The organism is Blautia fusiformis, assembly GCF_020686995.1.
Taxonomy (GTDB): domain Bacteria; phylum Bacillota; class Clostridia; order Lachnospirales; family Lachnospiraceae; genus Blautia_A; species Blautia_A fusiformis.
Genome location: NZ_JAJEPT010000006.1, coordinates 1 through 57,671 on the forward strand (window position 1 = coordinate 1; position 57,671 = coordinate 57,671).

Sequence of the window (57,671 nt, forward strand, 5' to 3'; positions counted from 1 at the left end):
CCATCTGTCTGAGCCAGGTACGCATCAGCGTACATGGCGAGTTATGGGGCGCCCTGCACGGCAGAAGACTCAGACGCTTAGTATGACCCGGCGAAACGACCGCACCAGGCACGACCATGCAGCCGCCCCTCCGGCAGTCCGTCCGTCCCTCCCTCCCTCCATCCCCACCCACAAAAAAAAGAGCCCAAAAAAGGCCCAAAAACGAGGAGTGCCCCGGTAGTGGCTTACCGGGGCGATTATTATGAAAAAAATTGTATGTGTAATGATACAGATACACACCATTACAGCGTCTTTCGTAACGTTCTTTCGAACTATCCCTATACTACCAGACAAATATGAACAAACAATGAACATCTCGTAAACAATTAGCGCATTTGCACAATTTTTTTCAAAACACCCTCCCCCAATTTATAAAAACACCACATTCACAAACAAAACCAAAACCCTAAACATTGTACATATTGTACATCTCAACCAAACAAACCAACAACAACCCCAACAAAAGAGCCACAACCCTCACCCTCTAACTCAAACTCCATCTAAAACATCATCAAAAACACCAGCCATCACAAACCATCACCGCCGTGAAAGCATCCCCTTAATAAACTCAATCGCCTTCTCAAAAATATTCTTCACATCAGACTTCGTAACACCCATATCCTTCAAAGTACTATAAGCATCACTCACATACCCCTTGATCTGATCATCACTCATCTCAATCCCACGGAACTTACTGATAATATTAACCAGCGAACTCTTATCATCCTCATTAAGACTCACCCCAAAATGATCCGCAGCCTCATCGATCCCCTGAGAAATCTCATCATCCGTGATCTGGTTAGAATCAAAAAGCCCCTTCACATAAACAATGATATCCCCAACCTTATCCGGATCAGAAGCAAGAGACCCAACCTCATTATCCTTCAGGATCTCCTCCGCCTGACTCATAACAGAACCAGAATCAGACGCCATAACCATCATCGGAGATGTACATGAAATAACACCCGCAATAACCAAAGCTGTAACCTTGTTCAATCTTCTCATAATATTCAACCTCCATACGGGCACCAGCCCTTATCAAAAATTGCCTTTTACTATTTTTAACTATCTTTTACTGCCTTTTTATTACCTCATCATTACCTTTTCGACGCCCCTCAGTATACCACACACCCCCACCCCTCTGTAAACCGTAATTTTCCCCATTCCCACCCACACCATTCAGACTTTATGTCTATTACCAAAAATATATTCACAATATTTTCATATTTTAAACAAACTTTCCTAACATCTCATCAGTAAAATAAAAAATGTAAATTTTTCATTACTTACTTATGTCTGACACCTCAGACATAACCTCCTTTCTATGACAAATATATAGATCCGGACAGGAAACCTCTCCAACATTCCCGTCCGGAAACGCAAAAAGAACCCGGAACAGCTGCCCGGGCTCTTTTTGCGTTTATCATATATTAATTTTTCTCATCATAAATACAGTTGGCAAGCATCGCAAACTGCTCCAGCGTCAGCGCCTCACCCCTGATGTTCAGCGGAAGACCACACCTGTTGAACACATCCTCGATCTCCTCCTTACTCAGGGAAAAATCTCCGGAATTTCTGATCCCGTTCACAAGCGTCTTTCTCCTCTGGTTAAAAGATGCACGGATCAGACGGAACATAAGCCCCTCATCCTTCACATCCACCGGCGGCTTCTCATAACGCGTCAGCTTGATCACCGCACTTCCAACCTTCGGCCGCGGCATAAAACAGTTCGGCGGTACATTCGCAACGATCTCCGGCTTCGCATAATACTGCACAGCCAGGGAAAGAGCACCGTAATCCTTGGTACCGGGACCAACCTGCATACGGTCTGCAACCTCCTTCTGCACCATGACAGTGATCGAATCCACAGGAACATTCTTCTCAAAAAGCCCCATGATGATCGGAGTCGTAATGTAATACGGCAGATTCGCAACCACCTTCACAGGCTTACCGCCGTTTTTCTCATCTGCGATCTTTTTGATATCCGTTTTCAGGATATCGTTATTGATCACGGAAACATTATCCCAGTCCTTCAACGTATCCTTAAGGATCGGGATCAGCGAACTGTCGATCTCCACAGCAGCCACCTCTCTGGCAGCCTCCGCAAGATACTGGGTCATAGTTCCGATACCCGGACCGATCTCCAGTATAAAATCATCCTTCGTGATACCCGAAGACTCAATGATCTTTTCCAGAACATGCTCGTCGATCAGAAAATTCTGACCAAACCTTTTCTGGAAAACAAAATGATACTTTTGAAGGACTTCAATGGTATATTTCGGGTTACCAAGATAAGGTCTGGCCATATTTTTTACCTCTGCTTTTTCTTATTTTCAGCTGAAATCCTTTTCAAAAAGTACCGTGTAGCCATCACGGTCCACACGCTTCTTGGAACGCTTGAACAATCCGCTCTGAGCTCTCTCCATAGCCTTATCCAGCATGGTCTTCACAGTACCGATACACATCGGCTGATCCTCCTTCTGGTTGATCCCGATCAGATTATACAGAGCAAGCATGCCCATCTGGTCGATACGGAATCCATTCTCCATGGTATAGACCTTAGCGAAATTAACAAGTTCATCGTTTGTAAATACAGGAATGTTGATCATGGATGTAAACTTCTTCGCAAGCTTCGGATATCTTGCGATCAGCTTACGCATACCGATCTTTTCATCCTCCAGGATCACGATCATTCCCTTAGTGTTTCCGGTCATAGCTTCCTCAAGCTCATCTGCTGTTTCCTGGGAAAGCTGGTTTGCATCCTCGATAACAAGGAAACCGCCGGCAAGCTTGGATACGATCTCCGGAATATCCTTTCCGTTGAGATCATCCGCAAATATATAGGCAACCTTGGAAGCCTCGATATTCAGCTCTTTACAGATTGCCGGGATCAGACTTGAGATCAGTCTCGTCTTACCTGTTTCTCTGCCGCCCATAACGATCACATTTCCGGTCTGGGAGGTCTTGTCTGCTGCGCCCATCTGCACATCGCAGAGTACATCAAGCAGCTGTTCCTTCATTCCGGGAACTGTAACAAAATAGGTGAAAAGCTGTTTCTCTTCATCTGTGAGCTCTTTCTTTCTGGAAACGATCTTTGTAGGATCCTTTTCCGGATGGATCGTAGCGATAAATTTCTCAAGCTGCTCTTCCTCGCTGAGCTCCTCTTCCTCATCGTCCTCTTCCATGGCTTCATCAGAATCATCACCGATGAGACTGCTGATAAAATCATCCTCATTCTCGTCATCCTCATCCTGGAAGTCAAAGGCGTCATCACTGTATTCTTCTTCCTCATCAAGAAGATTTTCCTCTTCCGCTGAAGCCACCGGTTCCTCATGATGAAGCTTCGCTGAAGGCTCTGCTGCCGCCTTCTGCACCTGCTCCTCAGATTCCAGTGAAGGAATCTCCGGAAGCACATCCTCTTCTTCCACCGGCTTCTGTACTCCTGACGGACCATTCAGAAACTCTGCTTCTGCAGCCTGAAGATCCTCCTCAGTAACCGGCTCCTCATCTTCATCAAATACGATATCCGGAAGTCTGGTATCGGAAGTCTCCGTTACCTCTTCCTCCTGCTGAGCGGAGATCTGCGCCATGATATCCTCGATATCTGCCGCATCCGGCTCCTCCGGAACAAATTCATCAGCCGCAATATCCAGATCCTCAATACCTGCCGGCTCTTCCGTTACGTCGGACTGCTGGACATCCGGAGATTTCTCTTCCTCCGGGATATCGATTCCCTGCTGTGTAGCTGCTGCCAGAATAGTATCCTCCAGGTTGAAGTCCTTATCTTTATCCTTCCCGGACCTGTCACCTACAGATGCCGCAATATCCTCGATATTTCCGAAAATTCCGGACGCATCCGGGATCTCCGCGGAACTGCTTGCATTCTCCGGGTCCACATTGATCATGGACTTCGGGATCTTCAGCTCCGGCATACGGATCGTTGCGGAAAAATCAGGCTTGCCTTCCTCATTGAGCGGAACCCCTGCAGGCTTCTCCTCACTTTCCTCATTTCCGGCAGCCTTCTCCTTCATGATCTCTGCAACACTCTGGGACAAAGACATCTCTGTAGCTTTCTCAGCCTCAGCTTCTTCCGCTTCCTGATAAGCCTCTTCTTCCTCTTTATCCTGCTGTTCCTGAGCCTGCAGCTTCATACTTCCGGATGACAGGTTCTCAACACCGGATGCCAGCGGGATCTCATCCGCTTCCTGTCCGGAAAACTCATCCTGCTCTTCAGAAGGCTCATCCGAAGCTTCCTCGCTTCCTTCTGCCGCTTCGATCTCCTCAGAATCTGTAAACTCCTCTGACGGTTCTGCTGCCGCAGCAGTCTCAGCCTCCGGCGCTTCCGCCTGTTCCGTCACATCCTCAGAGCCTGTGGAAACCTCATCCTGCTCTTCATCCTGCGCAGCTTCTTTTTCCTCCATATCCTCTTCCGCAGATTTCTTATGTCCGCCAAAGATATCACGGAATCCCTTGGAAAGCTTCTCCTGGAATGTCTCCGCACTGTTCAGATCCCGCTCATCATCTACCTGGATGGTATCTGTGACCGGTTTTGCCTCCTCATACTCGCCGGATGCTTCCTTGCTCTCCCTGATCTCCTGCGCCTTTTCCGGCGGGATCAGCTTCGGGATAAAACGCTGTTCGTATTTCTCTTTCTCTTCGCCAGTGAGAACACCCATCCGCTGTTTCAGGTCAAGGGCCTTCATCACATAAGTTCCGTCATTGAACCAAAGGATCATCTCATTGCAGAGATCCAGGCACTTCTGCTTGTCTCCTGCCTTGTAATAGAGCTTGGCCAGCTCATAGGACCAGCGCTCCGTAAATTCCTTCTCCTTATATTCCTCAAGAATACGGATCTGTTCATTCAGAGATGCATTCTTCGCTCTGGCGATCTTATATTTCAGTATATACTGGCTGTTATCATTACCTGCCACTTCTCTGTATTCATCAAAGAATTCTGTGGCTTCACTGATCTGTCCCATTTTCAGAGAAACCTCGATCAGACGGTAAAGTATGTTCTTGCCGATCGGCGCTCTGTGGTAGGCAAGAAGAAAAATTTCCTTGCTCTCTTCATAGCGCTTGTTGGCCGCGTAGATCTCGCCCACTACACAAAGGGTACGGACGTTTTTCACACGACGCCAGTCAATGCTGTCCACAATCTGCATGGCGCCTTTGTAATCCTGGGTCTCGACCAGCTTATTGATCTGTCCCAGCTTAACGCGAAACTCCTCTTTATCCAAAATATTCACCAACTTTCCATAATCAGAATCAGTTTACCATATGCATACGGGCTTGTCAAAACCCTTTAGGCATATAAACATGCCCCTTTACCACCTGAAAAACCCTGTTGATCTTGAACTGATGGCTGACAAAATCATCCAGTCCTGTACAGGTGATCAGAGTCTGTATATCGTGGATACTTTCCAGCAGATATGTCTGCCTGCTGCTATCCAGCTCCGAAAGAACATCATCCAGCAGAAGCACCGGTGTATCCCGGATTTTTTTCTTCACCAGATAGATCTCCGAAAGCTTCAGGGAAAGGGCCGCAGTCCTCTGCTGCCCCTGGGAACCATACCTCCGGATGTCGATCCCGTTGACCTTTACGCAGAAATCATCTCTGTGCGGTCCCACGGAGGTCAGCTTCATCCGAAGATCCCGCTCCCGGTTCCGGGCAAGCTTATCCTCAAACTCTGCCGCCGTCACACTTGGCTCGTACAGGATCTCCAGCTCCTCGATCCCGCCGGTAAGGCCTTTATGAAGCCCCCTTGCGATCTCGTTAAGCTCCTCCACAAAGGCTTCCCGCTTCCCGATGATCTTCTTTCCGTAATCGACCATCTGCATATCCCAGACATCCAGGGTACTTTTCAGCCCGGGGTTCATATAACAGTCTTTGAGAAGACGGTTTCTCTGGTTCACGATGTGATTGTAGCCGGCCAGCTCCGTGATATAAACACCATCCAGCTGACAAAGCTCCGAATCCAGAAAACGTCTTCTCTCTCCCGGTCCATTCTTGATAATATTAAGATCCTCCGGAGAAAAAAACACCAGATTCACCACCCCCAGCAGCTCCCTTGCCTTGCGGATCGGCAGCCCGTTGATGGCAACTCCCTTTGCTTTGTTTTTCCGGAGGTGCATGTCTATTTTGTATGAAAGATCGCCCTTCTTCACCATCATTCGGATATGGGATTCCTCATTCTCAAAGCGGATCATCTCCCGGTCCTTGCTTCCCTTGTGGGATTTGCTGGTACCTGCCAGATAAACCGCCTCCAGGATATTGGTCTTTCCCTGGGCATTGTCGCCGTAGAGAATATTGGTGCCCTGATCAAAATTCATCTCCAGCGACTCATAATTCCTGAAATTATTCAGTCTGATGGATTCAATGTACATTCCTTCACCCGATCACATAAATATCTTTTCCATCGTAGGAAATGGTATCTCCAGGATGGATCTTGCGGCCACGGCGGTTCTCCACCTCACCGTTCACCAGTACCAGACCATCATTGATGGCATATTTCGCCTCAACGCCGTCCTCCACAACACCGGCCAGCTTCAGCGCCTGACCAAGCTTGATAAATTCGTCTTTAATTCTGATCTCCAATTTTTTCTCCTCTTATCTCCGGGGTATTTTCTCCGTCAGATCGATCTTTTCTGATCTTCTGGCGGTATTTAAAATCCCCAAAATACAAATTTCACCGGAAGGCGGTAATTTAAATACCCCCTTCCAGCAGTTTACGCATAAAACAATTTTCAGAACACGATCGCATTCCCATGCACAATCGGTCAAAAACGGTCACACATTTTTAGTGTATCCGTTTATATCAATCCTGATATCTGCCGTCAGGCTGTACGTGCCCTACGGACACTTACATATCCTGACTGCCGAGCTCAATTCTGTTCACAGCTTCAAGCATGTGCGTCTCACACGTACACTCACATTCCCGAAGCTGCTGCGTACATCTCTTGCCCCTTATTCCTTATATTTCCCAGGTCTTATCTGGCCTGATTCTGATTGATGTTTACAGGAAGGATCAGGTAAGTATAGTTCTCCTCATCGTCACGGATAAAGCATGGTGCCTTCGGATTTACAAGATAGATCGTCACGGTTTCATCATCAATAACACGAAGCGCATCGATCAGGAATTTCGGGTTGAAGCCGATCATGATATCCTTACCCTCTTTTTCAATATCGATCTCTTCATTCATGGAACCCATTGCAGAATCAATGCGCAGCTCCATATCATCGTCCGTGATGTTGATGATGATCGGTTTTTTATCAACCTCACGTACCAGAAGTGTGGCACGGTCGATACAATCCAGGAACTCTTTTTTGTTGATCTTCAGTTTTGTCTCATAATCACTGGATAGCATCTGGTCAATTCTGAAATATTCTCCCTCGATCAGTCTGGAAACTACCATAGTCTGATCAAATTCAAATAAAATATGGTTTTTTGTAAAGTAAATGCTGACCTGATCATCCACTTCTCCGGAAAGGATCTTGCTGACCTCGCTTAAAGTTTTGCCCGGAACTACCACCTTACGGTCAGAATAATCTTTCTTAAGGGACATTTTGCGGATAGAGATACGATGTCCGTCCAGAGAAACTACCTTCAGACAGTTATTTTTGATCTCAAAAAGTTCACCGGTCATAAGCTTATTGTTTTCATTTACAGCAATCGAAAAAATAGTCTGGCGGATCATTTCTTTCAGTGTGTACTGAGAGATCGTCAGCGGTTCATCCTTCTCGATCATCGGTAAATAAGCAAAATCTTCTCCTGATTTTCCAGGGATATTGAATTTTGCTTTTTCACAGGTAATGGTTGCTGCATATTTATCATCGGTCTTAATGGTAACATCATTATCCGGAAGTCGTCTGATGATTTCATAGAAGATTTTTGCATCAAGAGCAACTTTACCTTTTTCTTCAATAGTACCCTCAACGATGGTTTCAATTCCCAGCTCCATATCGTTGGTGGTAAATTTGATCTGGTTTGTGGTTGCATCCATGAGAATACATTCCAGGATTGGCATTGTGGTTTTTGATGGAACTGCTTTGAGTGCGATACTTACACTTTTTAACAGACTTGATTTGGAGCAGATGATTTTCATAGTGTGTATAACTCCCTTTCTGAACAATTTGTGGTTTTTATAAATATATTTATAGAAAAAATCCGCAGTAACCGCCGTAGGGGGCCAGATTTTGTGAAAAACTCCCGCAGGCCTGATGTTTTCAGGGGTTTTCCGTTGGGATAACTTTGTGTAAAAGTGGTATTTTCGCATGTGAATAACCCGGGGATAAAATTACCGCCGCGTTTTGGCAAAAAAGTTGTACACATCTCTCCACATACAATCAACACGTTATACACCAGTAATGTGGAAAACTTCCCTAACCTTGTGGATTAATCTTCTTTTTCAATATATCAATGGTATTTTTTAAGTTATCGTCGTTCTGCAATTCGTTTTCGATCTTTTCAATACCGTGCATAACGGTGGTATGGTCACGGTTTCCGAGCGCTTTTCCGATATTTTTCAAAGGTGTGGATATGATCTCACGGCAGAGATACATGGAAACCTGGCGGGGCATGACGATCTTGGAGTTTCGTTTGTTTCCGCTTAAGTCCGCAGGTGTGACTCCGTAATGCTCTGCAACAACGGAGATGATGTATTCCGGTGTGATCACTTTTTTCTCATCCGGAGAAATAATATCCTTCAGTGCCTGCTCTGCCAGCTCCAGAGTTACTTCCTTTTTCTCAAGCTTGGCTCCGGCCATGACCTTGTTGAAGGCACCTTCCAGCTCACGGATATTGGATTTGATATTGGTAGCGATATATTTGATAACATCTTCACTGATGTTGTAGCCGTTCATTTCTTCATTTTTATGAAGGATCGCCATTCGGGTTTCGTAATCAGGCAGCGTGATATCTGCGATCAGACCCCACTCGAACCGGGAACGGAAGCGCTCTTCCAGGATTTCCATATCCTTCGGTGGTTTATCAGAGGATATGATGATCTGCTTTTTGGCACTGTGAAGACTGTTAAATGTATGGAAAAATTCCTCCTGTGTGGATTCTTTTCCTATAATAAACTGAATATCATCGACAAGAAGAACGTCGATATTTCTGTATTTTTCACGGAATTTGCTCATTGCCGTGTTATTTCCGTTTCGGATGGTTTCGATCAGCTCGTTGGTAAATTCCTCACTGGTTACATACAAAACACGGCTGTTTTCGTCGTGTTCCAGAATGAAATGAGCGATGGAATGCATAAGATGCGTCTTACCAAGACCGGCTCCGCCATAGATAAACAGTGGATTGTAGGTATCTCCCGGTGATTCAGCAACTGCAAGAGCTGCGGCCTGGGCGAATTTGTTATTACTTCCTACAACGAAGGTGTCGAAGGTGTATTTTGGATTTAAATGCGCCTCTTCGTAACGTGTATCCTGAACCTGTTTATCATAAGAAGTGTTTTTTTCTGTTTTTTTGGGGAGATCTTTTTCCAGAACGAAGCGAACCTCGCATTCTTCCATGCCTGTCAGTACACAGATAGTAACCTGGAGGGGTATTTTGTAGCGTTTACTGATGTAATTGACTCCGATCGCTGCCTGTTCAGAGGGAACAACCACTGTTATCAGCTTTCCGTCAACCTCATAAACTTTCAGCGGCTTGAGCCAGGTATTAAAAGGGACATCAGTCACCTCATATTCAGATTTGACAGTTTGCAGGATCTCCTCCCATTTTTCAATAACAGCGTCCATTTTTTCCTCCCATGAGTATTATAATAACCCCAGTCTGCGACTGGAGATAGATATCCTTTTATATATTACAATGAAAATGGGGTTTTCGCAATGGAAAATCCTTGAGATTTTGGGGAAAAGAATGTGGATAATGTGAGGAAATTACTGTGGATTAGGGTGGATTATTGTGGATAAGAGTCCTGGAGGTTTCCATAAGTCGAGAATTGGTGGAAAATGTGGAAGAATTATGTGTATAAAAAAATCCACCTTAAAAATACCGCAAATAAAGGGTTTTTTTGAAAACGATGTGAACAAACCCTCCGAAAAAGTGGATAGATTTCTGGTCAATCCACAAGTTATCCACAAGTTATCCACAAAATGTGGATAATGTTACGTAAACCATAAGCGCTTTCCACATAAGAGAAAAAAATAAATACCGTAAGGTGGGGGTATTTTACAGAACCCTTGATTTTATTGGGTTTTTTGCAATTTTTACTTGACGAAAAGGAGGTTTATTTATATAATTGAAACGATGTTCTGAATGATAAGTTATTTCATAACAATTAAAAATAGATAAAGGAGGTGCTTTACCTATGAAGATGACATTTCAGCCAAAAAAGAGATCCAGAGCTAAAGTTCACGGCTTCAGAGCTCGCATGAGCACAAAGGGCGGACGTAAAGTATTAGCTGCAAGAAGATTAAAAGGAAGAAAACAGTTATCAGCATAAGCTGCAAGACCGCATTTATGTGGTCTTTTCTTCTATCCGGAGAAATATCCGCGCAGGCGGAATCTAATTAAGGAGGATTCGTTTGATCAGATCAGAGTCCTTAAAGAAAAATCAAGATTTTAAAGTTGTATATCAGAACGGAACATCGTACGCAAATCGGCTTCTGGTGATGTACGTGCTGAAGAATCAGCACATGAAGAATCGTCTGGGAATATCAGTAAGCAAAAAAGTAGGGAACAGTGTGGTTCGCCACAGACTCACCAGATTGATCAGAGAAAGCTATCGTCTCAACGAAACAGATTTTGACAGTAACCTTGATATTGTAGTAGTAGCGAGAGCCGCAGCCAAGGGCAAGAGCTTTCACGAGATCGAGAGTGCTTTTCTGCATCTTGCAAGAAAGCATCATATAACAGGGAATGAACATGATAAAGAAATTTCTGATTAAGATGATAAGGCTCTATCAAAAATATATATCGCCGATGAAGAGAACGAAATGTCCTTATATTCCCACATGTTCTCAATATGGTTTGGAAGCAATCGAAAAATATGGCGCATTTAAGGGCAGTCTTCTTGCGGTATGGAGGATACTGCGATGCAATCCTTTTTCCCACGGAGGCTATGACCCTGTGCCATGAATTATTTTGTGACTGTTCAGCCTTTTCCCGGGCAGAGCAGTTATCGGAATTTGTAACTATTCAGTACCTCCGCAGTTAGTGGACGAATGAATAGTTACCGGACTTTTACAATTGAATAAGAAGTCTAGGAGGAAATGAATTTGGAACTGTTTTTAGCAACAAAAACCGGAACTCCTATTATCGGACAGATCGCGTCTGTGATGGGATGGATCATGGATGGCATATATAAGATGCTTGACGGCCTGTTCGGAATCCAGAACATTGGTCTTTGTATCATTATCTTCAGTATTCTTATCTTTGCCTTTATGACACCGCTGCAGATCAAGCAGCAGAAATTCTCCAAGTTAAGTGCGATCATGCAGCCTGAGATCCAGAAGATCCAGAAGAAATATCAGGGTAAAAAGGATCAGGCCTCTATGATGAAAATGAACGAAGAAACCCAGGCTGTTTATCAGAAATATGGTGTTTCTCCAACCGGTAGCTGTGTACAGTTAGCCATTCAGATGCCTATTCTGTTTGCTCTGTATCAGGTTATCTACCGGATTCCTGCTTACGTTGGAAGTGTAAAGAACATTTTTACTGGTGTAGTTGAGAACCTGCTAGCTGTAAACGGATACACAGATATCCTGCAGCAGTTTATCACAGACCATTCCATGACACGAGTGCGTCTCGTTATGGACAGTGCCGGAAATGCTACAAGTAACTCTATTGTTGATTTTCTGTATGCACTTTCTCCTTCCCAGTGGAAAGAGCTGGCACAGATGGATCAGTTTTCAGGATTTTCTGATGCGATCACAAAAGCATCCGGCAATATTTCCAAGATGCAGGGCTTCTGTGGCCTGAATATCGCAGACCAGCCGCTGTACTATATCATGGAATTCTTCAAAAATCATGGTTCTCTGTTACTTGCGATCGTAGCACTTCTGATCCCGGTTCTTGCATGGGCAACTCAGATGCTGAACCTGAAGCTTATGCCACAGGCTGCAACACAGCCGGCAGACGGAAATGATCAGGCCAGTGCAATGGCAAACTCCATGAAAACCATGAACATGGTCATGCCTCTGATGTCTGCATTCTTCTGTTTCACATTCCCGGTTGGTCTTGGTATCTACTGGATCGCCAGTGCTGTCGTTCGAAGTGCCCAGCAGTTTGCGATCAATCGTCATCTTGATAAGATGAACATTGATGATCTGGTTAATGAGAATATGAAGAAGATCGAAGCGAAGCGTGCGAAGGAAGGACTTCCGCCGCAGAAGATCACCAATCAGGCTCATCAGTCCGCCAAGAATATCAATAAACCTGTGATCAATAAGGGCAACAGCGGAAACAATGGTGCTTCAGACAGAGCACAGAAGGTTGATACTGCTTATGAGAAGGCAAGAAGTGCAAAACCGGGCAGCATCACAGCTAAAGCAAATCTCGTAAGAGACTTTGATGAGAGAAATAAGAAGAAATAATCAGGAACGGAGGGGTTCGTAATGGAGGATTACATTCAGTTTTCAGCAAAAACAAAGAATGAAGCTATCACAAAAGCGTGTCTTGAGCTTGGAACTTCCAGTGACCAGCTTGATATTCAGGTTATCAGTGAAGGCAGCTCCGGATTCTTCGGAATCGGCAGCAAACCTGCCGTGATCAAAGTTCGCAGAATCGAGCCAGTTTCTGATATGCAGGAAATCGATGAACTGGTAGAGTCCGTGAAACTGGACGCTATCAAAGAAGAGAAGAAATTAGAAAAGCCTTTTACTCCGGATGTAAAGAAAGAATCTGCACCGAAAGCAGCTCCTGCAGAGGAGAAGAAGCCGGTGAAGAAAGAAGCTGTACAGGTGGAGAAGACATCCGAAGAAGCACCTGCAAAGGCAGCAGCACCAAAGGAAAGACCTGCAAGGGATTTCCAGGGCAAAGCAAAGCCTGCACGTGAGAAACAGCCAAGAGCTCCAAAGGAGCGTCAGCCGAAGGAAACACGTGAGAGAGCACCGAAGCAGGGCAGACCGATAGAGATCCTCAGCGATCCGGAGAAGATCAGAGAGGTTGAGGAGAGAGCAGTCGTATTTCTTCGTGACGTATTCGGCTCCATGGATCTTGGAGAAGTGGAGATCACATCGAAATACAACACTGCAGACGGTTCTCTGGATGTGGATTTTGAAGGTGAGGATATGGGTATCCTCATCGGAAAAAGAGGCCAGACACTGGATTCTCTTCAGTATCTGACAAGCCTTGTGGTAAACAAAGGCGAGTCTACCTACATTCGTGTAAAACTCGATACCGAGGACTACAGACGCCGTCGTAAGGAAACTCTGGAGAACCTTGCAAGGGGAATCGCCTTCAAGGTAAAGAAAACCAGAAAACCGGTAGTTCTGGAACCGATGAATCCGTACGAAAGAAGGATCATCCATGCATCTCTGCAGGGCAACCGCTATGTAGAGACAGTCAGTGAGGGAGAAGAACCTTACAGACATGTAGTAGTAAAACTGAAACGCAATAATTGATGATCCATCGGTAAAGCTATAAGCCGTATCCCGGAGCGTAAGCTCCGTGGGTACGGCTTTTTTGTATGGAACTGAAAATTAAAAATTATCATTGCAATCTCCGCAACAATTCTTTATAATCATTGAAGAGCAAATAACAAAAAGATATTTCTGCAGCGGACATCCGGAATGCAGAGATTAGAGCGTATTTGAAAAATCATTCCCGCAATCTGCACGCCCCACTTTGCGGTATATTTTGCCCGAATTCAGTTGCCGTAGCCCGCTACGGCGCCTTCATCCGGACAAAATCTCCCACAAATTGTGACGCACATCTTGCAGAAAGCCTTTTTCAAACACGCTCTAGCATTATAAATATGGAAACTGACAGAAGATGTTATTCTAGGTGAAAGCGTGAATAACACGTGTTTTTTGCGTGTAAAAAGCTTTTCCGGAGTAACATTTTTGCGTTTAACCGGATGCTTTTATCCGCTGGACTAGGATAAACGGCATGGCAGCGATCAGCTGCAGTGTGATATAGCGGATGCTTTTATCCGTTTGACAAAGGAGAGTGAAAAATGGAAGAGACAACGATTGCTGCGATTTCCACAGCCATGAGCGCATCGGGAATCGGGATCGTCAGGATCAGTGGCCCGGAGGCTTTTGAGATCGCATCCGGAGTATACCGTTCCAAGGGTGGAAAAAAATCTCTGAAAAACGTCCCAAGCCACACCATCCATTATGGATATATTTATGATAACGAAGAAATGGTAGACGAAGTGCTGGTCATGGCCATGCGCGGACCACGGACATACACAGGAGAAGATACCATAGAAATCGACTGCCACGGCGGCGTTTTAGCCATGAAAAAGGTACTGGAAACTGTGTTGAAAAACGGAGCCATTATTGCCGAGCCGGGAGAATTTACCAAGCGTGCATTCCTCAATGGAAGGATCGATCTTTCCCAGGCGGAGGCCGTTATGGACGTGATACAGTCCAAAAATGAGTACTCATTAAAGAATTCTGTAGGACAATTAAAAGGTTCGGTCCGAAAAACTGTACAGCAGATCAGAGAAAAACTACTGTACCATATAGCGTACATTGAATCGGCATTAGACGATCCGGAGCACTATGATTTGACAGGATATTCGGAAGAATTAGAGCAGATCGTAGCAGAAGAAAAAGAAAAAATACAGAACCTGTTAAAAACAGCCGGAGACGGAAAGATCATACAGGAAGGTATCCGGACCGTGATCCTGGGCAAGCCGAACGCAGGGAAATCTTCTCTGCTGAACCTGCTTCTGGGAGAGGACAGAGCCATCGTGACCGATATCGCAGGAACCACCAGAGACGTACTGGAAGAGTATATCAACCTGCATGGGATCACATTAAAGATCGCTGACACAGCTGGAATCCGCCAGACAGAAGACATCGTAGAGAAAATCGGCGTATCCAAAGCCAAGGAAATGGCAGCAGACGCAGACCTGATCCTCTATGTCGTAGATTCCTCCGTACCGTTAGATGAAAACGACGAAGAAATCATAAAAATTTTGCAAGAGAAAAAGACAATTGTTCTCTACAGCAAGACAGACCTTGAATCTGCTATAGATATAGAGGATTTAAAGAGCAGAATAAACCAGCCGGTGATCCCAATTTCCGCAAAAGAAGAAACCGGGATCACAGACCTGGAAGAAAAAATCCGGGAAATGTTCTTCAGTGGGGAGATTGACTTCAATGATGAAGTCTACATCACCAATGAACGCCACAGGCAGGAGCTTTTAAAAGCACAGGAAAGTCTTTCTCTGGTAGAAAATAGCATAGAAAGCGGAATGCCGGAGGATTTTTATTCCATAGACCTGACCGATGCATACGAAAGTCTGGGACGGATTCTGGGAGAATCACTTGGGGAAGACCTTGTTAATGAGATATTTTCTAAATTTTGTATGGGGAAATAATAACCGCATGGGCTGCGGAGGCCCCGGCCGAATGGCCGCATGGATTGCGGAACTCCGGCCGTATATGCCGCATGGATTGCGGAACTTCGACCGTATAACCGCATAGATTGCGGGGATCTGGCCGTATATGCCACATAGGCTGCGGCCCCCCGCAGAGGGTAGATCACATTGGAATGTGAGAAAACCGCAAAGGGGCACAAGGCCGCGCCCCTCTGCACACCCCTGGGCCTTTTTTATATAGTGCAGCGATTGTGGAAAACTGAAAGAAACTAACTTGTGCCTGTATGCTTCTGTACTGGCAATTCGACACTGAGCCGAAATGTATCAAACGGAACTTTGTATATTTCTGTAGGATATATTGTTGCATAATATAGATTACGGAGACCCGGCCGTATATGCCGCATGGGTTGTGGAACCTCGGCCGCATATGCCGCATAGATTGCGGCTCCCTGCTGTACGCCACATGGATTGCAGAATTCCGCAGACGTGCATCGCACGTCGAGAACCTCATTACAGTTCCACTGCAACCCCCTCGGCACAACGTTCCGCATCCAATACCGAAGCATACAGACAAAAGTCAACACCGTATCACACACCACAACCCAAGAACTCCTAAAAAAAAGCCCGAGGGGTGTGCAGAGGGGCCGTGGCTTTACGGCCCCTTTGCGGTTTTCCACAGCTTCCCAAAGCAAAAAAACCAGGCCCTCTGCCAAGAAAGTAAAAATAAAACCAAAAACCAACCACACAATAAACAAAGAAAAAGAATAAGAGAAAAATAAGAGAAAAAATAAAGGAGAAAAAGCATGAAAAATCTGGAACAGTTTTTCGACATCATAGTAGTAGGCGCCGGCCACGCAGGCTGCGAAGCATCACTGGCATGCGCCCGCTTAGGGCTCAACACAGTCATGTTCACAGTCAGCGTAGACAGCATCGCCCTTATGCCCTGCAACCCCAATGTAGGCGGCAGCTCCAAAGGGCATCTCGTCCGTGAACTGGATGCTCTCGGTGGGGAAATGGGTAAAAACATAGACAAAACCTTCATCCAGTCCAAAATGCTCAACCAGTCCAAAGGCCCTGCAGTCCATTCCCTTCGTGCACAGGCCGATAAACAGGCCTACAGCACAGAAATGAGAAAGACACTGGAAAATACAGAGAACTTAACCATCCGCCAGGGTGAAGTGACCGAGCTTCTGGTAGAAGACGGGCACATCACCGGTGTAAAAACCTTCTCAGGGGCCACCTACCACGCAAAAGCTGTAGTCCTCTGTACAGGAACCTACCTCAAGGCCCGCTGCATTTACGGCGACGTCAGCAACTATACAGGACCGAACGGCCTTCAGGCAGCCAATTACCTTACGGATTCCCTGAAAAAGCTGGGGATCGAAATGTTCCGCTTCAAAACAGGAACTCCGGCCAGAATCGCCGGAAACACCATTGATTATTCTAAGATGGAAGAGCAGTTCGGAGATGAAAGAGTCGTACCGTTCTCTTTTTCCACAAACCCGGAAGCTGTACAGATCGAGCAGAAATCCTGCTGGCTGACCTATACAAACGAAAAAACACACGAGATCATTCGTGCAAATCTGGACAGATCCCCCCTTTATTCCGGAATGATCGAAGGAACCGGACCACGTTACTGTCCGTCTATCGAAGATAAAGTCGTTCGTTTTGCAGACAAAAAACGCCATCAGGTATTTATCGAACCGGAAGGTCTTTACACAAATGAAATGTACATCGGCGGAATGTCCAGCTCCCTGCCGGAGGATGTTCAGTACGAGATGTACCATTCCGTACCGGGTCTGGAGAACGCCAGGATTGTAAAAAATGCTTACGCTATTGAGTATGACTGCATCAATCCGCGCCAGCTCTATCCCACACTGGAATTCAAAAAGATCAAGGGCCTTTTCAGTGGCGGACAGTTTAACGGAAGCTCCGGATATGAGGAAGCAGCCGCTCAGGGCCTCATAGCGGGAATTAATGCAGCTATGGAGGTAAAAGGCCGGGAACAGCTGATTTTGGACCGCTCAGAGGCATATATTGGCGTTCTCATCGATGATCTGGTAACAAAGGAGAACCATGAGCCGTACCGAATGATGACAAGCCGTGCTGAGTACCGTCTGCTCCTCCGCCAGGACAACGCAGATCTTCGTCTTCGCAAAAAAGGCTGGGAGGTCGGCCTGATCGATGATGAGACATACCATAAATTACAGGAAAAAGAGCGCCGGATCCAGGAAGAGATCGAGAGAGTGGAACATGCAACCGTAGGTGGTTCTGCAGAGGTACAGAGCCTTCTGGAATCTCTGAACAGTACCCTTCTGAAATCCGGAACCACCATTGCAGAGCTGATCCGTCGGCCGGAGCTTAACTATAAGGTGCTTGCACCCATCGATAAAGAAAGACCGGAGCTTCCGGAAGATGTATGTGAGCAGGTAGAGATCAACATCAAATATGATGGCTATATCCGCCGCCAGATGAAGCAGGTAGAGCAGTTTAAGAAACTGGAGCAGAAAAAGCTTCCGGAAGACATTGATTACGAAGATGTAGGAAGCCTCCGCATTGAGGCACGCCAGAAGCTGGAAGCCTACAGACCGGTGTCCATCGGTCAGGCGTCCCGTATCTCCGGTGTATCCCCGGCTGACATTTCCGTACTTCTTGTATATCTGGAAAGCAGATCCGGACATAAACACGGATAATACAACGAATAACAATAAAACACAGAAAATAAGAGAGGAAGCTGCATGTACAATTTAGAAATCCTGGAAAAAGGCTGCGAGGAGCTTGGGATCACACTCAGTGACACGCAGAAAAACCAGTTTATCCGGTTCTACGAATATCTTGTAGAAAAAAACAAAGTCATGAACCTCACCGGTATCACAGAATTTGACGAGGTTCTCGTGAAACATTTCCTGGACAGCCTCTGCTGCGTCAAGGCTGTAGATATGGGTAAGATAAAAACCGTTATGGACATCGGAACCGGCGCCGGATTCCCGGGTGTTCCCCTGAAGATTGCCTTCCCGGAGGTGGAAGCCTGCCTTCTGGACTCCCTCAATAAAAGAGTAAAATTCCTGGAAGAAACCTTTGCGCTCCTGGGCCTGGAGGGGATTTCCGCCATTCACGGAAGAGCTGAAGAATATGCAAAAAACAAAGCCTACAGAGAAAAATATGATCTCTGCGTATCCAGAGCAGTATCCGGACTTGCAACCCTGTCTGAATACTGTCTCCCGTATGTAAAAGTCGGAGGGCTTTTTGTCTCCTATAAATCCGGTTCTGTAAAGGAAGAAGCAGAAGCAGCAGAGAAAGCAGTAAAGATCCTTGGTGGAAAGATCAGGGATATTCAGTACTTTGACCTTCCGGGCTCCGAGATCGGCCGCTCCCTGGTCATTATCGAGAAGGTAAAGAACACCCCGGGCAAATATCCGAGAAAAGCCGGAACACCGCTCAGAGAGCCACTGGCATAAGATACCTCCTGTCGAACAAAGGCAAAATCTGTCCGACAGGAGATTTTTTTGTCCGGGAGTTTCACAAAATTATCACAAATTTATCCTACTTTTATCACAAATTACTTTTACACTATAATCCGATAGAGATGCCCCTGGATTCCCCCATTCTCTGTTTCATCCAGGGGCATTTTCTATTGGTGTTGAAAAGACGCCAGAGTCAAGGGCTTCAGTTTCAGGACCTTTTGCCTCTGGCATCTTATAAAATGGGAAATCGATAATTAAAAAAAGTATTTCCCTGAGAATAAAAGGAGGAGAGTAAAGTGATCGAAGTAAGTAATCTGGTCAAAAAGTATGGTGATCATACTGCAGTTGACCATCTTTCCTTTCAGATCGAAAAGGGGAAAATTTACGGATTCCTGGGCCCCAACGGTGCAGGAAAATCAACAACTATGAACATGATCACAGGATACATTGCTTCCACAGAAGGAAAAGTGATGATCGATGGTCATGATATTCTGGAGGAACCGGAGGCAGCCAAGAAATGTATCGGCTATCTGCCGGAAATGCCGCCGCTCTATTTTGACATGACTGTTCTTGAGTACATGAAATTTGCGGCTGATCTGAAAAAAATCCCAAGAAACCAAAAAGACAAGCAGATAAAAGAAGTCATGGATATGGTAAAGATCACAGACATGAAAGACCGTCTGATCAAAAACCTTTCCAAAGGTTATCGCCAGAGAGTGGGTCTTGCACAGGCAATCCTAGGATATCCTGAAGTGATCATCCTGGATGAGCCGACAGTAGGACTTGACCCGAAGCAGATCATCGAGATCCGTGACCTGATCAAAGGCCTGAAGCAGAAGCACACGGTTATCCTAAGCTCCCATATCCTTTCCGAGGTAAGAGCAGTGTGTGATTATGTTCTGATCATTTCCCATGGAAAGCTGGTAGCCAGCGATACACCGGATAATCTGGAACGTCTGGCAGCAGGCTCCAACAGCCTCCTTATGAAGGTAAAAGGCGAGAAAGACACGATTCGAAAAGCTCTGGAAACGATCGAAGGCGTAACCGGAGTGGAAATGTCCTATGACAGCGATGAAAAATTGTGGAAAACAAAACTTTCCATTCAGGAAAATGTGGACATCCGTGAAAAAGTCTTCTACGCTATGGCAAAAGCGAACTGTCCAATCTACGAGATGCAGGTTAAGAGAGTTTCCCTTGAGGATGTATTCCTTGAGCTTACCGAAGGAGAGAAAAAATCCGCCGGAAAACCGGAAAGCTCACAGTGGAAACCGGTAGAAGACAGATCATCGGAAGAAGAAAAAACTCAGGAAGAAAAAAACGGGGAACCAGAGAAGGCTTCTGATGAGAAAGAGGGGGATCAGTCATGACAGCGATTTTTAAAAGAGAACTGAAAAGCTATCTGACCTCCATGGTTGGATATCTCTTCATATTTTTTGTCCTGGTGCTGACCGGAATTTATTTTTCCGCATATCAGCTTTCAGGCGGCTATTCAAAATTTGAAACTACCTTAAGTGCACTGACCTTTGTGTTCCTGATCGGTGTGCCGATCCTTTCCATGCGCGTACTTGCAGAAGAGCGCAAGCAGAAAACGGATCAGCTTCTTCTGACCGCACCGGTATCTGTATGGGATATCGTATTTGGAAAATATCTTGCACTGGTAGCTGTGTTTGCCATTCCGGTCGTGATCATGTGCGTTTATCCTCTGATCATGAGTAAGTTCGGAACGATTTCCTATGCTTCCGCATACACCGGAATCCTGGGATTTTTCCTTCTGGGATGCGCGAATCTGGCGATCGGTGTATTTATGTCAGCGCTTACAGAAAGCCAGGTAATTGCAGCCGTACTTACGTTTGTATTCCTGTTCGCCTTCTATATGATGAACGGAATTTCCTCATTCTTTTCACAGACCTCCATGTCAACTGCAGTGGCATTCGGACTTCTGATCGTGGCGATCGCGATCATCATTTATACTATGATCAAAAATGTCCTGATCTCTGTAGTGATCGGAGCTGTGGGAGAGATTGCCCTTGTGATCGTATACGTTGTAAAATCCAGTATTTTCCAGGGTGGTATCCAGAAGGTACTGAACGTATTTAACCTGAGCGGACATTATGATAATTTTACAAAAGGCGTGTTTGACGTGACAGGAATCGTTTATTTTATTTCTGTTATTGCGATCTGCCTGTTCCTTACCATGCAGTCCATTCAGAAGAGACGCTGGAACTAGGGGGTGAATGGAAATGAAATTCAGTGAGAAATTTAAGAAAAATAAAGGCGAGGCAGCCGTACCGGAGACCGCACAGGACTCCGGCAAAAAGAAACATAAACCGGATCCGAAAAAGCTGGTAGGCACCATCAGCAAAAAACATATCAAAAATGGTTCCTACAGCATGGCTATGGCAGCAGTCTTTATCGTGATCGTGGTTGTGATCAATATGATCGTCGGTGCGATCCCATCCAAATATTCACAGCTGGATGTAAGCTCATCCAAGCTTTACACCATCGGTGATGAAACAAAGAAGGTACTGAAGGCACTGGATAAGGATGTTACCATTTATCAGATCGCGGCAAGCGGTTCTGAGGACGACACGATCTCCAATCTGCTTTCACGTTATAAAGATGAGTCCAAGCATATTAAAGTTGAGGTAAAAGACCCTGTTGTAAATCCGAAATTTGCATCGGAATATACAACCGATGATCTTGCGTCAAACAGCCTGATCGTAGTTTGCGGCGACAGAAACAAGGTTATCAATTACAACGATATGTATTCCTCTTCAGTAGACTATAATACCTGGCAGCAGACTACTACCGGATTTGATGGAGAAGGACAGATCACAAGTGCGATCGGTTATGTAACATCCGAGGATCTTCCGATCATGTACACCTTATCCGGACACGGAGAAAAAGATCTGGATTCCAGCTTTAAAGAAGATATCCAGAAAGCAAACATTGATATTAAGGAGCTGAACCTTCTCACAGAGGGAAAGGTTCCGGATGATGCAGACTGCCTGATGATCGTATCTCCGACCAGCGATATTTCCGAGGAAGAAAAAACAGAGCTCCTGGATTATCTGGAGGCAGGCGGAAAAGCTATGATCTTCTCGGATTATACACAGGATGATCTGCCGAACTTTGATGCGGTTCTTGAAAACTATGGTGTAAAGTGTGCAGAGGGAATCGTATTTGAGGGTGATAATCAGCATTATGGAATGCAGATGCCATATTATCTTGTACCAACAGTCAACAGCACAGATGCAAGCTCTGAGACAGCTTCTGCAGGCTCCTACGTACTGGCACCGTATGCACAGGGCATTCAGAAAACAGATGATGTAAGAGATACCGTAACCATCGACAGTATCCTGACAACCTCTGACAAGGCTTACTCCAAAACAAATATGCAGAGCAGCAATATCGAAAAGGAAGACGGAGATGTAGACGGACCGTTTGATCTTGGTGTTGCTATCACTGAGAAACTGGATGATGATAAGGAAACACAGATCGTTTACTACTCCACAGCAAATCTGATGGAGAGCCAGGTAAACCAGATGGTATCCGGCGGAAATGAAAAGCTCCTTCTGGAGTCCTTAAACTGGATGACCAGCACAGACGACAGCAATTCCGTTTCTATTCCATCCAAGAGCCTTGAGTCCACAAGCCTGACAGTAACCGATTATGATGCAGCCTTCTGGAAGATCTGTACCATTGGTCTGATCCCGGGAGTGTTCCTTGTTGCAGGATTCCTGATCTGGTTTAAGAGGAGAAAAGCATAATGAAAAAATCGACCAAACTTGTTTCAGCAGTTGTTGTTCTGGCAGTTCTCGGCGGCGTTTATGTGGGACTGAACACCTACGTATCCAAAGAAGAAAAGACAGAGAGCAGCGAAGAGGAAAGCAAAACAGAAGTGTTTTCCGTGAAAACGGATGACATTAAATCCCTGGAATTTATCGTAGACAAGAAGGAAGTGACCTTTGAGAAAAAAGATGATTCCTGGGTGAAAAAGGATGAGACTGCTTTTCCTGTAAATCAGACAACTCTGGATTCCGCAGCTTCCGCCATCGAAAAGGTGGAAGCGGACAGAGTCCTGGAGGATGTGGAGGATCTTACGGAATATGGACTGGATTCCCCATCTAACACGGTAACTGTTGATACCGCTGATGGGACAACGAAACTCAACATCGGAGATGAGAATACGTCTACGAATCAGTATTACATTTCCAGGGATGATGATGACAGCACGGTATATGTAGTGGCAGCGGACACAGTGTCTCCGTTTATGGATTCCCTTTACGATTATGCACAGGGAGAAGATTTCCCGACAATTGATTCTTCCACAGTGAAAAAGGTCCAGGTCAGCGAGGATAAAGATTCCTATGTCTTGGAAGAAAATTCCGACGGAACTACCTGGGATGTTTCCGGTGACGGAAGCAGCGATAAAGAGTCTGCCGATACAACGGCAGCAGGAAACGTAACCTCCGGACTTGGAAGCTTTGCATTTGACCAGTTTGTAAACTACAATGCAGAGGATCTTTCCCAGTATGGCCTTGATAAGCCCTATGCGACGATTGCAGTGGATTATCAGGAAGAGGTGAAGAATGACAGCACAGACAGTACAGAATCCGGAGAAAACGATTCTATGGCCTCTGAGAGCGATTCTGAGAGCAGCGACACTACTGACACGGACAGCAGCTCAGAAGATGCAGACAGCAAGACAACCACAGTGGATAAACAGCTTGTCATTTACGTTGGTGATGAGGCAGGAGATGGCAGCAGATATGTAACGGTAGATAACAAACAGATCTATACAATGTCAACAGATACATTGAGTGCAGTTATTGACAAGACGCCGTCAGATCTCTGGTCACTGATCGTCAATTATCTGTCTGTAAAAAATCTGGATCAGCTCCAGGTTACTTACGGTGAAACAACAAGTACTGTAAATGTTTCACGTGAAACATCCACAGATGATGACGGAAACGAAAAAGAAACAACAACCTATCAGCTGGATGGTAAGGAAATAGAAAGTACAACCTTTACCACCTTCTACAACAAGCTGATAAACATGGCAGGACAGAAGAGACTGACAGACGCTTATACACCAGCTGCAGACCCGGAGATGACCGCTGTATTCACAGACTCTGACAAGAACCAGACAACCGTTACCTTCTACACATATGACACAAACTATTATGCAGCTGTCGTTGGAGACAAGGTATTTCTTGTAAACAAAATGACAGTAAAAGAAATGTTCAATGCATATGAAACCATGGTAAACGGTGAAACAGAGACAGAAGCCACAGCAACACCAACAGCTGAGGCGGAAAAATAAAATATTAAGAAAATAAATAAAAACACCTCGGAGATCCGTAAATAATAAGGTGATCTCCGAATATCCGTTTGATGATCAGATATTCGGAGACACCACACAGATCAGGATTTTCCGGGGTGTTTTTATGTTGCTGTTATTTTACGGTCCTTACAGATGAATAAGGTCCGTATATTTTTTTACCGTTTGTGATGCGGTATGCACGGATACGGTATTTGGTTGCGGTGCCTGGCTTTTTATCGGTGTAGGTTGTATTTTTTGTATTGCCGATAGCTTTCCAGGTTTTACCCTGAAGACAGTAAATGGTGTAGCATAGGTGATGATTCCGTCTGTTTTTGCGGTCAGTGGATTAGATGCATACCAGGTTGCTTTTCCATTGAAAACCGCAGGCTTGCAGTCAGAAAGAGCTCCGGTTTGTGAGTAGATCTGAGAAGTCATATTGCCGCTTCTTCTGAATCTGACAGGAGTGTTTCTGAACTGAAATCTGCTGCATAGGTCAGGCACGGTGTACTGGCGAGCTTGATTTTCTATAACTGCTATAATTATAGCGTGGAGAATTGACGAGGACAATATAAAAAAACTGTACAGAAGCTCATCTGAGCAACTGTACAGTTTTAATTTTTCTATATCTAACAGAAGGTTCGGGGGAGCTTCTGTCAGTAACTAAGTATTATGCAAGACCTCTTTCTTCCAGCCAGTCGAAGAGAACAACTTTTTCTGCTTTCTTTCTCTTGGTCATGTGATTGAACTGAAGGATCGTCAGGATCGTGAAGATCACTAACAGTGCAACCATTACAATGATGGAAGTGGTAATGCTTCGGCCACCGCTGATCGTTGCACGGAATGCGTCGACCGTATAAGTAAACGGAACGTATGCATGGATCTTTGCAACGAATGAAGGTGAAACCTCAACCGGATAAGTTCCGGCAGATCCTGCAAGCTGAACGACCATGAATACCAGCATCAGGAAGCTTCCTACTTTACCAAGAGTAATGTTGAAGAAGTACATGATAGAGGTAAAGGTCATTGATGTCAGGCAGGCGAAGAGTACGGTTTTGCCCATCTCTGCAGGTGTGAATCCGTTAAATGCACGTAACAGCAGGATCAGGCAGATTCCCTGAAGGATCGCTACCGGATAAAGGACGGAAGCTTTGCTTGCCCACCATGCGAAACCGGATTTCAGTTTGCCCTTATACTGAGCCAGAGGATACATCAGGCAGAATGCCAGTGCGCCGACCCAGAGGCCTACAGACATCATGTAAGGTGCCATTGCGTGTCCGTTATTCGGGACATCGGTAAGTTTTGTTTCATCGTTCACAACAGGAGTTGCGAACATTTTGATCGTTTCATTACTTGCTGAATTGTCTTTTACAGTGGTAGCTCCATCGCTGAGGCTTGTGGTCAGTGTCTTGGAACCGTCTTTCAGTTCTTTCATACCGCTTCCAAGCTTCTTGGATCCATCATACAACTGAGAGGAACCGCTCTGGATCTGGGCAGCGCCATCTGCAAGCTGTTTTGCACCATTGTTAAGTGTGCTGTTGTTGCTTACAAGCTTCTCGGTACCGCTGAGAAGCGTTGAGGTACCGTTTGCTAATGTCTTAGTTCCGTTTGCAAGAGTAGTAGCACCGCTGGAAAGGGTTTTGGCTCCTGTTGAGAGCTTTTTGGTACCGTCTGTAAGAGCGGAGCTGTTTTCGGAAAGCTTAGCAACACCATCGGTGTAGGTTGTGATTCCGGTTGTCAGTGTTCCGGAACCATTGGCTAATGCTTTTGTTCCATCTGCAAGAGTAGCAGCACCGCTGGAAAGAGCCTTGGCTCCTGTTGCCAGTTTCTTGGTGCCGTCTGTAAGAGCAGCACTGTTTTCGGAAAGCTTTGCAATACCATCGGTGTAAGTTGTGATTCCATCTGTCAGTGCCTTAGAACCATCTGCCAGCTGACCTGCACCGGATTTGATATCCGGAAGTGCGTTAGTGATCTGTTTGCCGGCTGTTTTCAGATTCTTTGCACCGTCATTGAGCTGCTTATCATAAGATGTCAGTTGGTCAAATCCATCGTTCAGAGCTTTGATTCCTGCTGCTGCAGCCGGGAAGGCTTCGACTGTGCCGTCTTCCAGAGACTGAAGTCCTGCGGAAACGTTCTTGGTTCCTGTGTTTACAGCCTGTGCACCCTGATACAGCTGGGTAACACCTGCAGAAAGCTGAGCGATCAGATCTGTAGGAAGCTGACTTGTAGCTGCAGATAACTGCTCTGCACCTGCGCTCATGGTTGTTGCACCTGCACTCATCTGGTTTGCACCATTTGTCATGGTTGTTGCACCCTCAGAAAGTGTGCCGGCACCCTGAGTCAGTCCTCCGGAGATCTGAGTCAGTCCGGAAGCTGCTTCGTTAAGCTTGGAAGCAACAGTATTCAGATTTTCCTGAGTAGAAGAGAGCTGACCGGATACACCAGCTGCAAGCTGTGAAACCTGATCAGAATAGCTGCTCATGTAAGAACCGTCCACGCCAGTCATTCCACCGGCTACGCTGTTTAAAGCGTTGATCACATCATTCAGAGCTGCTGCGGAAATGGTTCCGTCCTCAGAAGCGGTTGCCTGAATCGCCTGAAGCTGTGCTGCTAAATCGGTCATTGTCTGTCCGGCAGTACCAATCTTGGTATTTGCATCAGTAAGTGCCTCCGTTGTCTGCTGTCCGTATCCTGTAAGTATGCTGCTGACCTGATCACCTACCTGTGAGAACTGTGTGCCTGCATTCTGGAGAGCAGGGATCAGACTGTCTGTGATACTGCTGCTGGTCTGACTTGTGATGCCTGCGGCCTGAGTGATATATCCGGCTGCGTTGTTGATTCCGTCTGCGGCATTGTTCATACCAGCTGCAGCACTGTTCATACCAGCTGCGGCTGTGTCCATACCATCCTTTGCGGAAGTAAGGCCGGCTGCAAGCTTGTTGATGGATTCCTGTGTTGTTCCCTCTTTCAGAGCAGAAACCTTATCGTTCAGGGCTTTCAGTCCGTTTTCCAGCTGCTGTGTTCCGGATATCAGTGACTGTGAGTCATCGGTTCCTTTGGTAACACCGGTATTCAGCTGAGAGATACCATTGGAAACTGTTGTGAGTCCGTCTTCAAGTTTTGCAAGCTCTTTGGCACCGGCTGCGAGTTTGCCAGCACCAGCCACATAGGTGGTAGTTCCATCTGCAAGAGTGTCAGCACCAGCTACATACTGTGTTGCTCCGTCGGAAAGAGTATCAATACCTGCACTTAATGCATTTGCACCGGATTCCAGGCTACTTGCGCCGGATTTCAGTGTATCAGAATTTTTATTAAGCTCATCCACACCAGCGGTGTACTGCTGAACACCTTCATCCAGAGTATCTACACCGGTTGTCAGCTCCGGAACCTTTTCTGTCAGAGCTGCAACGCCGCTGTTCAGCTGGTTTGCACCGGATTCCAGGCTGCTTGCGCCGGATTTCAGTGCATCAGAATTTTTATTAAGCTCATCCACACCAGCGGTGTATTGCTGAACACCTTTATCCAGAGTATCCACACCGGTTGTCAGCTCAGGAACCTTTTCTGTGAGAGTTGCAACGCCGCTGTTCAGCTGATCTGCACCATCGTCCAGGCTCTTTGCACCATCGTTAACCTTTGCAACACCATCGGTGTAGGTCTTAAGACCTTCGGTGAGACTGTCAGCACCGCTTACGAAAGTAAGAGTACTGGTGGAAAGCTTCTTAAGGTTTTTGGTAATTGTTTTGTTACCATCAGCTGCTGTATTCAGTCCGTCTTCGATCTTTCCGGATCCGTCTGCAGCTTCCTGCATTCCGTCACCTGCTTCTGAGATAGAATCAAAAACGGTTTCTGTATAGGTTTCCGTAACCTTGGAAGCAATGTTATCACGAAGCTTCAGCATTGCTGTTTCACTGAGCTTGGAGGCGATATAGTTGGTTCCAGGGTTTGTCTCATAGGATAGCTCCATTTGCTTTGGATCGTTGTCCATTACAGTGGCTGCGTTTGCGGAGAAATTTTCCGGAATTTTGATAACCATGTAATAGGTTCCATTGGCCAGACCGTCCTCTGCTGTCTTGCTGTCTACAATGTTAAATGCCATTGAGTCGTTGTCTTTCAGCTCATCCGTCATGTCCTTACCTATGCTCAAGGTCTTGCCATTATACTCGACAGGTTTGTCTTCGTTTACCACGGCCACTGGCAGGCTGTCTACGTTTCCGTAAGGATCCCACATGGATTTCAGAAACAGACCTGCATAGATGATCGGGATTACGATAATGGCGATTACGACGATAAGCATGAGCTTGTTACGAAGTAAGCTTTTCCATTCGTTTTTGATCATATTACCTATCCCTTTCTTATTAAATTGTATTATCAAACATAGTTGATTAATCAAACTTTATTCCAGTAATGGCGACGAGATCTATTAATCATATTAAAATCTATTAATAGCTTTATATTCCATTATCAAACAAAGTGTTGATTTTCTTTACGTGATGTATTATACTAAACACATACCACAGATACAACCATTAAATCTTTACTGAATGTATATTAATAGACGGAAATAATGGAAGTGTCTATTACAAATAAAAAACTGCATAATAGACAAAAAGTACGTTATTTCCTTTGAATTTATGTGCAGTTGGTAATATTAAATGCAGACAGGATTCCTATGTTTCAACACAAATATGCAGCAGATATCTGGTATCGTGTAGGTCGGCGTCGTTAACAATTTTGATCTTGTCAATTCTTAACAACAGCAGATATCTGGTATCATACAGATCGGCGTAGAGAAAGCGAATGCTTTTATTCGTTTGAAGGATGCATTATCATTGTATGACAGTTGCAGAGTATCGTAAGTGACAGGTGATTGAGGCGGAGGAAACGTGCTTGCTTTTTTGAATTGCAGGGGGAATTAAGATGGCGGAAAAAGTTGACAGAAGAGTACGTAAGACCAAGGCACAGTTGCGAGCGGGGCTTGCCCGTCTTATGCAGAAGAAGAGCATTAAGGAGATTACGGTAAAGGAACTGGTGGAAGAAGTTGATATCAACCGCTCCACATTTTATCTTCACTATACAGATATCTATCAGATGCTGGAATCCATTGAGGCTGAATTGATGGAGGAAATCACGCATCTGGTGGCAGACTATCCTCTGGATCCTCTTAATAATAAGGAGAGCTCGTATCCTTTTATTGAGCAGATATTTACGATCCTGGATCATAATAAGGATATTTGTATCGCACTTCTTGGAAAGAATGGAGATATGGCTTTTGTGAATCGTATAGAAAAACTGATCGCAGATACAGTGCTGCATCGCTTGTCAATTCGTCTGCCGAAAGACAACCGTGACATTGAGTATGCGTATGCGTTTTGTCTGAATGGATGCGTGGGAATGATCAAGACATGGCTGTCTTCTGAGAATCAGGAGAGTACACAACATATGGCAGAGCTGACACATAAGCTGATTGATAATACAACACACATGTATCTGGAGCAGGCACTTAGATAAGAGAAATGTCCGGATGCATGCTGTGAGTCTGGTAAAAAATAAAGAGTATTGTTTCACGTTTGTTTGAGGGAAAACTCATGTTTCACGTGAAACAGTACTCTTTTTTTATTGGCTTTTTGTTGGTTTATAGCATTTCCACAAATTACTGTATGAAGCTCAACGGCTCTGAACATGAACAATGTCCTTTTGATACGTTGATTTCCCAAATTACTATAGATAAATTTTGTTTTTGATGCCGGATCATAAGTTGTTTTTACAGGAAAATAGCTACCTGTTCCAGGAAATGTTCCGGATCTTCCAGATGAGGAAGATGTCTGGTTTCCGGGATCACAGCGGTTTCAATGGAAGAATTCAGCTTCTGGTATTCCTCTGCGATAAGAGAAGCGGAAGCTTCTTTTTCTCCGGAAATAATATAGATGCATGCATCGGAAGATTCTACGGCATTATTAATGCTGATATTCAGGTATTTGCCAATGTAGCTGGAATACAGATATTTGGCGTTGGAACCACCCTTGTGAGCGGATTCATAATAGGTGTCTACCAGTGTATCTGTTACATGGAAGGGATTGTAGAACAGCTTTTCCATAAACAGACTGCTGATGGATTCGCGGGAAGCTACCATATGATAGATCAGAGTTCCGAAAATCGGAAGCTCGATAAAATACTTAAAGAGCTTGTTGTCTTTACAAGGTGCCTGCTTCAGGGAACTGAAGCTTGGTGGATTGACCAGCATGATCTTGCGGAAATGGTCGGAATTGTTACGGTAAGCCATGATCGCAAAAGAACCTGAGAAACCACTGGCAATAACATCGGTTTCCTCACGAATCACATTCTTGGCAAAATCACAGAGTAACTGAGCAAATACAAAATTGGTATAAGTAATATCCGGTTTTTCGGAACGTCCACATCCAAGAAGATCAATGGTGTAAACGGTATGTTCGGTTGCGAGCTGCTTCTCTATGGCATTCCATTCATAACCGGAAGCACCTGGCATGATATCATGAATAAGAAGAATAGGGGTGCCATGTCCCTGTTTTGTATAAAAAATCTTTCCAAAACGCCAGTCATAGGTTCTGCTGTGTGGCTGTTCCAGCATATCTTTAAGCTGAGATGTGGCATCTATGAAACGGTTAGCAATATGAATAACACCTGCGGCAGTTCCGACTAAAGCTGCAAGAGTAAGTAGTCTGTGTCCATTTTTCTTCATTAAAAAGCCTCCTGGAATTCGTAAAAATAATCAGGACAGATGTAACGTAATTCAGGTATCTGATCTGATTTTTTCTGAATATTTCTTTGCTTTATTATACGACAGGAACGAAAAATTTACAATGCTTTTGTGGGAACCCTAACCTTGTTATTGTATGCTGCCGCTACTGCCCATTCTGTTCTTGGCAATGATCGCTAAGTTGCTGTTCGTTCTGCTTTCAGTAACGCGCTTCGCAATGCAAAGAATTTATGTTGATTGCATAAATTGGTGCGGTATGGCTTCGGGCTTTCTGCGACCTTCGTTTATAAAAAAACTTACGGAATATTATCAGTGAACAGTAGCATAGCCAATATGCTTCATGATACATAGAAATCAGATTTGGAACCGAATCAAGTAAGTCCCCTGCTTTAATTGCGAAGAGCAATAAGCAGAGGGTGGGGACTTACTTGTATCAGGAGAAAGAAAAACTCCTTCTGATAAACGGCGAAGCAGTTATTTGGTTATGAGCAAGTAGCGAAGCGGATGCTGTTATCCGCTGGAATGCTTTTATACTTCAGTAAAATACCAAGTGTTTCACGTGAAACATTGGACTTGTTATCCGACAGAGCTGATGCTATACAGGATTACCGAGGATGATGTTGATAAGGGTTTTGTTCAGCATCAGTGTGCGGTTCCATGGATTGAGAATTACTCCCTCAACAGACGGCTCTTGCAATGCAGAAGCAAAAATCTTATCAATATCTGCGGTAAATGTGGACATGATCTTATCACTGCCTTTTAACTCTTCGTCAAAGCTGGTAAATGCAGCCCACCATTGCTTTCCATCGTTGGTTTTGATCGCATGAAGAGAAATTTTTCCATCACCTTTTGGAGGTTCTACAGCAATGATCAGCTGTGCCTGCTCCTGCATTCTGTGACGGATTACGGTGAGAGTATGAGCAAGCATTTCTTCGGTTGCTTCTTTTTGGAGTGCTGCAATGGCAGTTTCGATCTTTTCATTGCCATTTAAAGTCTTGTCTAATTGTTCTTTATAGAAATCGTTGCGATTATTTGTGGTGTTCATGTATAAAATATTCCTTTCAATCAGATGATAAATGACTAGTACAGCGAATATTAAGTAACCGCTATATTGACTTGTCTGATTTTTCATATGCTGCGTTGTCGTCAATCGCCGTAGCCACCGCTACGCCTCATTCCTTCGCCTTGCATATGAGAAAATCATCCTACGTCAATATAGCAGAAACTTAATTTTCGCTGTACTAGTACATTGTTTTCGAAATAACTATACCAATTACTTGTTGGTGAATCCGACTGCACAGATCTAAAAGCCTCAGCATAGCCAGCTACGCTTGCATTTTTATACCTGCACACTCGAATCCACATCCCACGCGATTGGTATAGTTATTTACGAAACAATGTATTAGCCGCAAACTGCAAGGAGTTTGCGAATGCTTTCTTTATGGATTATAGCATTTCAGGGGAAAATGAGGCAAGAGAAGAAGTGTTTTTAACTGAATCAAATAAGTCCCCTGGTTCGATTGCGAAAAGCAATAATCGGGGGAACTTGCTTGCATCAGGAGAAGTGCAGGCTCCTTCTGATAAACTGCGAAGCACTTATTCGGTTATGAGCAAGTAGTGAAGCGGATGCTTTTATCTGCTTGAATTAAATCAAGCAGTTTCCTGATTACTGATCACTCCGTTCTTGGTAATACACTTCGCGATGCACAGAAATTATGCTAATCACATAAATTTGCATGGTATGTCCAGGGCTTTCAGTGGTCTTTATTCACAAAAAAACTCGGAGGATAATATTACCAGTTAACAGTAAGTCCCCTGCTTCAATTACGAAAAAGTAAAAAGTAAAAAGTAATAAGCAGTGGGTGGCGTGTATTAGGAAGAATGCAACGGCGTTTAGAAGCAGGGAAAGGAATAGTGGGCATGTCTGAAAACAAGGTACTGCACTAATTCATGTGGCCACTGTTATGGGTACATTGTAAGCAGGCCCTGATAAATTGCAAAGTAGCTATTGGGTGTAGAACTGTGTAGCGAATACGGGTATTTTTATTCGTTTGATCCCAAATTGGATAGATATGTTTGCGCACTTGAAGGTGAGTTGCCAGATACTGTCATCAGTATTCCCCATGATTTCGGTCAGATGCTTTTGTGAACTGGATGGGGAATTGACAAGTTAAGTGAATGTAGTAAAAATGTGTATTTATATGAAAAAATGGAGGGGAAGGCGGAAAATATGGGGGATTTATAGAAGAACGATATAAGAGTAAGGATGAAATAAGAGATTATTTCTGCGAAGAGAACACTATGATAATGACAATAACACAAAAAATAAGTACGATAAAAAGGACTTTATAAAAGAAAATACTGGCAAATAAATAGAAATAATAGGATATTTACGAATGAAAAAGCATTAAAGTACAAATTATAGTACTTTAAATAAAAAAGTACGATAAAACGTACTTTATATGTATACACATATAAAAAAGTCTAAAAATGAAAAATGTGCACCTGCACACATGCGGCAAAAAGATAAAATATAGATCCGTTCCTACTTTAAACATGTAAAATTTTGATTGATCGAATAAAAGAAAGCAGCTGCTTCGATTACAAAAAAACAATAAGCTGTGGGTGGGAAAATACTTGTGCTCTTCCTGATAAACTGTAAAATAGCTATTTTGTGTAAAACTATGATTGAATGCAAAAATTTTTGTCCGCATGACTGGGATAAAGAGAAGACAGGGAAGTGTTTTACGGCTTGATTTAGAAGAAAAAGCCTATTAAGTGAAATTTATTTTATGCCAGTTCTATGCCGGAACTTTATTCAGATATATTTTATATTGGATATTACAAAATGAAACTATGCTTGAAAAAGTCTTTAGTTAACATGTACATAACGAATATATAACAGGATTGGAAGAAAAATGAAATAAATACGCAAATCTTTCGTAAACATAATAAAATAAACAAAAATCGAAAATTCTAGTTTCATAATATTATATTTTTTTACGAGAGATACATGTATTTCACACTATAAAAACACTCCGGGAAAAGAAGTTTCCATTTACTATATATAGATGCTTTTGGGGAATATAAAGATAACAGCCACATTATTTTGTGGATGGAGTTTCTTGTATTTTTTACATGCTTTCGTGATACAGATAATGCCAGAGAGAATATATCGGAGTATTTTTTTGATATTTCTCATTGATTTTATAATGTGTTCGTAACTGTTCAGTACCCTTGCAGTTACAAGTCAAACCGTGTCCTTGATCGATTTTGTTGATGGCATTTTTAACCGGATCGAGGAAGTCACTTGCTTCAATTAAGAATAAAGAGTTATAACCCCATCTTTGACAATTGCAGAAATAAAAAACAGCTGTAGTTCGTGCTTATGTGTTTTATGGTAGGTTTAATATAGATTTTAATCGAATCAAGTAATTCACCTGCTTCAATTGTGAACTACAATAAGCAGTGGTTGGGGACTTGCTTGTATCAGGAGAAGTACAGTCTCCTTCTGATAAACTGCGAAACATTTATTAAGCTATGAGCAGTAGTGAAGAGGATGTTTTTATCCGCTTGACTTAAAAAATGTTTCGCAACAACGACAACTCATATGCGCTTTACGGTAGCGTGATATAGTTTTTAATCGCGTCAGGAGGTCCCCTGCTTCAAGTGTAAGAAGCAATAAGCAGCGGTTGGTGACTTGCTTGTATCAGGAAGAGTACAAGCAAGTTTTGATAAACTGCGGAGCAGTTATTCGGTGTAAAGCTGCGTAGCAACTGCGGATGCTTTTGTTTGTATGACTCGAATCAGGAGTTCCCCCCTGTTTTTGGCTTCAATTGCAAGAAACGATAAGCAGTGGTTGAAGAACTGCTTCTTATCAGGGAAGAGTAGTTTGTAGTTCTTTTGGTAAATCGTGAAGCAGTTATTCAGTGTAGAACTGCGAATGCGTTTACAGATACTTTTGTTCGCTTGATAATAATAGTAATGTTTTTAGTTTTCAGATAAAATTTGAAAATGCTATAAATGCTGTAAAAGAAAGGGATTTCGATGCCTATGTAGCAGTGTGCAAGGTTTCATAAAAGATAATATATCTATACCGAGAAAATCGAATTATTTTCGAGATTACGATAAATCAGAACAATTTCAGCAAAATATCTATAAATGGGAACTTCATTTCTGGTACGTTTTTATGGCATAAAATATATAGTCTGATTGGTAACAAATAAAACTGGAAGTTTATGCGGAGTTGATGGACTTTATAATCGATGTATTGTTACTGTCAAACTTCTGTTTAGTCCGGAATGAGTTTGGGTATACTACACAATAAATAAAATAATTCAAAACCTATTTTCTATTGTTTCACGTGAAACATTATGTGGCAGTTTAAAAATAAAAGTGTTATAATGATATCCAATGAGTAAAAATCCCTTAAAAAAATAAAAAGGAGGGGTACAATGGGACGAATCATTGCAGTTGCCAATCAGAAAGGCGGGGTTGGAAAATCAACGACAGCCATCAATCTATCGGCCTGCCTTGCTGAAAAAGGGAAAAAGGTTCTTGCCATCGACATTGATCCGCAGGGAAATACGACCAGTGGACTTGGCGCAGACAAGAATGCAGTAGAAAACACCCTTTATGAGCTGCTGCTTGGAGAAGCAGAGACCAAGGATACCATTATAAAGAACGTTGTAGATAATGTTGACCTGATACCATCGAATATGAATCTTTCCGGTGCAGAAATTGAACTGGTTGATCTTGAGGATAAAGAATTTATTCTGAAAAAGATCACGGATAAACTTCGCCGGAAATATGATTACATAATCATGGATTGTCCGCCGTCACTGAGTATGCTTACAATTAATGCTTTGACAGCCGCAACCTCCGTTCTGGTGCCGATTCAGTGTGAGTATTATGCATTGGAAGGTTTGTCACAGTTGATACATACCATCGAACTGGTAAGAGACCGATTGAATAAGAGATTGAAGATCGAAGGCGTGGTCTTTACTATGTATGATGCCAGAACAAATCTGTCACTTCAGGTTGTAGAAAATGTAAAAGAAAACCTGGACCAGAATATATACAAAACGATCATACCGAGAAATGTACGACTTGCAGAGGCACCAAGCTATGGAAAACCGATCAATCTGTACGATTCACGATCTACAGGAGCAGAGAGTTATCGCCTCCTGGCAGAAGAAGTTATAGGCAGGGAGGGCGAGTGATGGCTGGAAGAAGAACAGGAGGCCTTGGAAAGGGTCTTGACGCACTGATCCCGAACAAAGCAGGCGGTCCGTCAAAGGAACCTGCAAAAAAGACAAGATCTGCAGTTGTAAAAAAAGACAAACCAACTGAAAAAGATAATCCGGCCGCAGAACGACTTGTGAAAATTTCCAGCGTAGAACCAAATCTGAATCAGCCCAGAAGACATTTTGATGAGGATGCGCTGCTGGAACTTTCGGAATCCATTAAACAGTACGGTGTTCTTCAGCCGTTGTTGGTATCCGATAAGAAGGATTATTTTGAGATCATTGCAGGCGAACGCCGCTGGAGAGCTGCCAAGATGGCAGGGCTCAAGGAAGTTCCTGTTGTTGTAAAAGAGTTTACAGACCAGGAAATCGTAGAAATTTCCCTGATCGAGAACATTCAGCGGGAAGACCTGAATCCTATAGAGGAAGCGATGGCATACAAACGTCTGATGGAAGAGTTTCACCTGAAACAGGATGAAATCGCAGACAGAGTTGCCAAAAGCAGAACTGCAGTAACTAATTCCATGCGTCTTCTGAAGCTTTCTTCAAAAGTTCAGGAAATGGTAATTGCAGATATGATCTCAGCTGGTCATGCGAGAGCACTTCTGGGAATTTCTGATGAAGCTCTTCAGGAAACAACAGCCATGAAGGTTTTTGATGAAAAACTCAGTGTGCGTGAGACGGAAAAACTTGTAAAGAATCTGGTTTCTCCTGCGAAAAAAGTAAAAACAGAGAGAAACACAGCAGAAGATGCCATTTATGAGAGCCTGGAAGAAAAAATGAAAGGTATTATGGGAACAAAGGTATCCATTCAGCGAAAGAAAAACAACAAAGGTAAAATTGAAATTGAATATTATTCCAGAGATGAACTGGAGAGGATCATTGATCTGTTCGAATCTATCAGATAGGAGGCAGAATGAGCGGGATTTTTGAAAGCATGGGAATTGATTCCGGGATTGTGATCATTGTTTTGCTGATCCTTACCATCATTCTTCTGATCAATGTGGTGAGTAGCAATATGCGTCTCAGCCGTTTGGAACGGAAGTACAAGATGTTTATGAGAGGCGGAGATGCACAGTCACTGGAAAAAGTTTTTGTAAGAAAATTTGCACAGATCGATCGGCTGTATGAAGCAAAGGAAGATCATGATCATGACATCAGCTTTATCAAAAAAAATATGAATGTAATGTTCAGCAAATATGGCGTTGAGAAGTATGATGCATTTGATGATGTAGGTGGAAAACTCAGCTTTGCATTGGCGCTTCTTGATAAAAACAATACAGGTCTGATCTTGAATGCGGTTCACAGCCGCGATAACTGTTTCCTTTATTTAAAGGAGATCGTAAAAGGTGAGTCCTATGTTGTACTTAGTCAGGAAGAAGTGGAAGCTTTGAGAAAAGCAGTAAACTTTGGCCTTGGTGAGATTGAGAAGGAATAAAAAACTGCAAAGAGTAAGAATATTTTTAATACAGGAGGAATATCATGTTAGACATTAAGTTTGTGAGAGAGAATCCGGAGGTTGTAAAGCAGAATATCCGCAATAAGTTCCAGGACAGCAAACTGGAGCTGGTTGACAAGGTTCTCGAACTTGATAAAGAAAACAGAGAGATCAAGCAGGAGGTTGAGGCTCTCCGTGCTGAGAGAAACAAGATCTCCAAACAGATCGGTGCTCTTATGGGCCAGGGAAAAAGAGAAGAGGCAGAAGAGGTTAAAAAACAGGTTGCTGCATCCGGAACTCGTATTGAGGAACTTTCTCAGAGAGAGAAAGAGGTTGAGGAAGAGCTTCTGAAAGATATGATGGTGATCCCGAACATCATCGATCCTTCTGTACCGATCGGTAAAGACGACAGCCAGAACGTAGAGATTGAGAAATTTGGTGAGCCGGTTGTTCCGGATTTTGAGGTTCCGTATCATACAGATATCATGGAGAATTTTGATGGAATCGATCTTGACAGCGCAAGACGTGTTGCCGGTAACGGATTCTATTATCTGATGGGTGATATCGCACGCCTTCATTCCGCAGTAATTTCCTATGCAAGAGATTTCATGATCAACCGGGGATTTACTTACTGCGTACCGCCTTTCATGATCAGAAGCAACGTTGTTACAGGCGTTATGAGCTTTGCGGAGATGGATGCTATGATGTACAAGATCGAAGGTGAGGATCTTTACCTGATCGGAACAAGTGAGCATTCCATGATCGGTAAATTCATTGACCAGATCATCCCGGAGGAAGAGCTTCCGAAGACACTTACAAGCTATTCTCCGTGCTTCCGTAAAGAGAAAGGTGCTCATGGACTTGAGGAGAGAGGTGTTTACCGTATCCATCAGTTCGAGAAACAGGAGATGATCGTTGTCTGCAAGCCAGAGGAGAGTAAGATGTGGTTCGACAAGCTGTGGCAGAATACAGTAGATCTGTTCCGTTCTCTTGATATTCCGGTTCGTACGCTTGAGTGCTGCTCCGGTGACCTTGCTGATCTTAAGGTAAAATCCCTCGATGTTGAAGCATGGTCTCCACGTCAGAAGAAATACTTTGAGGTAGGAAGCTGCTCCAACCTTGGAGATGCACAGGCACGTCGTCTGAAAATCCGTGTAAACGGCAAAGATGGCAAGAAATATCTTGCTCATACATTAAACAATACAGTAGTAGCACCTCCGAGAATGCTCATTGCTTTCCTGGAGAATAACCTGAATGCAGATGGATCTGTAAACATTCCAAAAGCTCTGCAGCCATATATGGGCGGTATGACAAAGATTGAGAAAAAGACACGCGCGTAAGAGAAACGCAGGCTTTTTCAGGGAGGTGTTCTTGTGCACAGTTATTTAAAGACCGTTGGTTTTTCACAGATTACCAGAAGAAGTGAAATAAAAGAGATCATCCGTGATGTGATCGCAAGCTACGATGAAAAGGTTTGCGTGGAAAATCATCCGGAAGGCGTATTTGTACAGTTTTCCAAGAATTATGGCTGTGACTGTGGAATCAGCGTTTGTGGTCAGTACGATGAGAACGGTGAGTTTCACGTGGAATATTATTTCCCATTTTTCAGGGGAACAGGAATCACATCCAAGGAAAAAGTGACTGTTGAACGTCATACAGATAAGGAATCTTATGCAGGAGCATGTGATGATTTGCGTATTGGCGTGACTATGATCTTTTATCTGCAGAATCTGGCAGAATATATGCAGGAGAAATACAAAGGCCTGAAAGACCCGGGGGACCGTCCGGTGACGGTTTCCGGTCTGGCTTCTGAGGGAAAGATCCTGTTTCCGCTGCAGAAGGATAAGGAAGCGGTAAAGGTGGAGAGAGAGCTTTCCAAAAACAGGACTAATCTGATCGCAGCAGCGCGTAATGGTGATGAGGAAGCTATGGAGAGCCTTACAATGGAGGATATGGATACTTACTCCATGATTTCCCAGAGAATTGTTACAGATGATGTTCTCACGATCGTGGATTCTTATTTCATGCCTTATGGAATTGAATGTGATCAGTATAATGTTCTTGGTGAGATTCTGGATATCATGAAATTTAAGAATATCCTGACAGGTGAAGAAATCTGCCAGATGACTATAGAGAGCAATGATATACAGTTTGATATCTGCATCAACAGCAAAGATCTTCTCGGTGAACCGGCAGTTGGACGCCGCTTCAAAGGAACAATCTGGCTACAGGGTCAGCTGCACTATTAAGTTTTCGAATTTAGAATTAATTCTTGTAATTTCAAAATAAATATAGTAAAATAATGGTTGTGAAACTTTTGGAAGTGTTCGAAATGTTTCACAACCATATATGTCCATATAGCTCAGCTGGATAGAGCACTCGCCTCCTAAGCGAGGGGTCGGAGGTTCAAATCCTCTTATGGACGGGCTTCAAAGCGTTCGAAAATGTTAGCTGGATTAGCTGACAACGAACGCTTTTGTTATTTTCTAATCACGTTCGTGACACAAAATTCCATTCAAAAGGATCAATTTCCAGCTAACATTTTAGTTTTGCTCTGTATGTGTACCCCTCTATATAACGAAACGCTCAGATGCTGTTTTGCAGTGGGGGAAAAGAAAAAATATCAAAAAATTGATGATTAATGGTGAGCTTGTGATAGAATAGATAAAAGAGAAAAGCATAAAGGATGTTGTTGTGGAGAATATTTGTTATGATTAGAAAGTTGCTGAACAGAGATATCGATAGAGTCGCTGACATATGGTTAAAGACAAATCTGAAAGCACATTATTTTATTTCCAATCAATACTGGAAAAGTAATTATGAATTAGTGAAAGAAATGCTGTCACAATCCGAAGTTTATGTGTTTGAAGCAGATAAAATGATACAAGGATTTGTAGGACTAAATGATGAATATATCGAAGGTATTTTTGTCTCTGATGAAATGCAGTCATGTGGCATAGGTAAGCTTTTATTGGATTATATTAAGGATAAAAAAGTCAGCTTACGATTAAATGTATATCAGAAGAATGCCAGAGCAAATTCTTTTTACCAAAGAGAAGGGTTCATTATTCAATGTGAAGGTTTAGATGAAGATACTGGTGAAAAAGAGTACACTATGCTATGGAAACAAAAATAGAAATCGGAAGTTGTGGGAATAAAAAAATATGGAATTAAGACTATTGCGCTATTTTCTGACGGTGGCAAAAGAACAGAGCTTTACAAAAGCAGCAGAACAATTGCATATTACCCAGCCAACGCTATCCAGACAAATGGCGGCATTTGAAGAGGAGCTTGGAGTAATATTATTTATTCGAAGCGGGAAGAAAATTTCGCTTACTGAAGAGGGGATTTTATTAAAAAGGCGTGCCCTGGAGATCCTTAATCTTGAGGAAAAAACACTTGAGGAACTGAAAGGAAAAGAAGATGTTGTAGAGGGAAATATAACCATTGGATGCGGTGAATTTGCAGCGGTGGAGACATTGGCGGAGATATGTAAAACATATAAAGAAAAATACCCGCTGGTTCAGATTGTATTGCATACTGCAACAGCAGATGCAGTGTATGAGATGATGAACAAAGGACTTGTAGATATTGCATTATTCATGGAGCCGGTGGACACCGAAGGGCTGGATTATATCCGGATCACAGATTGCGATCACTGGTGTGTTGGAATGCGGCCGTATGATCCGCTGGCAGAAAAAGAGTTTATAAGAAAAGAAGATCTTATTGGAAAACCATTGATCCTGCCGGAAAGAGTAAATGTTCAAAGTGAACTTGCCAATTGGTTTGGAAAAGACTTTTCGAAACTGCAGATTGCTTTTACAAGTAATCTTGGAACGAATGCCGGAGTTATGGCAGCAAATGGACTGGGCTATCCGGTATCCATCGAAGGTGCTGCAAAGTATTGGCGGGAGGATATTCTTGTACAGCGAAGAATTTCTCCTGAAATCACAACAAGTACTGTGATTGCCTGGAGACGAAACATTCCATATTCTCTGGCGGTCAGTAAAATGATAGAAGAAATAAATGCTTTTCAGGCATAGAATGGAATTCAATATAAGCATTAGACATAATAAAAATATCAGGTATAAAATAGATGTATAAGAGAAATTCAAATCTTATACATCTATTTTTATACGAAAAATTCGCAAAGAAAGGGGATTTTTATTATGAGTAAAAATTTAATCGCATTTTTCAGTGCAAGCGGAACAACAAAAAAAGTAGCACAGATGATTGCAGAGGAAGCAAAAGCGGATTTATTTGAGATTGAGCCAAAAGTTCCATATACAAAGGCTGATCTTGACTGGATGAATAAAAAATCCCGCAGCAGTGTGGAAATGAGTGATAAGAAATACAGACTGGAGATTATGAAGAAAAAGATGGATATGAGTTCTTATGACGAGATCCTTCTGGGATTCCCAATCTGGTGGTATGTAGCTCCGACAATTGTCAATACATTTTTGGAAGCCTATGATTTCAGTGGCAAAAAGATTGTGCTCTTTGCAACATCCGGTGGAAGTGGATTCGGTAATACTGTAAAGGAATTACAGCCATCTGCACCGGATGCGGTTATCACAGAAGGCAGCCTGTTAAACCGTGGAACAAAACAGGAAATCAGTGAGTGGGTAAAATCTTTATAAATAACAGTGCTATGGAGGTATACAGAAATTGGGAAAAATAGTACAGACAGCAGGAAGAAATACACTTGGTGAATTCGCACCGGAATTTGCACATTTTAACGATGATGTACTTTTCGGCGAAAACTGGAATAACCAGGACATCGACGTAAAAACAAGAAGTATCATCACAGTGGTTGCTCTGATGGCTTCCGGAATTACAGATTCTTCTTTAAAATATCATCTTCAAAATGCAAAAAATCATGGTGTAACACAAAAAGAGATTGCCGCAGTAATTACACATGTCGCATTTTATGCAGGATGGCCAAAAGCATGGGCTGTTTTCAATCTTGCAAAGGAAGTGTGGGAGGCAGGTGAAGGAGATTTACCATACGAAGAGGAAGCAATGCGGGCGCATGCAAAAGAGATGGTATTTCCAATTGGTGCACCAAATGATGGCTTTGCACAGTATTTTTCTGGCAGAAGTTTTCTTGCACCGATTTCCACTTCTCAGGTTGGCATTTTCAACGTGACATTTGAACCCGGATGCAGGAATAATTGGCATATTCATCATGCAAAAAGCGGTGGCGGGCAGATCTTAGTATGTGTAGCCGGCCGAGGGTTTTATCAGGAAGAAGGCAGGGATGCGGTAGAAATGAAACCGGGTGACTGTATTAACATTCCGGTAGATGTAAAGCACTGGCATGGGGCCGCTCCGGATGAATGGTTTTCCCATCTGGCAATTGAGGTGCCGGGAGTGGATTGTTCCAATGAGTGGTGTGAGGCGGTATCGGAGAAAGAGTACGCTGGATTAAGATAAGGAGAGCACTATGGAATACGGTAAACTCGGAAATACAGATATAGAAGTGTCAAAATTATGTGTGGGCTGTATGAGTTTTGGGAAAGCTGGAACCATGCATGACTGGACGTTGGATGAAGCTGAAAGTGAGAATGTTATCAAGCATGCACTTGATTTGGGATATAACTTTTTTGATACAGCAAATGGATATTCAGCAGGAACAAGTGAGGAATATTTAGGTAAAGCATTGAAGAAAAATGTAGCGAGAAATCAGGTTGTGATTGCATCCAAGGTATATTTTAATGAAGGTCGTTTATCAAGACAGGCAATCATGAGGGAAATAGATGGAACTCTGTCACGTCTTGGAACCGACTATCTTGATTTATATATCATCCATAGATTTGACTATGATACACCAATTGAAGAAACTATGGAGGCACTGCACGATCTGGTAAAAGCAGGAAAGGTCAGGGCACTTGGTGCATCTGCCATGTATGGATATCAGTTTTATAATATGCAGTTAGCCGCAAGAGACAATGGATGGACACCATTTTCTGCGATGGAGAATCATTATAATTTGCTTTACAGAGAGGATGAGAGAGAATTGCTACCAATTTGTAAGCAAATGAAAGTTTCGTTAATGCCGTATAGCCCTCTTGCAGCCGGACATCTGGCAAGACCACAGTGGAAATCAGAGTCTCTTCGTGGAACCACGGATAGGGTTGCCATGGGAAAATATGATAAGACTGAAGCGGAAGACATGCAGATAGTTAAACGTGTAGCGGAGCTTGCCGAAAAGTATAACTGCAAAATGTCCCAGATAGCCATTGCATGGCAGTGGGCAAAGGGAATTCTATCGCCTATTATTGGGGCAACCAAAACGCAGTATCTGGATGATTCAGCCGGAGCATTTGACATTAAATTAACTGCCGAAGACCTTGCATATCTTGAAGAGCCATATGTTCCACATGAGATAGTTGGTGCAATTGATAAAAATCCGGCACAAGGTGTTATTTTGCTTGATGAAAAGAAATAATAAAGAACTAGGTGTAGCCATATGAAGAAATATTTATCAGTTATTCTGGAAATTATCCTCACAGCCTGTCTGGTTGCATGTGGTAGTTCTAACAAGGATTCCGTGAACGATGATAAACAAGAGGTAAGACTGGGAAAAATGAATATGCCAGAGCGTGAGGTTGTAGAATTGCTGAGTAACGGAGACGTAGAATTAAAAATTTCGAAAGGATGAAATTACTGTTTTTCTATACGAAGAGCTCGACAGATTTTAGATAATTGCGATCTGTGAAGGATTTGCAATTTTAGGAATGATATTTTTGATTATCAGTTGATAGTCAACTTTCAGTTTGTTGAATTAAAAATGAAATAAAGTTTCAGTAATCATAGAGTGTATGGATTCAATTCCATATGCTCTTTTTCTTTTACTTAATTTCAAGAAAATGCAGAAATCTAATGTTACGAGTTTCTTACGAGTGGCATTAAAAAAAACTCGCAAGAAAACTCGTAAGAAAAAAAGTAAAAAAATTTGCTTTTGACCACTGTAAAACAGGCTCTGAGCGTTTCGTTATATGAAGGGATAATTTTTCTTTCATAATTCAAAGAAAAGAGGACAAAGAAATGTCAGAGAACTGGATGACGAAACAGGAATTGGTCTGATTGAGAAACGCAGACAGGGATTTGGAAAGGTGAACGTTATCTACGTGAAAACCTTTATGCCTGAGAAAACAGATAAGAAAAAATTTGGAGAGGAATTAAAGAAATTTAGAAAACAAACTTCTGTGGAAAATGAGGAATCTACAGAAGTTTACATTTCAAACTTCATGAAGTCCCAAAATCAAACTTCTAGAAGTCCCGAAAACAAACTTCAAGAAGTTTACATTTCAAACCCTAATAATACTAATCTTAGTGATACTGAAATGAATGATAATAAATCTAATCAAATCGTATCTGCAGATGAGAATCGATCCAATGGCGATAATTCCACTGAGGAATATCAGGCTTATGAAAAACTGGTCAAAGAGATTGTTGATTATGAATCACTGGAAGTAACCCATCATGACGATATGCGACAGGTAGATGAAATCGTGAACCTGATCGTAGAGACTGTGATGTGTAAAAATGACAAGATCTTGATTGCCAGCAACTGGTATCCGGCATCACTGGTGAAGAAAAAATTTCTGATGCTGACCTATTCACATATCGAGTATGTCTTACACTGTATGAGTGGTAACACCACAAAGGTGAAGAACATCAAGAAATATTTATTAGCAGCCCTGTTTAATGCACCGTCAACGATGAACGGGTATTATCAGGCAGAGGTGAACCATGATATGCCAGGACTGGTAAGATAGGAGGTGCACATGTTTATTTTAAAACTTGCTGGAAAGATATTATTACTGCCGGTATGGCTGATCCTTTTTGTGATCGGCCTGGCAGTGAAGATGACAGTACAGACTTATGCGGTTGTAAGGGGAATCCTTGGTTTTATATTCACTTTGTTGATTATAGCAACTGCATACTGTTACCATGACTGGGTACAGGTTGTATTCCTGTTTGCGCTGAGTGTTATTCTGTATCTGATCCTGTTTGCAGGAGTGTTCGTAGATACTGTACTGGACATGACAAGAGAACGTATTATTGATTTTATTATATCGTGAGGAGGATATGAAAATGAGCGAAAACAATGATTATATTCAGTTACCACCACTTAAAAAAGACACACCGTCCGATGTGGTAGCATTTATGTGGTAGTACATGAAAGTACCGGAGAATTCAAGAGAAAAAGTTAAGAATCTGCTTAAAGATGCAAATGAAAATGGCGTAAAATTAAGTCATCAGGCACCAACACTGTATGATGTTGTCCCAAAAGAAGAAATTGCTGAATTTGAAGAGCTTATGCGCAAAACCATAGCTGACATTGTATCAGAAGCCAGTAGCGTTGCCTGTTGGGTGTATGTGCAGAAATATGTGAAGCACAAAACCCTAAACGAAATGCTGCAAGAATTGCCAGACGTAGGTCAATTCATCCTAGCTATGGATACCTGGTTTGAAAAACTGATGGAGAAATAATCTAGGAAAATAGTTTAAAGTTTACATGTTATGATCATGTATGAAGTTGGAACAGAATAAAAGATTGTGCTATACTATTGTTCAAGAAAAAAACTCATTGACATATTTCAATCTATTTAGGAGGATAAATGATCATGTGTACAGCAGCAACTTATAAAACAAAAGATTTTTACTTTGGACGAACCCTCGATTATGAATTCTCTTATGGTGATCAGATAGTAATTACACCACGTAATTATGCGTTTAATTTTCGCCATGTTGACGATATGAAAAATCATTATGCAATTATTGGAATGGCTCATGTTGCAGAGGATTATCCTTTGTATTATGATGCTATGAATGAAAAAGGAGTGGCAATGGCAGGACTGAATTTTGTCGGAAATGCTGTTTATTCCGCGATTAAGCCAGATGTGGAAAATATTGCACAGTTTGAATTTATTCCGTGGATTTTAAGTCAGTGTTCTTCTTTAGTTGAAGTTCGCGAGCTTCTTGAACGAATTAATATTGTTAATACTCCTTTCAGCGAGCAATTACCATTAGCACAATTACACTGGATCATTTCTGATGAGAATGAGTCAATTACGGTAGAATCTATGTCGGATGGTTTGCATATTTATGACAATCCAGTAGGAGTGCTTACGAATAATCCGCCATTTCCACAGCAGATGTTTCAACTAAATAATTATATGTATTTATCTCCTAAACAGCCCAGAAATACTTTCTGCGAAAATTTGGCTCTTGATGCATATAGTAGAGGTATGGGAGGATTAGGTCTTCCGGGAGATCTCTCATCTTCCTCACGCTTTGTACGTGTAGCTTTTACAAAGGTAAATGCAATTTCAGGTGAATCAGAGGAAGAAAGCGTTAGCCAATTCTTCCACATTCTCGGATCTGTGGATCAGCAACGAGGATGTTGCGAAGTAGCGGATGGAAAATATGAAATCACATTGTATACGTCGTGTTGTAATGTTACAAAAGGTATTTATTATTACAATACTTATGAAAACCATCAGATCAGTGCAGTAGATATGCATGTAGAAAATCTGGATAGTGATAAAATGATTTGTTATCCAGTAATTCAAGGAGAACGAATCAACTATCAAAATAAATAATGTTTTGAAATCAGGGATGAGGTAGAAAGGAAAGTTCCATGACAAAAGATGAAGTAAAAAAACTCAGGATGAACAGTCCGGAATCACTACAGTTTTTAAATAATGCTACAAAATTTTATAATTTAATGATGATGTATCGTTGTGCTATTCGGGAGATACAAACTAAACTTGAGGTTTTGGATGATGAATTTTCAGTTGAGAACAATCGAAATCCTATTTCTTTTATAAAAACAAGAATTAAGAAGCCCAATAGTATTTACGATAAACTGCAGAAGATGGGATATGAATTTACAACAGAAAATATACAGACATATCTCAATGATGTAGCAGGCGTTCGAATAGTTTGTGCGTTTATTGACGATATTTATATGATATCAGATTTGATTACCCAACAGGATGATATTAAAGTTATTGAAATAAAAGATTATATAAAAAATCCAAAATCGAATGGTTATCGAAGCTATCATATGATTGTCGAAATACCAGTATTTTTTGCTAAGGGTAAAACACCTATGCGTGTAGAATTACAGATTCGAACCAATGGTATGGATTTCTGGGCAACATTGGAACATCAACTTCGCTATAAAAAAGGAATTGAAGAAATGCCTGGCTATGATGAGATAAGTGAAGAATTACTTCATTCTGCAAGAGCTATCATTGAAGCAGATAATGAAATGCAGAGAATAAAAGACAAAATTGGTATGTTCCACGAAATTTAGGGAGAAAACTGAGCAAGTAGGAAGGTGGAATATATATGAAACAAGATACTTTAGAGGGCAAAGCAAAAACAAAAAATGGGGTAAAACGACTGTGTTTTTCTATAATCTGCATTCTTCTGGAAGTGATTTTTATTATTACTATCGTAACACGCTTGAATGAATATGCAGAAATCATAAATTTATTTACAAGGATTTTGAGTGGGATCTTGGTTTTGGGATTGTACGCATCAAATAAGACATCCTCTATGAAAATGCCTTGGGTCATCTTAATTCTAATTTTCCCAATTATGGGTGTAGGCCTGTATTTGTTGATTGGTTTGAATGGTGGCACACATAAAATGCGTGAGCGATATGCAGAAATTGATAGCAAATTGTTACCAATGCTTCCGGACGGTCAGGAGTGTTTGAGCAAAATAAAAGAAACAATTCCGAAAGCAGGAAATATAGCAAGTTACATACAAAGAAATTCGCAGTATCCAATCTATCAGAATACGGATATTGTGTATTTTGATGAAGCAGTGAAAGGATTAGAGGCACAGCTTAAGGATTTGGAGAAAGCACAGAAGTTTATCTTTATGGAATATCATGCGATAGAAGACGCTGAAGCATGGCATAAGATTCAAGATGTTCTGGAAGAGCGAGTAAAAGCAGGTGTGGAAGTTAGAGTATTCTACGATGATATGGGTTCTATAGGCTTTATTAACACAGATTTTGTGAAAAAGATGGAGGCAATAGGAATTCATTGCCGTGTATTCAATCCGTTTGTGCCAGGTTTAAATCTGTTTTTGAACAATCGTGATCATAGAAAAATAACAGTTATTGATGGAAAAGTCGGATTTACAGGTGGATATAATCTAGCAAACGAATATTTTAATTACACACACCCGTATGGACAGTGGAAAGATACAGGTATTCGTTTAGAAGGAGATGCTGTTCAGTCGCTTACGGTGACATTTTTGGAAATGTGGAATGCAGTAAGTGATAAGGATGCTAATGATTCTGATTTTAGTAAATACCTTTTCCACTATGATTATGCGGCACAGCAAACTGGGTTTGTTCAACCTTATGCAGACAGCCCTATGGATAATGAGCAAGTAGGAGAAGAAGTTTATATCAGTATGATAAATAAAGCTGAAAAATATTGTTGGTTTATGACTCCATATCTAATCATAACAGATGAAATGACGCATGCGTTATGTCTGGCTGCTAAGCGAGGGGTAGACGTAAGAATTATCACACCTGGTATCCCTGATAAAAAATTCATTTATAATATAACTCGTTCTTTTTATCATGGATTAGTTAAACATGGTGTTCGTGTTTATGAGTGGACTCCTGGTTTCTGTCATGCAAAAATGAGTGTGGCAGATGACTGTATGGCAACTTGTGGAACAATTAATTTGGATTATCGAAGTTTATATCACCATTTTGAAAACGGCTGTTTTATGGCAGATTGTCAGGCAGTTGTGGAAATAAAAAATGATCTGATAAGAACGCTGGGAGAATGTCGTGATGTGACAGACCAATATCAAACCGGACGAAGTGCATATTTGCGACTGGGACAATTATTTATGAGATTATTTGCTGGATTGCTATAAGAATCTGATGAAACGACCTTTCAAAAAACAGTTGATTTAGAAGTTAACTGTTTTTGAAAGGCCGTTTTTGCTATATCTAACAGTCTGTTGTACAAAGAAGATTTTGCATGGATGAAAAACACAAACCTTGTTGAGGTTAAATTGAGATTGACTTTGTATTGTATAAGTATGAAATAAAAAGAAATCAGGTGATGTACAATGAAAAAGCATAAAATATGTAAAATCCTTCTTGTTATACTGGCAATTTTTTTATGTGTGGCTTTTTATGAATTGCTCGGAATCTGCGTTGCATATAAAAAACAGCCGGAAGTGTCCAATACAACCAAAAAAGAAACAAAAAATGGGTCATGGAACGAATGCAGTGAAAATACAGAACGGGCAGTAATCATAGAAAAGAATCCAGAAGCGCTTTTACAAAGAGTGCGTTTGATCAAGAATGCAAAAAAGGAAATTATTCTTTCTACTTTTGCATTTCAATCCGATGAAAGTGGAAAATTGATTTTAGGAGCACTGCATGATGCGGCAGACAGAGGTGTACATATTCGTCTGTTAGTAGATGGAATGGAGAGCTGGATTGATATGGAAGGAAATCCGTATTTCTATGGATTATCTTCCCATGAGAATGTTGAAATTAAACTGTATAATAAGGCCAATCCGTTGAAACCGTGGAAAATGATGGGTAGAATGCATGATAAATATTTGATTGCAGATGGAAAGAGATATATTCTTGGGGGAAGAAATACATACAATTATTTCCTGGGTGATTTTCCGGGACATAAGAACTATGACAGAGACGTGTTAGTGGTTTGCGATGAACCTGAGAAAGAAAATTCAGTTAACCAGTTGTCAGAGTATTTTGAAACCATATGGAATCAGGAAGACTGTGGTTATTTTCATAACAATAAAAAACTGGCAAATAGAAAATCTGTAAAGAACGCAGTTTTAGAGCTGCAGAACAGCTATCAGAAATATTTTGAAGAGAATAAGGAAAGAATCTGCGAGACCAATTATACGGACGAAACTTTTGAGACAGAAAAGATTACATTAGTGTCAAATCCTATTCACACAGGTTCCAAAGAACCAGTAGTGTGGTATCAGTTGGGAGAATTGATGAAAAATGCAAAAAATCGTGTGAAGATCCACACGCCATATATTATCTGTAATGATATGATGTATAATACATGGGAGGAAATTGCAGAGAACGTTTCAGATTTTTCTATCATGACAAATTCAGTTGCGAATAATGGGAATCCATTTGGGGCTGCCGATTATGCGAAAAACAGAAATAGAATCTTAAGTACAGGAATTAATATCTGGGAATATGAAGGCGGTTATTCATACCACGGAAAAAGTATTCTGATTGACGATGATCTGTCTGTAATCGGTTCCTTTAATATGGACATGAGAAGTACATATCTGGATACGGAACTGATGCTTGTAATTCGCAGTAAAGATATTAATAAACAGTTGGAAGAGGGCATGATGGAATATGAAAAAGTGTCCCGCCAGATATTAGAAGGCGGAACTTATAATGATCCATATCATGTAGAGCCAATCGAATTAACAAAGAAACGTCAGACAAAAATATTTTTGGTACAGCATCTGCTTGGATGGGCAAGGTATCTGTTTTAATAAGGAGGAAGGAAAACGTGTTTCAAATATTGATTGTAGAAGATGATAAAGAATTAAGCCAGCTATTCCAAAAAGTGCTTGAGAAGAATGGATATCAAGTCAAAAGTGCATCGGATGGAGCACAGGCATTAGAAGTATTGGATAAGGAATATATTGATCTGATCATTTCTGATATTATGATGCCGGTTATGGATGGCTATGAACTGGTGTCAGAACTTCGTTCAGCAGGATATCAGATACCAGTGCTTATGATCACTGCGAAAGGTTCCTTTGATGATATGCGCCAGGGATTTCTTTCGGGAAGTGACGATTATATGGTAAAACCGGTAAATGTGAATGAAATGGTTTTAAGAGTCGGAGCACTGCTTCGCCGTGCACAGATACTGAATGAACACAAAATTGTGATCGGTTCAACAGAGTTTGATTATGATGCAATGACGATTACAACTGATAAGGAAAGTTTTGTTTTGCCTAAAAAAGAATTCCTGCTTTTATATAAGCTTGCAGCTTCGCCAGGCAGAACATTTACAAAACAACAGTTGATGGATGAAGTATGGGGATACGAGACGGAGGCAGACCCACATACAATAGAGGTACATATAGGAAGAATCAGAGAGCGTTTTAAAGATACCCCGGATTTTGAAATCGTAACAATGCGTGGAATTGGATACAAGGTGGTGAAAAAATAATGGAACAAAAGAAAGAAAAAGGATTGCGGATCCGATCCTGTCTGACTGGTGCAATCTGGCTGGCACTTGTATTTTCAACAGTCATATCTGCGTTATTATTTGCTTTTTTGAATCATTTTTTTAATCTGCCGGGCAGCATACCTGTGCTTGGCTGGCTTTTGATTTTCAATACATTGATTGCCGGGCTGATCACTTCCTTTATCAATGCAAAGTTGCTGGAACCAATTACCAGACTCAGTAAAGCAATGAAGGAAGTTTCGCAGGGAGATTTTGAACAGCACTTGGAAACGAACAGCCGTATCGCAGAAGTTGGAGAATCTTACCAGAGTTTTAATGTGATGACAAAAGAGCTTCGTGCAACAGAAGTACTGCAGATGGATTTTGTCTCCAATGTTTCTCATGAGTTTAAGACCCCGATCAATGCCATTGAAGGGTATACAATGCTTCTTCAGGGAGAAGAATTGTCTCAGGAGCAAGAGGAATATGTAGAAAAAATCTTATTTAACACCCAAAGACTTTCCGGATTGGTTGGTAATATTTTGCTGTTATCCAAGTTAGAGAATCAGAATATACCAATGAAAAAAACAGAATATCGTCTGGATGAACAGATCCGCCAGGCATTTCTTTCATTGGAAACAAAATGGACAGAAAAAGAAATTGGTTTTCAGGTAGAATTGGAGGAAGTTAAATATACTGGGAATGAAGGACTTTTTATGCATATCTGGATAAATCTTTTGGATAATGCGATTAAGTTCAGCCCTTCAAAGGGGACAATTACGATGTTTCTGAAACAAGAACAGGATTCTGTTAAGTTCATTCTGGAAGATGAAGGACCAGGAATAGAGGATGATGTAAAATCCAGAATATTTGACAAGTTCTATCAGGTAGATGGATCTCATAAAGCAGAAGGAAATGGCCTAGGTCTTGCACTTGTAAAACGGATTGTAGATAGTGCCGGAGGAACAATCAAAGCAGAAAACCGTGAATATGGTGGATGCAGATTTGTTATAGAGCTGCCAAAGCAGAAAGATGAGATTATATAGTTTTAAGATAAATTAGAAGATGGGAGGATTTATATGACATTTTATCAGGAGTTGCAGTTAAATCAGGCAGGTTCTAAAAACCTGTTGAAAAAGAGTGAAACACTAAAAGAAAAATTATATCATATGTGGGTATATCTGGTGAAGATAGCTGTTACAATGGCATTTTGTTTTTTCTTTGTTAGTATTTTCAGCATCCTATTTGGAAATGAGAACAGCATTGTAGGTGTAGTAGTCTTATTATGTCTCATGGTGTTTAGAAATGCGGATCTGGGGATCCACACCGGACAATCTACGATGCTTTTGGCTTTGTTCTTTGTAATTATGACTGTATGTCCGCATTTAGCAAATCAGTTTTCACCGGTATTGGGAATGCTGTTAAATATTGCGGCACTGGCTGTGTTGATTCTGTTCGGATGCCATAATCCATTCATGTTTAATCAATCTACATTGGTTCTTGGGTATCTGCTGCTATATGGTTATGATGTTACGGGAAAAAGCTATCAGATGCGATTAGTCGGAATGGCTTTAGGTGCAGCACTTACCTGCTTCGTATTTTATCGAAATCATAAAAACAGAACTTATAAAAGAAATCTGAAAGATCTGATACAAGAATTTGATATCACTTCTTCCAGAACAAAATGGCAGATATGTCAGATTTTATGCGTACCGATTGTCCTTTGCATTGCAGAACTTTGTAATATGCCACGTGCAATGTGGGCTGGTATTGCGGCCATGTCCGCGATTTTGCCGTTTATGGAAGATATGCACTACAGAGTCCGTAAAAGGATTGTCGGAAATATTGCAGGTGTTATATGTTTTACAGTATTATATTTTCTGCTTCCTTCGTCAATCTATGCATATATAGGAATTCTTGGTGGAATCGGTGTAGGATTTTCAGCACAATATGGCTGGCAGGCAGTATTTAACACATTTGGTGCTTTAGCCATTGCTGCAGAGACTTATGGACTACAAGGAGCGGTTAGTCTTAGAGTGATTCAAAATGTTTTTGGTGTTGTGTTTGCTTTAGCATTTTGTGTTATATTTTATTGGTTTATGTCTAAAAAAAGGAAAGTGAGGTGACCGTACATGCAGAGTGAAGTGAATCAGGAAGAAAATTTGAATAGAATTATTACGGTTCCTAATCTTCTTTCTTTTTTTCGGCTTTGTCTGATTCCGGTAATTATATGGAGTTATTGTGTAAAGAAAAATCCTCTGTTAGCTGGTGAAATCTTATTGCTGTCTGGGCTTACGGATCTTGCTGATGGATATATCGCAAGAAGATTCCATAGGATTAGTAATTTAGGAAAAATACTTGATCCGGTGGCTGATAAGCTGACACAGGCAGCGATGTTAATCTGTCTGTTTACTCGTTTTCCGCATGTGCTTCTTTTAATCGTAATAATGGCAGGTAAGGAGCTGTATATGGTAGTCAGTGGATGTCTTGTGATACGAAAGACAGGAAAAGTACATGGTGCAGACTGGCATGGAAAGATAGTAACCTTTTTATTATATGGAACTGCAGCGGTGCATATTATATGGTTCCACATTACACCGATGGTATCAGATCTGTTGATTGGTTTGTGCGCTATAATGATGGTCATATCGGTCGCTCTGTATATTATCCAGAATACCAGGACTCTTAAGGAAGAGACTGTATAAGCAATTTTATATTACAATGACTAGAAAAATATTTAGGAAGATAAGCGGGAATCCTCGGTAATTCAATTGCCGAGATGAAAGCGTAAACTGTGCATATCTGCACATTATAAGTAAAATATATTTATTTTTTTACTAAAAAATGCTGTATCCAGCTTTATTAAAAAAGAAAATATGTTCGGCATTTTATTGTGATATTCTTAATACTATGCTATACTATATGTATGAAGGAGAATCTTATACATTACCGCACTTGTGTGTGCAATATTAATTACCATATGGTATGGTCAGTGAAATACTGGCGGAAGATATTGAATGCGGAGATTGAAGCATATCTTCAGGAGCTGGTGCAGGAGATCGCAGCGGATAAAGGTTTTACCGTCCATTTGTTTGAATGCGGGGAAGGAGACCATGTGCACTGTTTTGTGTCTGCTCCTCCCAAATTATCCATAACTGCGATCGTGAAATATCTGAAAGGGATCACCGGCAGGAAATTATTCGAACGTTTTCTGGAAATAAGAGAACAGCTTTGGAAAGGAGAGCTGTGGAACCATTCTTATTATGTGGAAACGGTCGGGTCTGTGTCGGAAGAAAACATCCGCAGATATATTGAGCATCAGAGTAAAGTTTATTGAGATCATAGAGGTGGGAAATGCTGCTGTCAAAGAAAACATCCATAAAGGTCAGTCAGGAATATGCAAACGTCATCGGACATATGTGTTATGCGGCATCCAAGCTCTGGAATGTCTGTAATTACGAACGTCAGCATTACAAAGAAATGGGAATGGAGAAATACCCGGACTGGTATTATCAGAAAAAATCCCATAGAGAGGATCTGTGGTATAAACAGCTTCCATCTCAGACAGCCCAGGAAGTCTGCAAGCTGCTGGATAAAGCATGGAAATCTTTTTACGCCTTGAAAAGATCCGGAGGGATTGAGAATCCCAGACCACCGCGGTTTAAACAGGAAAGTATCCCCATTACCTATATGCAGATGGGAATTGTACATGAATGGGACACAGAAAAAGTCCGTCTGTCCCTTCCAAAAGCATTAAAAAGATATATGGAAGAAACGTATCAGATCCATGAGAACTTTCTTTATCTTGAAAATAAGATTTTCAGGGGCATGGATCAGATCAAACAGTTGCGGATCTACCCACCGGAAAAAGGTGAATGTAAAGTTATTGTTGTTTATGAGATTTCAGAGAGGGAAGAACTTTCGCAGAATGGACACTATCTGTCAGTTGATCTGGGACTTCATAATCTTATGACATGCTATGATTCCGGGAATGGGAATACATTTATCCTGGGCAGAAGATATCTTGCATTGGAAAGATATTTTCATAAAGAGATTGCAAGGGTGCAGGCACAATGGTATGGACAGCAGTCTGTGAAGGAAATAAAACATCCAGTCACATCAAAACATATTCGCAGATTATATCAGAAAAAGCAGAACTCGGTAACGGATTATCTGCACAAGATCACAAGATACTTTGCAAAATACTGCCGTGAACAGGGAATTACCTGTGTTGTGGCAGGGGATATCCGGAATATCCGGAAAGGAAAAGACCTGGGACACAGAACAAACCAGAAGTTCCACAATCTGCCGTATAACAGGCTCTATAGCATGATGGAATATAAGCTTAAGATGTACGGGATCCGTTTTGTAAGACAGGAAGAAAGCTATACCAGCCAGTGCAGTCCGCTGTCACCAGAGGTGGAAAAAAGATATGCACAGCCATGCAACCGAAAACAAAGGGGACTGTACAGGGACAGAAACCGGAAGTATAACGCAGATGCTGTAGGTGCATATAACATCCTGAGAAAATATCTCTCCGTATCCGGAGAGAAAAAGGAACTGTCCGTAACCGGACTAAAAACGCCAGAAATAATAAAAGTAGCTGTATAGCTCTAAAGAGCAAACAGTAGTGGTGTCATGGACGCACCCTGAAAAGGCGGTATCCCGCCTTAATTCAGATGCTCTGGTAACTCAGTTGCCGAGTAGTTCACATAGAAAATAAATCATTATAAAAAGATCCTGTTCATACTATGATATATGCGATGATTATGGAGATAACAATTATGACTGCCAGTATGGAAAGCCAGAAATAATCTATAATTCTTTGATTGCAAGGTATTTTGTTGTATTGCGTGTCTTGGTCAGGTTCACCTCCTCTCTATTTCGTCGAGTTTTTTAAGAAATCAATCTCCATTTGTTGCTGCTGTGTTTGAGCTTTTAGTAGTCGGTTTTCAGCTTTCAACTTCTCAATATCTGATAATTGAGAAATCGCTTTGTTCTTACTTCGTCGATCATATAATCCTTCGATTCCTTTATCTTTATATTTTTTAACCTATGCATAAACTTGTCCGTAGGAGCAACCATATTTATTCGCTGTAGAAGAATAATTACATCCCGTGTTCAAGGCTTTGCGGTAATTTTTTGGATTTCAATGTGTCAAACTCCCGTGTTTATGAAAGTTGTGTTTTTCTTGGCAATATGTTACAATTACTCCATATAAATTTATAACTTTTCTGGACAGAAAGTAAAAGGGGAACGTCATGAAGTGTATTAAAACAACGGACGCGGTAGGACATGTACTGTGCCATGATATTACCAGAATTGTGAAGGATGTGGTAAAAGATACAGCCTTTCGTAAAGGACATATTGTACAGGAAGAAGATATTCCGGTTTTGCTATCTCTGGGAAAAGACCATCTTTATGTGTGGGAGAAGGATGAAAATACTTTGCATGAAAATGAAGCAGCGCAGATTCTGTGTGATGTGTGCATCAATGAGAATATGCATCCAACGGATGTAAAAGAAGGAAAAATTGAGTTGATTGCAGATTGTGACGGAGTATTTCAGGTGGATGTGCCGAGGCTGGATGCTATTAATGAGATCGATGAGATTATGATTGCCACCCGTCATACAAATTTCCCGGTAAAAAAAGGTGACCGTCTTTTAGGAACCCGT

The 57,671-nt window shown here is 42.0% G+C and carries 48 protein-coding genes, 1 tRNA gene and 3 pseudogenes (1 of these 52 running past the window's edge); 40 read left to right on the forward strand and 12 right to left on the reverse strand.

What is annotated here, in order from left to right; all coding sequences use genetic code 11:
• Positions 1–576: 576 nt before the first annotated feature.
• The 7 genes from LKD46_RS06735 to dnaA form a co-directional block, all read right to left on the reverse strand.
• A complete protein-coding gene (locus LKD46_RS06735) occupies positions 577–1,044 on the reverse strand; it encodes a DUF1002 domain-containing protein (protein ID WP_015526559.1) in 468 nt (155 codons plus the stop codon).
• 425 nt (positions 1,045–1,469) lie between these two features.
• Complete coding sequence (gene rsmA / locus LKD46_RS06740) at positions 1,470–2,345, reverse strand: 16S rRNA (adenine(1518)-N(6)/adenine(1519)-N(6))-dimethyltransferase RsmA (RefSeq protein WP_110103552.1); 876 nt, start codon at positions 2,343–2,345, stop codon at positions 1,470–1,472.
• A gap of 27 nt (positions 2,346–2,372) precedes the next feature.
• A complete protein-coding gene (locus LKD46_RS06745) occupies positions 2,373–5,276 on the reverse strand; it encodes a hypothetical protein (protein WP_146207160.1) in 2,904 nt (967 codons plus the stop codon).
• Between the two features lie 55 nt (positions 5,277–5,331).
• The gene (gene recF, locus LKD46_RS06750) at positions 5,332–6,423 is read right to left on the reverse strand and encodes a DNA replication/repair protein RecF (protein ID WP_059086514.1); all 1,092 of its coding nucleotides are present in this window, start codon (positions 6,421–6,423) and stop codon (positions 5,332–5,334) included.
• A gap of 4 nt (positions 6,424–6,427) precedes the next feature.
• Positions 6,428–6,634 carry an RNA-binding S4 domain-containing protein gene (locus tag LKD46_RS06755; protein WP_021650164.1) on the reverse strand — a complete coding sequence of 69 codons (207 nt, stop codon included), beginning with the start codon at positions 6,632–6,634 and terminating at the stop codon, positions 6,428–6,430.
• 392 nt (positions 6,635–7,026) lie between these two features.
• A complete protein-coding gene (gene dnaN / locus LKD46_RS06760; protein WP_015526556.1) occupies positions 7,027–8,142 on the reverse strand; it encodes a DNA polymerase III subunit beta in 1,116 nt (371 codons plus the stop codon).
• Between the two features lie 277 nt (positions 8,143–8,419).
• Entirely contained in the window at positions 8,420–9,787 is a 1,368-nt protein-coding gene (gene dnaA, locus LKD46_RS06765) for a chromosomal replication initiator protein DnaA (RefSeq protein WP_015526555.1), read from the reverse strand.
• Positions 9,788–10,359: 572 nt separating this feature from the next.
• On the opposite strand from dnaA, the gene rpmH reads away from it, so the two are divergent.
• The 5 genes from rpmH (at position 10,360) to jag (ending at position 13,615) form a co-directional block, all read left to right on the forward strand.
• On the forward strand, positions 10,360–10,494 hold the full coding sequence (gene rpmH, locus LKD46_RS06770; protein WP_005423866.1) for a 50S ribosomal protein L34: 135 nt from the start codon (positions 10,360–10,362) through the stop codon (positions 10,492–10,494).
• 82 nt (positions 10,495–10,576) lie between these two features.
• Entirely contained in the window at positions 10,577–10,939 is a 363-nt protein-coding gene (rnpA, locus tag LKD46_RS06775; protein WP_021650160.1) for a ribonuclease P protein component, read from the forward strand.
• A complete protein-coding gene (yidD, locus tag LKD46_RS06780; protein WP_092072376.1) occupies positions 10,917–11,129 on the forward strand; it encodes a membrane protein insertion efficiency factor YidD in 213 nt (70 codons plus the stop codon). Before rnpA ends, yidD begins: the two co-directional genes overlap by 23 nt.
• 134 nt (positions 11,130–11,263) lie before the next feature.
• The gene (gene yidC / locus LKD46_RS06785) at positions 11,264–12,586 is read left to right on the forward strand and encodes a membrane protein insertase YidC (RefSeq protein WP_227573946.1); all 1,323 of its coding nucleotides are present in this window, start codon (positions 11,264–11,266) and stop codon (positions 12,584–12,586) included.
• A 21-nt stretch (positions 12,587–12,607) separates the two neighbouring features.
• The gene (gene jag, locus LKD46_RS06790; protein ID WP_110103555.1) at positions 12,608–13,615 is read left to right on the forward strand and encodes an RNA-binding cell elongation regulator Jag/EloR; all 1,008 of its coding nucleotides are present in this window, start codon (positions 12,608–12,610) and stop codon (positions 13,613–13,615) included.
• 119 nt (positions 13,616–13,734) lie between these two features.
• Here jag and LKD46_RS16740 read toward each other — a convergent pair.
• Positions 13,735–13,926, reverse strand: a pseudogene (locus tag LKD46_RS16740) (DUF6783 domain-containing protein).
• Between LKD46_RS16740 and LKD46_RS16745 the strand changes: the two are divergent.
• The 8 genes and pseudogenes from LKD46_RS16745 to LKD46_RS06825 all read left to right on the forward strand — a co-directional run.
• Positions 13,864–14,001 (forward strand): annotated as a pseudogene (locus tag LKD46_RS16745) (DUF6783 domain-containing protein); the annotation flags it as partial. The pseudogenes LKD46_RS16740 and LKD46_RS16745 overlap by 63 nt on opposite strands.
• Before the next feature lie 168 nt (positions 14,002–14,169).
• On the forward strand, positions 14,170–15,546 hold the full coding sequence (mnmE, locus tag LKD46_RS06795) for a tRNA uridine-5-carboxymethylaminomethyl(34) synthesis GTPase MnmE (RefSeq protein WP_022427294.1): 1,377 nt from the start codon (positions 14,170–14,172) through the stop codon (positions 15,544–15,546).
• Between the two features lie 803 nt (positions 15,547–16,349).
• Entirely contained in the window at positions 16,350–18,239 is a 1,890-nt protein-coding gene (gene mnmG, locus LKD46_RS06800; RefSeq protein WP_110103556.1) for a tRNA uridine-5-carboxymethylaminomethyl(34) synthesis enzyme MnmG, read from the forward strand.
• 45 nt (positions 18,240–18,284) lie between these two features.
• On the forward strand, positions 18,285–19,004 hold the full coding sequence (gene rsmG / locus LKD46_RS06805) for a 16S rRNA (guanine(527)-N(7))-methyltransferase RsmG (RefSeq protein WP_059086520.1): 720 nt from the start codon (positions 18,285–18,287) through the stop codon (positions 19,002–19,004).
• 302 nt (positions 19,005–19,306) lie between these two features.
• On the forward strand, positions 19,307–20,377 hold the full coding sequence (locus LKD46_RS06810) for an ABC transporter ATP-binding protein (protein WP_021651032.1): 1,071 nt from the start codon (positions 19,307–19,309) through the stop codon (positions 20,375–20,377).
• A complete protein-coding gene (locus LKD46_RS06815) occupies positions 20,374–21,237 on the forward strand; it encodes an ABC transporter permease (protein ID WP_015526545.1) in 864 nt (287 codons plus the stop codon). Before LKD46_RS06810 ends, LKD46_RS06815 begins: the two co-directional genes overlap by 4 nt.
• 13 nt (positions 21,238–21,250) lie before the next feature.
• Complete coding sequence (locus tag LKD46_RS06820) at positions 21,251–22,780, forward strand: GldG family protein (protein ID WP_173740566.1); 1,530 nt, start codon at positions 21,251–21,253, stop codon at positions 22,778–22,780.
• Positions 22,780–24,336, forward strand: a complete 1,557-nt coding sequence (locus tag LKD46_RS06825; RefSeq protein ID WP_227573947.1) for a DUF4340 domain-containing protein — start codon at positions 22,780–22,782, stop codon at positions 24,334–24,336. The genes LKD46_RS06820 and LKD46_RS06825 overlap by 1 nt, the downstream gene beginning before the upstream one ends.
• Positions 24,337–24,483: 147 nt before the next feature.
• On the opposite strand, the gene LKD46_RS06830 is transcribed toward LKD46_RS06825, so the two are convergent.
• The gene (locus LKD46_RS06830; protein ID WP_114001990.1) at positions 24,484–24,771 is read right to left on the reverse strand and encodes a hypothetical protein; all 288 of its coding nucleotides are present in this window, start codon (positions 24,769–24,771) and stop codon (positions 24,484–24,486) included.
• 232 nt (positions 24,772–25,003) lie between these two features.
• Positions 25,004–28,669 carry a YhgE/Pip domain-containing protein gene (locus tag LKD46_RS06835; RefSeq protein WP_227573948.1) on the reverse strand — a complete coding sequence of 1,222 codons (3,666 nt, stop codon included), beginning with the start codon at positions 28,667–28,669 and terminating at the stop codon, positions 25,004–25,006.
• Between the two features lie 581 nt (positions 28,670–29,250).
• On the opposite strand from LKD46_RS06835, the gene LKD46_RS06840 reads away from it, so the two are divergent.
• On the forward strand, positions 29,251–29,841 hold the full coding sequence (locus LKD46_RS06840) for a TetR-like C-terminal domain-containing protein (RefSeq protein ID WP_015526541.1): 591 nt from the start codon (positions 29,251–29,253) through the stop codon (positions 29,839–29,841).
• A 253-nt stretch (positions 29,842–30,094) separates the two neighbouring features.
• On the opposite strand, the gene LKD46_RS06845 is transcribed toward LKD46_RS06840, so the two are convergent.
• Positions 30,095–31,048, reverse strand: a complete 954-nt coding sequence (locus LKD46_RS06845; RefSeq protein ID WP_015526540.1) for an alpha/beta fold hydrolase — start codon at positions 31,046–31,048, stop codon at positions 30,095–30,097.
• Positions 31,049–31,661: 613 nt separating this feature from the next.
• Positions 31,662–32,111 carry an SseB family protein gene (locus LKD46_RS06850; RefSeq protein ID WP_044962418.1) on the reverse strand — a complete coding sequence of 150 codons (450 nt, stop codon included), beginning with the start codon at positions 32,109–32,111 and terminating at the stop codon, positions 31,662–31,664.
• 3,409 nt (positions 32,112–35,520) lie between these two features.
• Here LKD46_RS06850 and LKD46_RS06855 point away from each other — a divergent pair.
• From LKD46_RS06855 to LKD46_RS06980, 26 genes and pseudogenes are all read left to right on the forward strand, one after another.
• Positions 35,521–36,288, forward strand: coding sequence for a ParA family protein (locus LKD46_RS06855; RefSeq protein WP_092072358.1), 768 nt, complete (start codon positions 35,521–35,523; stop codon positions 36,286–36,288).
• Positions 36,288–37,220: a ParB/RepB/Spo0J family partition protein gene (locus LKD46_RS06860; protein ID WP_022426830.1), complete on the forward strand. Its 933-nt coding sequence runs from the start codon at positions 36,288–36,290 to the stop codon at positions 37,218–37,220. The genes LKD46_RS06855 and LKD46_RS06860 overlap by 1 nt, the downstream gene beginning before the upstream one ends.
• An 8-nt stretch (positions 37,221–37,228) precedes the next feature.
• Complete coding sequence (locus LKD46_RS06865; protein WP_015526535.1) at positions 37,229–37,750, forward strand: DUF4446 family protein; 522 nt, start codon at positions 37,229–37,231, stop codon at positions 37,748–37,750.
• A gap of 44 nt (positions 37,751–37,794) precedes the next feature.
• Complete coding sequence (serS, locus tag LKD46_RS06870; RefSeq protein ID WP_015526534.1) at positions 37,795–39,090, forward strand: serine--tRNA ligase; 1,296 nt, start codon at positions 37,795–37,797, stop codon at positions 39,088–39,090.
• Between the two features lie 33 nt (positions 39,091–39,123).
• A complete protein-coding gene (locus LKD46_RS06875) occupies positions 39,124–39,999 on the forward strand; it encodes a DUF3881 family protein (protein WP_021650156.1) in 876 nt (291 codons plus the stop codon).
• 102 nt (positions 40,000–40,101) lie between these two features.
• A tRNA-Arg gene (locus LKD46_RS06880) sits at positions 40,102–40,175 on the forward strand.
• Between the two features lie 285 nt (positions 40,176–40,460).
• Positions 40,461–40,886, forward strand: a complete 426-nt coding sequence (locus LKD46_RS06885; protein WP_059086530.1) for a GNAT family N-acetyltransferase — start codon at positions 40,461–40,463, stop codon at positions 40,884–40,886.
• A 28-nt stretch (positions 40,887–40,914) separates the two neighbouring features.
• Entirely contained in the window at positions 40,915–41,793 is an 879-nt protein-coding gene (locus LKD46_RS06890) for a LysR family transcriptional regulator (protein ID WP_110103564.1), read from the forward strand.
• A gap of 126 nt (positions 41,794–41,919) precedes the next feature.
• Positions 41,920–42,390 carry a flavodoxin gene (locus tag LKD46_RS06895; protein ID WP_227573949.1) on the forward strand — a complete coding sequence of 157 codons (471 nt, stop codon included), beginning with the start codon at positions 41,920–41,922 and terminating at the stop codon, positions 42,388–42,390.
• 28 nt (positions 42,391–42,418) lie between these two features.
• On the forward strand, positions 42,419–43,186 hold the full coding sequence (locus LKD46_RS06900; RefSeq protein ID WP_015526521.1) for a carboxymuconolactone decarboxylase family protein: 768 nt from the start codon (positions 42,419–42,421) through the stop codon (positions 43,184–43,186).
• Between the two features lie 10 nt (positions 43,187–43,196).
• Positions 43,197–44,201: an aldo/keto reductase gene (locus LKD46_RS06905; protein ID WP_021650152.1), complete on the forward strand. Its 1,005-nt coding sequence runs from the start codon at positions 43,197–43,199 to the stop codon at positions 44,199–44,201.
• A 21-nt stretch (positions 44,202–44,222) separates the two neighbouring features.
• Positions 44,223–44,414: a hypothetical protein gene (locus LKD46_RS06910; protein ID WP_227573950.1), complete on the forward strand. Its 192-nt coding sequence runs from the start codon at positions 44,223–44,225 to the stop codon at positions 44,412–44,414.
• 388 nt (positions 44,415–44,802) lie between these two features.
• Positions 44,803–45,534 (forward strand): annotated as a pseudogene (locus LKD46_RS16750) (DUF6017 domain-containing protein); the annotation flags it as partial.
• Positions 45,535–45,543: 9 nt separating this feature from the next.
• Positions 45,544–45,840: a hypothetical protein gene (locus LKD46_RS06920; protein WP_015526518.1), complete on the forward strand. Its 297-nt coding sequence runs from the start codon at positions 45,544–45,546 to the stop codon at positions 45,838–45,840.
• 97 nt (positions 45,841–45,937) lie between these two features.
• On the forward strand, positions 45,938–46,252 hold the full coding sequence (locus LKD46_RS06925; protein WP_110103566.1) for a hypothetical protein: 315 nt from the start codon (positions 45,938–45,940) through the stop codon (positions 46,250–46,252).
• 134 nt (positions 46,253–46,386) lie between these two features.
• A complete protein-coding gene (gene bsh / locus LKD46_RS06930; protein ID WP_015526515.1) occupies positions 46,387–47,364 on the forward strand; it encodes a choloylglycine hydrolase in 978 nt (325 codons plus the stop codon).
• Positions 47,365–47,402: 38 nt separating this feature from the next.
• The gene (locus tag LKD46_RS06935) at positions 47,403–48,083 is read left to right on the forward strand and encodes a GTP pyrophosphokinase (protein WP_005347231.1); all 681 of its coding nucleotides are present in this window, start codon (positions 47,403–47,405) and stop codon (positions 48,081–48,083) included.
• A gap of 35 nt (positions 48,084–48,118) precedes the next feature.
• Positions 48,119–49,678 (forward strand): cardiolipin synthase, encoded by a 1,560-nt coding sequence (gene cls, locus LKD46_RS06940; protein WP_021650145.1) that lies wholly within the window; start codon positions 48,119–48,121, stop codon positions 49,676–49,678.
• Between the two features lie 198 nt (positions 49,679–49,876).
• A complete protein-coding gene (locus LKD46_RS06945; protein WP_227573952.1) occupies positions 49,877–51,310 on the forward strand; it encodes a phospholipase D family protein in 1,434 nt (477 codons plus the stop codon).
• A complete protein-coding gene (locus LKD46_RS06950; protein ID WP_147602752.1) occupies positions 51,289–51,999 on the forward strand; it encodes a response regulator transcription factor in 711 nt (236 codons plus the stop codon). The genes LKD46_RS06945 and LKD46_RS06950 overlap by 22 nt, the downstream gene beginning before the upstream one ends.
• Positions 51,999–53,042, forward strand: coding sequence for a HAMP domain-containing sensor histidine kinase (locus LKD46_RS06955; protein WP_059086534.1), 1,044 nt, complete (start codon positions 51,999–52,001; stop codon positions 53,040–53,042). Before LKD46_RS06950 ends, LKD46_RS06955 begins: the two co-directional genes overlap by 1 nt.
• Positions 53,043–53,075: 33 nt before the next feature.
• Positions 53,076–54,122 (forward strand): FUSC family protein, encoded by a 1,047-nt coding sequence (locus LKD46_RS06960; protein WP_147602751.1) that lies wholly within the window; start codon positions 53,076–53,078, stop codon positions 54,120–54,122.
• A 6-nt stretch (positions 54,123–54,128) separates the two neighbouring features.
• Complete coding sequence (locus LKD46_RS06965) at positions 54,129–54,701, forward strand: CDP-alcohol phosphatidyltransferase family protein (protein WP_055057096.1); 573 nt, start codon at positions 54,129–54,131, stop codon at positions 54,699–54,701.
• 221 nt (positions 54,702–54,922) lie between these two features.
• Positions 54,923–55,333 (forward strand): IS200/IS605 family transposase, encoded by a 411-nt coding sequence (gene tnpA, locus LKD46_RS06970; protein ID WP_255620884.1) that lies wholly within the window; start codon positions 54,923–54,925, stop codon positions 55,331–55,333.
• A 17-nt stretch (positions 55,334–55,350) separates the two neighbouring features.
• The gene (locus LKD46_RS06975; RefSeq protein ID WP_015526510.1) at positions 55,351–56,607 is read left to right on the forward strand and encodes an RNA-guided endonuclease InsQ/TnpB family protein; all 1,257 of its coding nucleotides are present in this window, start codon (positions 55,351–55,353) and stop codon (positions 56,605–56,607) included.
• A 650-nt stretch (positions 56,608–57,257) separates the two neighbouring features.
• A protein-coding gene (locus LKD46_RS06980) for a molybdopterin-binding protein (protein ID WP_021650138.1) crosses the window boundary here: on the forward strand, positions 57,258–57,671 show its start. The gene runs 612 nt beyond the window's last position; the window shows 414 of its 1,026 coding nt (coding positions 1–414); the start codon lies at positions 57,258–57,260; its stop codon lies off the right edge, out of view.

Bases quoted from the DNA above. Each gene is read 5' to 3' on its own strand.
- LKD46_RS06945 (WP_227573952.1), top strand. From the start codon at position 49,877: ATGAAAAAGCATAAAATATGTAAAATCCTTCTTGTTATACTGGCAATT.
- recF (WP_059086514.1), bottom strand. From the start codon at position 6,423: ATGTACATTGAATCCATCAGACTGAATAATTTCAGGAATTATGAGTCG.
- bsh (WP_015526515.1), top strand. From the start codon at position 46,387: ATGTGTACAGCAGCAACTTATAAAACAAAAGATTTTTACTTTGGACGA.
- LKD46_RS06845 (WP_015526540.1), bottom strand. From the start codon at position 31,048: ATGAAGAAAAATGGACACAGACTACTTACTCTTGCAGCTTTAGTCGGA.
- LKD46_RS06815 (WP_015526545.1), top strand. From the start codon at position 20,374: ATGACAGCGATTTTTAAAAGAGAACTGAAAAGCTATCTGACCTCCATG.
- LKD46_RS06860 (WP_022426830.1), top strand. From the start codon at position 36,288: ATGGCTGGAAGAAGAACAGGAGGCCTTGGAAAGGGTCTTGACGCACTG.
- LKD46_RS06865 (WP_015526535.1), top strand. From the start codon at position 37,229: ATGAGCGGGATTTTTGAAAGCATGGGAATTGATTCCGGGATTGTGATC.
- LKD46_RS06830 (WP_114001990.1), bottom strand. From the start codon at position 24,771: ATGACTTCTCAGATCTACTCACAAACCGGAGCTCTTTCTGACTGCAAG.
- LKD46_RS06950 (WP_147602752.1), top strand. From the start codon at position 51,289: ATGGGCAAGGTATCTGTTTTAATAAGGAGGAAGGAAAACGTGTTTCAA.
- rsmG (WP_059086520.1), top strand. From the start codon at position 18,285: ATGTACAATTTAGAAATCCTGGAAAAAGGCTGCGAGGAGCTTGGGATC.
- LKD46_RS06850 (WP_044962418.1), bottom strand. From the start codon at position 32,111: ATGAACACCACAAATAATCGCAACGATTTCTATAAAGAACAATTAGAC.
- dnaA (WP_015526555.1), bottom strand. From the start codon at position 9,787: ATGGACGCTGTTATTGAAAAATGGGAGGAGATCCTGCAAACTGTCAAA.
- mnmG (WP_110103556.1), top strand. From the start codon at position 16,350: ATGAAAAATCTGGAACAGTTTTTCGACATCATAGTAGTAGGCGCCGGC.
- LKD46_RS06975 (WP_015526510.1), top strand. From the start codon at position 55,351: ATGCTGCTGTCAAAGAAAACATCCATAAAGGTCAGTCAGGAATATGCA.
- LKD46_RS06905 (WP_021650152.1), top strand. From the start codon at position 43,197: ATGGAATACGGTAAACTCGGAAATACAGATATAGAAGTGTCAAAATTA.
- yidD (WP_092072376.1), top strand. From the start codon at position 10,917: ATGATAAAGAAATTTCTGATTAAGATGATAAGGCTCTATCAAAAATAT.
- LKD46_RS06840 (WP_015526541.1), top strand. From the start codon at position 29,251: ATGGCGGAAAAAGTTGACAGAAGAGTACGTAAGACCAAGGCACAGTTG.
- rsmA (WP_110103552.1), bottom strand. From the start codon at position 2,345: ATGGCCAGACCTTATCTTGGTAACCCGAAATATACCATTGAAGTCCTT.
- LKD46_RS06825 (WP_227573947.1), top strand. From the start codon at position 22,780: ATGAAAAAATCGACCAAACTTGTTTCAGCAGTTGTTGTTCTGGCAGTT.
- LKD46_RS06955 (WP_059086534.1), top strand. From the start codon at position 51,999: ATGGAACAAAAGAAAGAAAAAGGATTGCGGATCCGATCCTGTCTGACT.
- dnaN (WP_015526556.1), bottom strand. From the start codon at position 8,142: ATGAAAATCATCTGCTCCAAATCAAGTCTGTTAAAAAGTGTAAGTATC.
- tnpA (WP_255620884.1), top strand. From the start codon at position 54,923: ATGAAGGAGAATCTTATACATTACCGCACTTGTGTGTGCAATATTAAT.
- yidC (WP_227573946.1), top strand. From the start codon at position 11,264: ATGAATTTGGAACTGTTTTTAGCAACAAAAACCGGAACTCCTATTATC.
- LKD46_RS06920 (WP_015526518.1), top strand. From the start codon at position 45,544: ATGTTTATTTTAAAACTTGCTGGAAAGATATTATTACTGCCGGTATGG.
- LKD46_RS06855 (WP_092072358.1), top strand. From the start codon at position 35,521: ATGGGACGAATCATTGCAGTTGCCAATCAGAAAGGCGGGGTTGGAAAA.
- mnmE (WP_022427294.1), top strand. From the start codon at position 14,170: ATGGAAGAGACAACGATTGCTGCGATTTCCACAGCCATGAGCGCATCG.
- rpmH (WP_005423866.1), top strand. From the start codon at position 10,360: ATGAAGATGACATTTCAGCCAAAAAAGAGATCCAGAGCTAAAGTTCAC.
- cls (WP_021650145.1), top strand. From the start codon at position 48,119: ATGAAACAAGATACTTTAGAGGGCAAAGCAAAAACAAAAAATGGGGTA.
- LKD46_RS06965 (WP_055057096.1), top strand. From the start codon at position 54,129: ATGCAGAGTGAAGTGAATCAGGAAGAAAATTTGAATAGAATTATTACG.
- jag (WP_110103555.1), top strand. From the start codon at position 12,608: ATGGAGGATTACATTCAGTTTTCAGCAAAAACAAAGAATGAAGCTATC.
- serS (WP_015526534.1), top strand. From the start codon at position 37,795: ATGTTAGACATTAAGTTTGTGAGAGAGAATCCGGAGGTTGTAAAGCAG.
- LKD46_RS06895 (WP_227573949.1), top strand. From the start codon at position 41,920: ATGAGTAAAAATTTAATCGCATTTTTCAGTGCAAGCGGAACAACAAAA.
- LKD46_RS06960 (WP_147602751.1), top strand. From the start codon at position 53,076: ATGACATTTTATCAGGAGTTGCAGTTAAATCAGGCAGGTTCTAAAAAC.
- LKD46_RS06910 (WP_227573950.1), top strand. From the start codon at position 44,223: ATGAAGAAATATTTATCAGTTATTCTGGAAATTATCCTCACAGCCTGT.
- LKD46_RS06890 (WP_110103564.1), top strand. From the start codon at position 40,915: ATGGAATTAAGACTATTGCGCTATTTTCTGACGGTGGCAAAAGAACAG.
- LKD46_RS06925 (WP_110103566.1), top strand. From the start codon at position 45,938: ATGAAAGTACCGGAGAATTCAAGAGAAAAAGTTAAGAATCTGCTTAAA.
- LKD46_RS06935 (WP_005347231.1), top strand. From the start codon at position 47,403: ATGACAAAAGATGAAGTAAAAAAACTCAGGATGAACAGTCCGGAATCA.
- LKD46_RS06820 (WP_173740566.1), top strand. From the start codon at position 21,251: ATGAAATTCAGTGAGAAATTTAAGAAAAATAAAGGCGAGGCAGCCGTA.
- LKD46_RS06835 (WP_227573948.1), bottom strand. From the start codon at position 28,669: ATGATCAAAAACGAATGGAAAAGCTTACTTCGTAACAAGCTCATGCTT.
- LKD46_RS06885 (WP_059086530.1), top strand. From the start codon at position 40,461: ATGATTAGAAAGTTGCTGAACAGAGATATCGATAGAGTCGCTGACATA.
- LKD46_RS06735 (WP_015526559.1), bottom strand. From the start codon at position 1,044: ATGAGAAGATTGAACAAGGTTACAGCTTTGGTTATTGCGGGTGTTATT.